We start from the raw sequence: 47,634 nt of genomic DNA, 5'->3' as shown, positions 1-47,634 counted from the left end.
GCGGCGGAGAGAGTTGCCGAGGGTGTAGCCGAAGCCCGGCTCCAGCGGCTCGATCACGAACCGGGAGCGGAACTCGTCGACGACCTCTTCGGTCAACGAGGGTCGCTGAGCGATCAGCATGTGTGGATCAGATCCTTCAGTCGTGGGCGCCCGCTATATGACGCCCGACAGGGCCGCACCAGAAAAATGGTGCGGGTACTGCAAGGGTACGGGCGGCACGGCCCAAAAGGGCCGTACCGCCCGGAAACCGGCGTGAAGCAGCCGTGCTCAGACGCGGCGGCGCTTCGGCGGGCGGCAGCCGTTGTGCGGGGTCGGGGTGACGTCCTGGATGGAGCCGACCTCGAGACCGGTGGCCTGCAGGGAGCGGATCGCGGTCTCACGGCCGGAGCCCGGACCCTTGACGAACACGTCGACCTTGCGCATGCCGTGCTCCTGGGCGCGGCGGGCAGCCGACTCGGCGGCCATCTGCGCGGCGAACGGCGTGGACTTCCGGGAGCCCTTGAAGCCGACGTGGCCGGCGGAGGCCCAGGAGATCACGTTGCCGGACGGGTCGGTGATCGAAACGATGGTGTTGTTGAACGTGCTCTTGATGTGCGCGTGGCCGTGAGCGACGTTCTTCTTTTCCTTGCGGCGCACCTTCTTGGCAGCGCCCTGACGTCCCTTGGGGGGCATGTCGAAAACTCCTACGGGAGGTGGTCGGTCCTACAGCGAAGACCGCTGGACGGCGAGTGTCGCTGCGGACTACTTCTTGCCCGGCTTCTTCTTGCCGGCGATGGCGCGACGCGGGCCCTTGCGGGTGCGGGCGTTGGTGCTGGTGCGCTGACCGCGGACGGGCAGACCGCGGCGGTGACGCAGACCCTGGTAGCAGCCGATCTCGACCTTGCGGCGGATGTCGGCCTGGATCTCGCGACGGAGGTCACCCTCGGTCTTGATGTTGTTGTCGACGTACTCGCGGATCGCGACGAGCTGCTCCTCGGAGAGGTCGCGAACGCGGGTGTTCGGGTCGACGTCGGTGGCGGCCAGCGTCTGCTGGGAGAGAGTCCGGCCGATGCCGAACACGTAGGTGAGGGCGACCTCCACGCGCTTTTCGCGCGGGATGTCAACACCGGAAACGCGTGCCATTCAATGGCTCCAGTTGATCTTCGGAGGTCTTCCGCAGGACCGATTCCCGGCCGCCGTACCAGGTACGAACCGGGTCCCCGGCCTCCGAACCGGGGGTGTCGAGCCGCGCTGCGACTCGGGTCCTGCGTATGAACATATTCAGCTCGCGTCGCGCGAATCTCTGCGATAGGAGTGCAGAGGGTGCGGTCGGTTGTGCGTCAGCCCTGGCGCTGCTTGTGGCGCGGGTTGTCGCAGATGACCATGACCCGGCCGTGACGGCGGATCACCCTGCACTTGTCGCAGATCTTCTTGACGCTCGGCTTGACCTTCATGGGATGTGAGGTTCTCCGGGTCAGTTGCCGGCGGCCCCCCGATGGAACGTGGGGCCTGGGCAAGATCTACTTGTACCGGTAGACGATCCGGCCACGCGTGAGGTCGTACGGAGAAAGCTCCACCACGACCCGGTCGTCAGGGAGGATGCGGATGTAGTGCATGCGCATCTTGCCGCTGATGTGTGCCAGGACCTGGTGGCCGTTCTGGAGCTCGACCCTGAACATGGCGTTCGGCAGAGACTCGACGACAGTGCCCTCGATCTCGATGGCACCTTGCTTCTTGGCCACGCTTCGCCCTTCGAATCGACTACCTTGATCGACTCCATGTCCCGCATGCGGACATGCGAATACATGAGAGCCGACGAGACAGTCTACGTCAGCCCTCTGCGAAAGACGAATCGAGAAAGTCTGCCCCAGCTTCGAGATCATCATGCGGCCGGGTCCGACCCGGACCGGCGGCCGTAAGGCGGGCGGGGCCTTTTCAGGCCAGCGGGTCCGGCGCGGCCGTGATGCCGTACTCGGCCAGCTTCGCCTTGCCGCCGTCCGGGGCCGTCAGGACCAGGGGACCCTGTTCGGTCAGGGCCACCGAGTGCTCCCAGTGGGAGGACCAGGTGCCGTCCGTGGTGATGACCGTCCAGTCGTCCTCGAGGACGTGGGTCTTCGGGGTGCCCAGGGAGACCATCGGCTCGATGGCCAGGCAGAAGCCGGGGACCAGCTTCGGGCCCTTGCCGCGCCGCCGGTCGACGTAGTTGAGCAGGTGCGGGTCCATGTGCATCTCGGTGCCGATGCCGTGGCCGCCGTAGTCCTCGATGATCCCGTAGCGACCGCCGCCCGGCTTCGGCTGGCGGCGGATGTACGTCTCGACGGCCCGGGAGATGTCGACCAGCCGGTTGCCCTGCTTCATGGCGGCGATGCCGGCCCACATCGACTCCTCGGTCACCCGGGAGAGCTCGACCAGCTCCGGGGAGTGACCGGAGCCGACGAACGCGGTGAAGGCCGCGTCGCCGTGCCAGCCGTCGATGATCGCGCCGCAGTCGATGGAGATGACGTCCCCGTCCTTGAGGACGACGTCGTCGGAGGGGATGCCGTGGACGACGACCTCGTTCACGGAGGTGCAGATCGTCGCGGGGAAGCCGCCGTAGCCGAGGAAGTTGGGCTTGGCGTTGTGCTCGGCGAGCACCTTGCGGGCCACCTGGTCCAGGTCCTTGGTGGTCGCCCCGGGCACGGCCGCCTCCCGGGTGGCCGCGTGGATGGCGGCGACGACCAGTCCCGCCGCACGCATCTTGGCGATCTGCTCGGGGGACTTGATCTGCACCATGGGGACTACGGCCTTTCTGGGACCGGAAGGAAGAGGAACGCCTTCGACAAGGACGGACGCGTTCAACAATACGGGGAAGCGGAACCGGGCCCGTCCAGCATGCGGGAACAAGGCCGTGCAGGCCGGTGCGGGCGTCCGAGGACGCGACCGCACCGGGGACGACCGCACCGGCGCCGTGCACACGTCGGCCGCGGCCCCCAGGGGGAACCGCGGCCGAGCAGCGCGGCTAGTCGCGCTTCAGCGCCTCCAGCGCGCGCTGCGTGATCTCGTCCACCGGACCGAGCGAGGAGATCGTCACGACCAGACCCTGCGCCCGGTAGTAGTCGATGATCGGCTCGGTCTGCGTGTGGTAGACCTCCAGCCGCTTGCGCACGGTCTCCTCGGAGTCGTCGTCCCGCTGGTACAGCTCACCGCCGCAGACGTCGCAGACGCCTTCCTTCTTCGGCGGGCTGTACGTCTCGTGGAAGACGTGCGCCGAGTCGTTGCGGCAGGTGCGGCGACCCGCGATGCGCTTGACGACCTCGCCCTCGGGGACCTCGAGGTCGAGGACCGCGTCCAGCTTCATGCCCTCGCCCTGGAGCAGCTTGTCCAGCGCCTCGGCCTGCGACACATTGCGCGGGAAACCGTCCAGCAGGAAGCCGCCCTCGGCGTCGGGCTGCTCCATGCGGTCCTTGGCCATCGCGATGGTGACCTCGTCGGGCACCAGGTTTCCGGCGTCCATGTAGGACTTCGCGAGCTTGCCGAGCTCCGTCTGCCGACTGATGTTGGCGCGGAACAGGTCACCGGTGGAGATGTGCGGAATGCTCAGCTTCCCGGCCAGGCGCGTGGCCTGTGTTCCTTTGCCGGCACCCGGCGGTCCGACGAGGACGATTCGCATCAGCGGAGGAACCCTTCATAATTGCGCTGCTGGAGCTGGCTCTCGATCTGCTTCACCGTCTCGAGTCCGACACCCACGATGATGAGGATGCTGGTCCCGCCGAAGGGGAAGTTCTGGTTCGCCCCGAAGCCGACCAACGCCATTGTCGGTACGAGAGCGATCAGGCCCAGATACAGCGAACCCGGCCAGGTGATCCGGTTGAGCACGTACGAAAGGTACTCAGCGGTCGGTCGGCCAGCCCGGATGCCCGGGATGAAGCCACCATACTTCTTCATGTTGTCGGCGACTTCTTCGGGGTTGAAGGAGATCGCCACATAGAAGAAGGCGAAGAACACGATGAGCAGGAAGTACATCGTGATGTAGATCGGGTGGTCGCCCTTGGTCAGGTTCTGCTGAACCCAGGTCTTCCATCCGGAGTTGCCCCCGGAGAACTGGGCGATGAGCGCCGGAATGTAGAGCAGCGACGACGCGAAGATGACGGGGATCACGCCCGCCTGGTTGACCTTCAACGGGATGTACGTCGACGTACCACCGTAGGAACGGCGGCCGATCATGCGCTTGGCGTACTGCACCGGAATTCGGCGCTGTGCCTGTTCGACGAAGACGACCAGGCCGACCATGACCAGGCCGACGAGGATGACGGTGCCGAATTCGATCCAGCCCTCGGCGAGCTTGCCCTGCTTCTTGATGGCCCACAGAGCGGACGGGAAAGTGGCGGCGATCGAGATGAACATCAGGATCGACATGCCGTTGCCGATACCGCGGTCGGTGATGAGCTCACCGAGCCACATGACCGTGGCCGTGCCGGCGGTCATGACGATCACCATGACGATCGTGTTGAAGATCGCCTGGTTCGGGACGATGTTCCCGGCCGCCGAGCACCCGGAGAACAGGGCGCCGCTGCGGGCGGTGGCCACCAGGCCGGTGCCCTGGAGGATGGCCAGCGCGACCGTCAGGTAACGGGTGTACTGGGTGATCTTCGCGGTGCCGGACTGGCCCTCCTTCTTGAGGGCCTCCAACCGCGGGATCACCACGGTCAGCAGCTGAAGGATGATGCTCGCCGTGATGTACGGCATGATGCCCAGCGCGAAGATCGTGATCTGCAGCAGCGCACCGCCGCTGAACATGTTCACGAGGCCGAAGAGACCCTGGTTGCCCGAGGCCTCGCTGACACACTGCTGAACGGCCTTGTAGTTGACACCCGGGATCGGAATGTGGGTACCGACGCGGTACACCACGATGATGCCGAGCGTGAAGAGCAGCTTCTTGCGCAGGTCGGGCGTCCTGAACGCCCGGGCGAAGCCGGTGAGCACGGTGCCTCCTGCGACCCCGCGCAAGTGCGTCAGGGTGACGGTGGTGAGGTTCGACGATAAATAACGGTGCAGGCCACCTTACCGGCGATACTGCCTCCCGTGGAACGACCAACCGGGGATACCTCATTGTGAGGTACCCCCGGTCGGGACCGCTTTACGTCATCGGGCTCAGACGAGCTCGGTGACAGAACCGCCGGCGGCGGTGATCTTCTCCTTGGCGGAGCCGGAGACGGCGTCCACCGTCACCTGCAGCGCCACGGAGACCTCGCCCTGGCCGAGGACCTTGACGAGGCTGTTCTTGCGAACGGCACCCTTGGCCACCAGGTCCTCGACCGTGACCTCGCCACCCTCGGGGTAGAGCGCGGCCAGCTTGTCGAGGTTCACGACCTGGAACTCGGTCTTGAACGGGTTCTTGAAGCCCTTCAGCTTCGGGAGGCGCATGTGGAGCGGCATCTGGCCGCCCTCGAAGCTCTCCGGAACCTGGTAGCGGGCCTTGGTGCCCTTGGTACCACGACCGGCCGTCTTACCCTTCGACGCCTCACCACGACCGACACGGGTCTTGGCGGTCTTGGCGCCCGGGGCGGGACGGAGGTTGTGGATCTTCAGCGGGTTCTGCTCCGCCATGATCAGTCGACCTCCTCGACCGTCACGAGGTGGCGGACGGTGTGCACCATGCCGCGGAACTCGGGGCGGTCCTCCTTGACGACCACGTCACCCAGGCGCTTCAGGCCCAGGGTACGCAGGGTGTCACGGTGGTTCTGCTTGCTGCCGATGTAGGACTTCGTCTGCGTGATCTTGAGCTGCGCCATCACGCACCCGCCCCTGCACGCGCACGCAGCAGAGCCGCGGGAGCGACGTCCTCGAGCGGCAGACCACGGCGGGCCGCGACCTCCTCGGGGCGCTGCAGGCCCTTCAGGGCCTGCACGGTCGCGTGCACGATGTTGATCTGGTTGTCGGAGCCGAGCGACTTCGACAGGATGTCGTGGATACCGGCGCACTCGAGCACGGCGCGCACCGGGCCACCGGCGATAACGCCGGTACCGGGGGACGCGGGCTTGAGCAGCACGACGCCGGCAGCCTTCTCACCCTGGATCGGGTGCGGGATGGTGCCCTGGATCCGGGGGACCTTGAAGAAGTGCTTCTTGGCCTCCTCAACGCCCTTGGCGATGGCGGCCGGCACCTCCTTGGCCTTGCCGTATCCGACACCCACGGTGCCGTCACCGTCGCCCACCACGACCAGCGCGGTGAAGCTGAAGCGACGACCACCCTTCACAACCTTGGCGACGCGGTTGATCGCGACAACGCGCTCAACGTACGCGGTCTTCTCGGCGGCAGCTGCGCCGCCGTCACGGCCCTTCCGGTCCCGCCGCTCGCCGCCACCGGCACCGCCACCGCGGCGCTGGGGTCCAGCCATTGGAATTACCTCTCTCTGTTTCCGCTAGCTCGGAACCGGCTCAGAACTTCAGGCCGGCTTCGCGGGCGGCGTCCGCCAGGGCGGCGATGCGCCCGGCGTACTGGTTGCCACCACGGTCGAACACGACAGCCTCGACACCGGCGGCCTTGGCACGCTCGGCGACCAGGGCGCCGACCTGCTTGGCCTGCGCCGACTTGTCGCCCTCGCCACCGCGGACCGACGTGTCCAGCGTGGACGCCGACGCCAGGGTGTGGCCCTTGAGGTCGTCGATCACCTGCGCCACGATGTGGCGGTTCGAGCGGGTCACGACCAGACGGGGACGCTCCGCCGTACCGGAGATCCGCTTGCGGATCCGGATGTGACGGCGCTTGATCGCGGCGCGCTTGTAGGCGTCGCCCTTGAGGATCTTCTGCCCGTATGCCATGGCTTACTTACCCGCCTTTCCGACCTTGCGGCGGATGACTTCGCCCTCGTACTTGACGCCCTTGGCCTTGTACGGGTCGGGCTTGCGCAGCTTGCGGATGTTGGCCGCAACCTCGCCGACCTTCTGCTTGTCGATGCCCTCGACCTGGAAGCGGGTCGGGGTCTCCACCTTGAAGGTGATGCCCTCGGGCGCCTCGATGGTGATCGGGTGGCTGTAGCCGAGCGCGAACTCCAGGTTCGAACCCTTGGCCGTCACGCGGTAACCGACACCGCTGATCTCGAGCTTCTTCACGTAACCCTGGGTCACGCCGGTGATCATGTTCGCCACCAGCGTGCGGGACAGGCCGTGCAGGGCCTTGTTCTGACGCTCGTCGTTGGGGCGGGTCACCTGCAGGGTGCCGTCCTCGCCCTTGGCGATCTCGATCGGCGCCACGACGGTGTGGGTCAGCGTGCCCTTGGGGCCCTTGACCGCGACCGTACGGCCGTCGATGGTGACGTCCACGCCGGCGGGAACCGCGATGGGGAGCTTGCCGATGCGCGACATAGCTGTTTCCTCCGTTCCCTTCCGCTACCAGACGTAGGCGAGGACTTCCCCACCCACGCCCTTCTTGCCGGCCTGCTTGTCGGTGAGGAGCCCGTGGGACGTGGAGATGATCGCCACGCCGAGGCCGCCGAGCACCTTCGGCAGGTTGGTGGACTTCGCGTACACCCGGAGACCGGGCTTGGAGATCCGCTTGATGCCCGCGATGGAGCGCTCACGGTTGGGGCCGAACTTCAGCTCCAGGACGAGGTTCTTGCCGACCTCGGCGTCCTCGACCTTCCAGCCCGTGATGAAGCCCTCCTGCTGGAGGATCTCCGCGATGTGCGACTTGATCTTCGAGTGCGGCATCGACACGCTGTCGTGGTATGCCGAGTTCGCGTTCCGCAGACGCGTAAGCATGTCTGCGATCGGATCAGTCATGGTCATGAATTGGCCTTCGGCCTCTCTCGCCGGGGTTTCCTGGTGCGCCATCCCTCTCCCCGATCCGAGACGGGACGGGTGCGGCGCGGTGGACCTACGGCGTAGTAAGTCGTAAGGGCACGGCAGGCGCCCAACCCCACAAGCCTACGGCATGTGAGGTGGGCCTCCTGCCGACCCCAGTTGCTTACCGAGAGTCCTGGTTCAACCCAAGTGGGTTGTTACCAGGAGCTCTTGGTCACGCCCGGCAGCTCGCCACGGTGAGCCATCTCACGAAGGCACACACGGCACAGGCCGAACTTGCGGTACACGGAGTGCGGACGGCCGCAGCGCTGGCAGCGGGTGTAGCCACGCACACCGAACTTGGGCTTGCGAGCAGCCTTGGCAATCAGAGCCTTCTTCGCCATCTCGCTCACGCCTCCTTGAACGGGAAGCCGAGGTGACGAAGGAGCGCACGGCCCTCAGCGTCGTTGGTCGCCGTGGTGACCACGGTGATGTCCATGCCCCGGGTACGGTCGATCTTGTCCTGGTCGATCTCGTGGAACATGACCTGCTCCGTGAGACCGAAGGTGTAGTTGCCACGGCCGTCGAACTGCTTGGGAGACAGGCCACGGAAGTCGCGGATGCGCGGCAGCGCGAGCGACAGGGTGCGGTCCAGGAACTCCCACATGCGGTCGCCACGGAGCGTGACGTGAGCACCGATCGGCTGGCCCTCACGCAGCTTGAACTGCGCGATGGACTTGCGGGCCTTGGTGACCTGCGGCTTCTGGCCGGTGATCGTGGTGAGGTCGCGGATGGCGCCCTCGATCAGCTTCGAGTCACGGGCGGCGTCGCCGACACCCATGTTGACCACGATCTTGACGAGACCGGGAATCTGCATGACGTTCTCGTACTTGAACTCGTCACGCATCTTGCCCGCGATCTCCTCGCGGTACTTCTGCTTCAGACGCGGAGTGGTGGTGGTAGCCATCAGATGTCCTCACCCGTCCGCTTGGCAACGCGGATCTTGTTGCCTTCGTCGTCGAAGCGGTAACCGACACGCGTGACGACCTTCTGGCCGTCCTTCTCCACGACGAGCTGAACGTTGCTCACGTGGATCGGGGCCTCGGTGGTCACGATGCCGCCGGCCTGCGAACCGCGAGCGGTCGGGCCGGCCTTGGTGTGCTTCTTGACCCGGTTGACACCCTCGACCAGGACCCGGTCCTCGCGGGGGTAGGCCGCGATGACCTTGCCCTGCTTGCCCTTGTCCTTACCGGTGATGACCTGGACCAGGTCGCCCTTCTTGATCTTCATGCTTACAGCACCTCCGGCGCGAGCGAGATGATCTTCATGAACTTCTTCTCGCGCAGCTCACGGCCGACCGGGCCGAAGATACGGGTGCCACGAGGGTCGCCGTCGTTCTTCAGAATGACGGCGGCGTTCTCGTCGAAGCGGATGTACGAGCCGTCCGGACGACGGCGCTCCTTGACGGTGCGAACGATGACCGCCTTGACGACGTCACCCTTCTTCACGTTGCCACCGGGGATCGCGTCCTTGACGGTGGCGACGATGACGTCACCGATGCCCGCGTAGCGGCGACCGGAGCCACCGAGCACACGGATGCAAAGGATCTCCTTCGCACCAGTGTTGTCGGCGACACGCAGTCGCGACTCCTGCTGGATCACGTCTATCTCCTGATTGTCTGCCGGTTCCCGGCGAGGTCCGTAAGTGACTTGCGGACCTCGCCGAGCCTGGCGGAACCGTCCTGCGGGTAGCTCCCGCAGGAAATTACTTGTACCTCTGGAGGCGGAAACCCGCGCCGGGGACTTCGCCGGTTCCGGGCCGGTGCCCGGGGGCGGAGCCCCCAGCGGGGGTCAGCGGGGGCGGTGCCCCCGCTTCTTACTTCGCCTTCTCGAGGATCTCGACGACGCGCCAGCGCTTCGTCGCGGACAGCGGCCGGGTCTCCATCAGGAGGACGCGGTCGCCGATACCCGCGGCGTTCTGCTCGTCGTGCGCCTTGAGCTTCTCGGTACGGCGGATGACCTTGCCGTACAGCGCGTGCTTGACACGGTCCTCGACGGCGACGACGACGGTCTTGTCCATCTTGTCGCTGACGACGAGACCCTCACGGGTCTTGCGGAAGCCGCGCGCCTCTGCGTTCTCAGTCACGTTCTTCTCGCTCATCAGGCGTTCTCCACCGTTTCGATGCCCAGCTCACGCTCGCGCATCAGGGTGTAGATCCGCGCGATGTCCTTGCGGACCGCCTTGAGACGGCCGTGGTTCTCGAGCTGCCCGGTCGCCGCCTGGAAACGGAGGTTGAACAGCTCTTCCTTGGCCTCGCGGAGCTTGCCCAGAAGCTCCTCGTTGCCCAGCTCGCGCAGCTCGGACGTCTTGGTACCGACCGACATCACGCTTCACCTGCCTCGCGCTTGACGATCCGGCACTTCATCGGCAGCTTGTGGGCCGCACGGGTCAGCGCCTCACGGGCGATCTTCTCGTTCGGGTAGGACAGCTCGAACATCACCCGGCCGGGCTTGACGTTCGCGATCCACCACTCCGGCGAACCCTTACCGGAACCCATGCGGGTCTCGGCGGGCTTCTTGGTCAGCGGACGGTCCGGGTAGATGTTGATCCAGACCTTGCCGCCACGCTTGATGTGGCGGGTCATCGCGATACGAGCCGCCTCGATCTGGCGGTTCGTCACGTAGGCCGGGGTCAGCGCCTGGATGCCGTACTCGCCGAACGCAACCTGCGTTCCACCCTTGGACATACCGTTGCGCTTCGGGTGGTGCTGCTTGCGGTGCTTGACCCTACGGGGGATCAGCATTTCGGTCAGGCCTCCGTTCCGGTGCTCTCAGCCGGAGCGGCAGCGGCCGGAGCGTCGGCCTTGGGGGCCTCGGCGGCCGGAGCCGACTGCTGCTGCGGCTTGCGACCGCGCCGCTCGCCACCGCGGCCACCACGGGCCGGGCGGTCGGCGCCACCACGGGCCGGGCGGTTGCCCGCACGGGCGGCGGCGTTCTCGGCGCGGACCTCGGCGATGTTCTTGACGTCGCCCTTGTAGATCCAGACCTTCACACCGATGCGGCCGAAGGTCGTCTTGGCCTCGAAGAAGCCGTAGTCCACGTTCGCGCGGAGCGTGTGCAGGGGCACACGGCCCTCGCGGTAGAACTCCGAGCGGGACATCTCGGCGCCGCCGAGGCGGCCACCGCACTGGATCTTGATGCCCTTGGCGCCGGCCTTCATCGCCGACTGCATGCTCTTGCGCATGGCACGGCGGAAGGAGACGCGGGAGGAGAGCTGCTCGGCAACGGCCTGGGCCACCAGCTGAGCGTCCGTCTCGGGGTTCTTGACCTCGAGGATGTTCAGCTGGACCTGCTTGCCCGTGAGCTTCTCGAGGTCGCCGCGGATGCGGTCGGCCTCGGCGCCACGGCGGCCGATGACGATGCCCGGACGCGCGGTGTGGATGTCCACGCGGACACGGTCACGGGTGCGCTCGATCTCCACCTTGGAGATGCCGGCGCGCTCCATGCCGGACGTCATCATCCGACGGATGGCGACGTCTTCCTTGACGTAGTCCTTGTACAGCTTGTCGGCGTACCAACGCGACTTGAAGTCGGTCGTGACACCGAGCCGGAACCCATGCGGGTTTACCTTCTGGCCCATTACCGGGTTCCTTCCTTGCTGCTGACGACCACGGTGATGTGGCTGGTCCGCTTGCGGATCCGGTAGGCACGGCCCTGGGCACGCGGACGGAACCGCTTCAGGGTCGGGCCCTCGTCGACGTACGCCTCGGAGATGAACAGCGAGTCGGCGTCGGAGTGGTCGTAGTTGTGCGCGGCGTTGGCGATGGCGCTGTCGAGCACCTTGCCAACCGGAACCGAGGCAGCCTGCGGAGCGAATCGCAGGACGGCCTGGGCCTCCGTGGCGTCCATGCCACGGATGAGGTCCACCACGCGGCGGGCCTTCATGGGCGTGACGCGGATGTACCGCGCCTGGGCCCTGGCTTCCATGGTTGTCCCTTCAGTTACTTACGTGTCTGAATGCGATCCGCTTTAGCGGCGCTTCGACTTCCGGTCATCCTTGACGTGACCCCGGAAGGTGCGCGTCGGCGAGAACTCGCCGAGCTTGTGGCCGACCATCGACTCGGTGACGAACACCGGGATGTGGGTCTTGCCGTTGTGCACCGCCAGCGTGTGCCCCAGCATGGCCGGGATGATCATCGAGCGGCGGGACCAGGTCTTGATGACGTTCTTGGTGCCGGCTTCGTTCTGGGCGTCCACCTTCTTGATCAGGTGGTCGTCGACGAAGGGCCCCTTCTTCAGGCTACGAGGCATCTCAACCCGTCCTTAGCGCTTCTTGTTCGTCTTGCGGCGGCGGACGATGTACTTGTTCGACGCCTTCTTGGGCGAACGAGTACGGCCTTCCTTCTTGCCCCACGGGGACACCGGGTGGCGGCCACCGGAGGTCCGGCCCTCACCACCACCGTGCGGGTGGTCCACCGGGTTCATGACCACACCACGGACGGACGGGCGGACGCCCAGCCACCGCTTGCGGCCGGCCTTGCCCCAGTTGATGTTGCTCTGCTCGGCGTTGCCGACCTCGCCGACCGTGGCGCGGCAGCGCTGGTCGACCAGGCGGATCTCACCGGAGGGCATGCGGAGGTGGGCCATCGAGCCCTCCTTCGCGAGCAGCTGCACGGAGGCACCGGCGGAGCGGGCGAACTTGGCACCGCCACCGGGACGGAGCTCGATCGCGTGGATCGTGGTACCGACCGGGATGTTGCGGAGCGCCAGGTTGTTGCCCGGCTTGATGTCGGCCGCGGGGCCGTTCTCGACGCGGTCGCCCTGCGACAGGCCGCGCGGCGCGAGGATGTAGCGCTTCTCGCCGTCGGCGTAGTGCAGCAGCGCGATGCGCGCGGTGCGGTTGGGGTCGTACTCGATGTGCGCGACCTTCGCCGGCACGCCGTCCTTGTCGTGACGACGGAAGTCGATCACGCGGTAGGCGCGCTTGTGTCCGCCACCCTGGTGGCGAACGGTCACACGACCGGAATTGTTACGGCCGCCCTTGCTGTGCAGAGGACGGACCAGCGACTTCTCCGGCGTGGACCGCGTGACCTCGACGAAGTCGGCGACGCTGGCGCCACGACGGCCCGGCGTAGTCGGCTTGTACTTGCGGATTCCCATTTCTCAGTCCTCGTCCGATATCGGACGATCCGGACCGCCCTCAGGCGGTCGGACCGCCGAAGATGTCGATACGGTCGCCCTCGGCGAGGGTCACGATCGCTCGCTTGGTGGCGGCACGCTGACCGAAGCCGGTCTTGGTCCGCTTGCGCTTGCCCTGGCGGTTGATCGTGTTGACCCCGGTGACCTTGACGTCGAAGACCGCCTGGACGGCCTGCTTGATCTGGGTCTTGTTGGCGTTCGGGTCGACGATGAACGTGTACTTGTTCTCGTCGAGGAGCGCGTAGCTCTTCTCCGAGACGACCGGCTTCAGCAGGACGTCACGGAGGTCCGTGTACGACTTGCTCAGCGGGGTCTCGACGGTGTTCTTGCCCTCGGTGGCGTGGCGACGCGCCTTGGCGACGCGCGCGGCCTTGGCGGCCTTGGCGGCCTTCGAGGCGATAGCGGGGTGACGGATGGCCATCAGACCTCGCTCCCTTCGGTGTCGTTGGCCTGCGGGCCGGCGACGAAGGACTCGAAAGCGGCCTTGGTGAAGACCACGTCGTCCGAGACGAGAACGTCGTACGTGTTCAGCTGGCCCGGCTCCAGGATGTGGACCTGGGGCAGGTTGCGGGCAGACAGCCACGCGGCCTCGTCGGCGCGGTCGACGACCAGGAGCAGGTTCTTGCGCTCCGAGATCTTGCCGAACAGCGTCCGGGCGGCCTTGGTGGAGGCGGTCTCACCCTCGACCACGCCGGAGACGACGTGGATGCGGTTGTGGCGGGCCCGGTCGGTGAGGGCGTGGCGCAGGGCCGCGGCCTTCATCTTCTTCGGGGTCCGCTGGGAGTAGTCACGCGGCTGCGGGCCGTGGACGACGCCACCACCGGCGAACTGCGGCGCGCGGGTCGAACCCTGACGGGCGCGACCGGTGCCCTTCTGGCGGTACGGCTTCTTGCCACCGCCGCGGACCTCGCCACGGGTCTTGGTCTTGTGCGTGCCCTGACGGGCCGCGGCCAGCTGCGCGACGACGACCTGGTGGATCAGCGGGACGCTGACCTTCTCAACGCCGAAGATCTCCGCGGGGAGCTCGACGGTACCGGCCTTCTCGCCCGCCGGCGAAAGGATGTCAACAGTGCTCATCGGTTACCTCAGGCCCCCTTGGCCGCGGTGCGGACCAGGACGAGGCCGCCGTTCGGACCGGGAACCGCGCCCTTGATGAGCAGCAGACCCTTCTCCGCGTCAACGGCGTGGACGGTCAGGTTCTGGGTGGTGACCCGCTCGTTGCCCATGCGACCCGCCATGCGGAGGCCCTTGAACACACGACCCGGCGTGGCGCAGCCGCCGATGGAACCGGGCGAGCGGTGCTTGCGCTGGGTGCCGTGCCCGGCGCCGAGGCCACGGAAGTTGTGGCGCTTCATGACGCCGGCGAAGCCCTTGCCCTTGCTCTTGCCGGTGACGTCGACCTTCACGCCGGCCTCGAACACCTCAGCGGTGATCTGCTGGCCGAGGGTGTACTCGGCGGCGTCCGCGGTGCGGATCTCGACGAGGTGGCGACGGGGGGTGACGTCGGCCTTCGCGAAGTGGCCCTTGAGGGGCTTGTTCACCTTGCGCGGGTCGATCTCGCCGAAGGCGATCTGGACCGACTCGTAGCCGTCGACGTCGTTCGTACGAACCTGGGTGACGACGTTGGGGCCGGCCTTGACGACGGTCACCGGGACGACACGGTTGTTCTCGTCCCAGACCTGCGTCATGCCGAGCTTCTCGCCCAGGATTCCCTTGATCTGCTTGGTCATCTCTCAGATCACCGGCCTCAGAGCTTGATCTCGATGTCGACACCGGCCGGGAGGTCGAGTCGCATCAGAGAGTCAACGGTCTTGGGGGTCGGGTCGAGGATGTCGATCAGGCGCTTGTGCGTGCGCATCTCGAAGTGCTCGCGCGAGTCCTTGTACTTGTGCGGCGACTTGATGACGCAGTACACGTTCTTCTCAGTGGGCAGCGGCACCGGGCCCGCGACCGACGCACCAGTACGGGTCACCGTCTCGACGATCTTCTTCGCCGACGAATCGATGACCTCGTGGTCGTAGGCCTTGAGCCGGATGCGGATCTTCTGTCCCGCCATGGCTACTCCGTAGTCCTGTCTCTTTATACGCTCCGGAACCCGATGTCCCCTCGACCTTCTCCGACCCACGCGGTCGGGTGTGTCGCGCTCCCGCTGACATGGATGCCCCTTGTTCGAACATCCTTCGGGATTGCACACGGCCCTACCGGTACCGCGAGCCGGGGGCGAAGGCCCACCGGGTGCCTGGCCGATGTCGCACCCACGCTTCCCGGAAGATTCCCGTACGTCCGCCCCAGCGCTGCCATGAGGCAGTTAGGGCGACGAGTACCGTGGGACTCGCTTCCAGTCCTCCCGGCGGGAGGCGCGCGGCATCAACGCTCGACCGAGCAACTCGGACAGTCTGCCACAGTGGGCGGGGGCCTGGCCAATCGAGCCGGGGATATTACCCCGCAGGTGACGCAGGTCAAACCAGCGGCCGCCCGGCGGCGTGGTCGGTGATCACCGGGCTGGGGCCGGGCGGCGACGGAACACACGCACACCGACACGAGGGGGACAGGGTGACGGCAGCCGACGTGAAGGGCACCGGGGAGCCGGCAGGTACCGGCGGGACGCCGAAGGGCGGCGGGGCCGAGGGGGTGCTCCGGGACGCCGAGCGCATGGAGAAGTGGTCGATCGCCTGGGTGATGGTCGCGCTGGCGATGTGGGGCGTCCTCGTGGTCCTGATGGTCTCCTCGTACGGCCCCGACGCCTCCCCCTGGGACTCCACCAGCGACCCGCGCTGCGAGGGGCCGCTGCTCGCCCCCTTCCAGCCGAACAGCTCCGTCTGCCGCAGCGAACTGCGCCAGTGGCCGGCCCTCCTCGGCTTCCTGGCCCTGGCCGTCGTCCCGACGATCGTCGCGGCGGCGGTCACCGTCTACGCCAAGCTGCTGTCCCGCCTGGCCACGGCGCTCGGCGGGACGCACCGTTGAGGCGTCGGCTCTCCACGGTGTACGTCAATCCGGAGCACGAGGACCCGGCCGTGGCCGGGGAAGCCCTGCGGGAGCCGAGCACCGTCCTGGACGAGGCCATGCAGGCGGTGCGTTCCTGAGCCGGGCCTGGGGGTACGCCTTCGGGGCGGAGGAAGCCGCCTGCCTCCGACCGCCTCGGGCCGGGCCGGCAGGGGGCCCGGTCTGCCGTCGTCGTCAGTTGGCGGAGCCGGTCGTGGTGGCGAGGATCTCGCGGACCGCGTCGAGGGTGATGCCGGGGTGGAGGAAGGCGAAGCGGGCCACCGTCTCGCCTTCCCAGACGGTGGGCGTCACGAAGGCGATCTGACGTTCCAGCAGCTCCTTCGACCAGGCGTAGTAGTCGTCCTGGGTCCAGCCGGTGCGGCGGAACAGGACGACGGAGAGCTCGGGGTCGCGGATCAGTTCGAGGCCGTCGGCGGCGCGTATCAGGCCGGCCGACTCCAGGGCGATGCGGCGGGTCGCGTCGACGGCGTCACGGTAGGCGTCGGTGCCGTTGACGGCCAGGGAGAACCACAGCGGCAGGCCGCGGGGGCGCCGGGTGAGGTGGTAGGCGTAGTCGCTGGGGTTCCACTCCTGCGGGGCGTCGGTGTGGATGCAGTCCAGGTAGGAGGCGTCCTGGGTGTGCACGGCGCGGGCCAGGGCGGGGTCTCTGTAGAGGAGGGCGCCGCAGTCGAAGGGCGCGTACATCCACTTGTGCGGGTCGACGACCAGGGAGTCGGCGTGCTCGATGCCGGCGAACTTCTCGCGGAGCTCCTGGGAGAACAGCGCGCCGCCGCCGTAGGCCGCGTCGATGTGGAACCAGAGGCCGTACTCACGGGCGACCTCGGCGATACCGGTGAGGTCGTCGATGATGCCGGCGTTGGTGGTGCCGGCCGTGGCGACGACGGCGATGACGTCCTCGGGGGACGGGTCGGCGGCGAGAGCGGCACGCACGGCCTCTCCGGTGAGGCGGTGGTCGTCGACCGGGACGACCAGGGCCTCCACGCCGATGATGCGCAGGGTGTTGCCGATCGAGGAGTGCGCCTGGGAGCTGACCGCGATCCGGGGGCGGGCCACCGGGTCGCCGGCGGCGGTGCGGGCGGTGTCGCGGGCGGCGACGAGGCCGGAGAGGTTGCCCGCCGAGCCGCCGCTCACGAAGCAGCCGCCCGCCTGGGCGGGCAGGCCGGCGAGGTCGGCGAGCAGCCTGAGCACCTGGTTCTCGGCGGCGATGGCGCCCGAGGCCTCCAGCCAGGACACGCCGTGCAGGGAGGAGGCCGACAGCACCATGTCGAACAGGGCGGCGGCCTTGGTGGGGGCGCCGGGGATGAAGGAGAGGAAGCGCGGGCTGTCGCAGGAGACCACGGTGGGCTCGATGTGCTCGGCGTACAGGCGCAGCACATCGTCGGCGGCCACGGGGCCGCTGCCGATGGCCTCCTTGAGGGCGGTCTCGAGTTCCGCGGCGTCGCCGAGTCTGCCCAGCGGCACCGGGTCGAGGGCCAGGCGGTGCTGGACGTGGCCGATGACCACCTTGGTGAGCGCTTCGTCATGGCTGTGCACGGTGCCTCCGAGGGAACGCCAACAGTAATGGATCCCATCGGATCCATTACTGAAGCTAAGCCCGCACCGTACTCCGGGTCAACACGCGCTCGGTTGTCCGCCCAGTCGGCCGTGCGGTCAGCCGTCGCCCTCCTCGTAGTGCGTCAGGAGGGCCAGGAACTGGTCGCGGGAGTCCGCCAGATGCTCGCGCATACGGGCCTCGGCCGCCTCGGCGTCCCCGGCCAGGACCGCCAGCGCGATGGCACGGTGCTCGTCCCGGAAGACCTGGGCCAGGTCCTGGCCGCCCCGGTAGACCACGGACCAGTCCGAGTCCAGCCACAGCGAATTGGCCCGGACGAACATCTCCGTGCGGGCCCGCTCGACCGCCTCGCACAGCACCTCGTTGCCCCCGGCGGCGGCGATGGCCAGATGGAAGCGCGAGTCGACCCGGTGGTAGGCCCCGAGGTCGGCGACCTCCTCGTCGAGCATCCGCACCAGCGCGCGGCGGTCGGCGGTGGAGCCGCGCAGCGCGGCGAACGAGGCCGCGGCCGGCTCGATCGTCTGCCGGTACTCCATGTAGTCACGGATGGTCGCGCGGAAGTCCGCGGCGACGGCCGCCCGCTCCTGGACCGCGGCGGACGACGCGGCGGGTCGTACTCTGGTGCCACCGGAGCGTCCGTGGGTGGTGACCACCAGACCCTCTTCGGCAAGCTGCCGCACGGCCTGGCGCACGGTGTTGCGCCCCACGCCGAGGGCGGTGGCGAGGTCGCGTTCGGTGGGCATCCTGCTGCCGGGCTCGAAGCCGCCGAGCGCGATGCGCTTGCGCAGGATGTCGGTGACCACCTCCCAGGACGGAGGCCGCTGGGTCTGCTCGGCGAGCACCGGCTGCCCCGCCCTGGTCTCCTTGGCCATCGCGCCAACTCCGTCCTCGGGTAAATGCCCGTTCAAAGAAATGGAATCGACTCAGACCCTATTGACACCCCTTGGCGGCGACAATAGCGTCCCGGGCTATGGGTTCGGACGGACCCATTGGCGGGTGCACCCTCCCACCCAGCCGGGCGTCGCTCGTACCCCCTCCCCACGTCGGACGGGCCGCCCCCCTCTCGCAAAGGAGCCGGTCCATGAGCACAGCCCTCCGCAGACCACCCGGGACCGACGGTCCCAGCAAGCGTCGCAGCCCGTTGCGGATCGCCACCGCCACCCTCATCGGCACCAGCGTGGAGTGGTACGACTTCGGCATCTACAGCACGGCGGCGGCCCTGGTCTTCCCCAAGCTGTTCTTCCCCGAGATGAACCACGCACTGGCCGTGCTCAGCTCGTTCGCCACCCTGGCCGTCGGCTCCCTCGGACGGCCGCTCGGCGCGGTCCTCTTCGGCCACATCGGCGACCGCTACGGGCGCAAGAAGGCACTGATCGGCTCCCTGCTGCTGATGGGCGTCTCCACCTTCCTCATCGGCCTGCTCCCCGGCTACGCCTCCGCCGGCGCCCTCGCCCCCGCGCTGCTGCTGGTCGTCCGCATCCTGCAGTCGCTGGCGGTCGGCGGCGAGTGGGGCGGCGCCGTCCTGTACGCGGTCGAGAGCGCACCACCCAGGCGCCGGGCCCTGTACGGCTCCTTCCCGCAGATCGGCGACGGTGTCGGCTTCTTCCTCGCCACCGGCGTCTTCGCGCTGGCCTCCCTGCCGGGCCATGACGCGCTCATCAGCTGGACCTGGCGAATCCCGTTCCTCCTCTCCAGCCTGCTGGTGATCACCGGGCTGCTGATCCGCAGCCAGCTGGAGGAGTCCCCGGAGTTCGGCGAGGCGCAGCAGCGCGCCGATCAGGAGAAGGAGTCCGCCCGGCAGATCCCGCTGGTCGGCGTGATCCGCACCGCGTGGCGCCCCTGGCTGCTGGCCTCCGGAGCCTTCCTGGTCACCGTCGGCGGCTACTACGTCATCGTCACCTTCATGTCCGTCTACGCCCTCGACCACCTGCACTTCAGCGAGGCGCAGGTCTCCACCGCCGGGATCTTCTGCTCGCTCGTGGTGATCGTCTTCACGCCGGTCTCGGCGATGCTGGCGGACCGGTTCGGGGTCCGCCGGGTCACCCTGATCGGACTCCTCTCGCACCTGCTGGTGGCGTTCCCGATGTTCTGGCTCGCCGACATCGGCACCATCCCGGGCCTCTGGGCGGGCATGGGTCTGGCCATGCTGGCCAGCACCGTGGCCTACGCCACCATCGGCACCATGATCACCACATGGTTCGCGCCCCGGATCCGCTACACCGGGCTCTCCCTCAGCTACCAGCTCGCCGGGCTGGTCGGCGGCGGCACCACCCCGGCCCTCGCCCAGTGGCTGGCCGGCCCCTCCGGCACCGACTGGACGCCGGTGGCCCTGCTCTTCCTCGGCATGGCGGTGGTCAGCGTGGTCTGCGTCCTGCTGCACCGGACGCCCGAGGAGTCCGAGGGCGCCGAACTCACCGCCACACCCACCCTGATGGAGGCCTGATGTCAGCGACAGCCGTCGCCCCCGCGGCGAGCACCGCGGGCCGCGCGCACCTGGAGGAACTGGCCCGCAAGGCCGCCCGCGCGGCCGAGCAGGCCAAAGCGTGGGAGTCCCCGTACACCGGGGCCGGCCAGGAGCTGCACGCCCGGATCGACGCCGCCGTCGCCGAGGACCGGGAGGCCCTGCTCGCCCTGAGCCACGCCCTGCACCAGGACCCGGAGCCCGGCTTCGAGGAGCACCGCGCGGTGGCGCGCGTCGCCGGACTGCTGCGGTCGCACGGCATCGAGGCCGAGACCGGGGTGTACGCCCTGCCCACCGCGCTGCGCGCCACCGCGGGCACCGGGCAGGGCCCCACCGTGGCGGTGCTGGCGGAGTACGACGCCCTGCCGGGCATCGGGCACGCCTGCGGCCACAACGTCATCTGCGCGTCCGGCGTCGGCGCCTTCCTGGCGCTGGCCCGGGTGATGCCCGCGCTCGGCGGCACGGCGGTGCTGCTGGGCACCCCCGCGGAGGAGAACGGCACCGGCAAGGAGACCATGGCCCGCGCCGGGGCGTTCGACGGCGTGGACGCCGCGGTCATGATCCACCCGTTCGCCGGCGGCGACCTGACGGACGCGCCCTACCTGGGCCTGCGGGAGGTCGTCGTGGAGTACCGGGGGCTCGCCGCGCACGCCTCCGCCACACCGTTCATGGGCGTCAACGCGCTGGACGCGGTGGTCGCCGCGTACCAGGGGATCGCCGCGCTGCGGCAGCACATCCTGCCCACCGACCGGATCCACGGCGTGATCACAGACGGCGGGACCCGACCCAACGTGGTGCCCGACCGGGCCGCCGCGCACTTCTATCTGCGGGCCGGCACCGTGGCGGCGCTCGCGGAGCTCTCCGAACGGGCCCAGCGGGTCTTCGAGGGCGCCGCCACAACGACCGGGACCGAGCTCACCGTCCGCTGGGACGACTGCCCGCCCTGCATGCCGGTGCGCAGCAACGGGGCCCTGGCCGCCCACTTCGCCCTGCACCTCACCGGGCGGGGCCGCACCGTCCTGCCCGGCAGCGCCGCGCCGGACGCCGGGTCCGGCTCCACCGACCTCGGCAACGTCAGCGTGCGGATCCCGGCCATCCACCCGATGCTGTCGGTGGCACCGGCCGGAACCGCCCTGCACACGGCGGACTTCGCCGCGTGCACGGCGGGTGCCGAGGCCGACCGCACGGTGCTGGACGGCGCCGCCGCCCTCGCCCGCACCGCCGCGGACTTCCTGGCCGACCCCGAACTGCGCGCCGAGGTGGCCCGCGAGTTCACCGCGGCCGGCGGCGCACTCGACGTCGAGCGACTGCTGGGCACACCGGGGACCACCCGCTGACCGCCGGGTCCGGATGAAACCGGCCCCGGCACACTCGCGGCGGCTCCGCGTTCACACCGCCGCCCGCGGTCGTCCGTCGGCGCACCGGACGATCGCGGGCCGGGGGAAGGCCGTCAGATGACGCCCTGGGCGAGCATCGCGTCGGCCACCCGCTCGAAGCCGGCGATGTTCGCGCCGGTCACGTAGTCGCCGGGGGCGCCGTAACGCTCGGCGGTCTCGTGACAGGTGGTGTGGATGTCGCTCATGATGAGCGCCAGCTCCCGCTCCACCTGGGCGGCCGTCCACGCCGTACGGGAGTGGTTCTGCGCCATCTCCAGGGCGCTGACCGCGACCCCGCCCGCGTTCGCCGCCTTGCCGGGGCCGAACGCCACCCCGGCCTGCTGGAACAGGTGCACGGCCTCGGGCGTCGCCGGCATGTTCGCGCCCTCGGACACGGCCTTCACCCCGTTGCGGATGAGCGTCTCCGCGTCCTTCTCGTCCAGCTCGTTCTGCGTCGCCGACGGCAGCGCGACGTCGCCCGGGACCTCCCAGACCCGCCCGCCGGGCACGAACCGCGCGGAGGTGCCCCGCCGCTCGGCGTACTCGCTGATCCTGCCGCGCTCGACCTCCTTGATCTGCTTCAGCAGCTCCACGTCGACGCCCTTGTCGTCGACCACGTATCCGCTGGAATCCGAGCAGGTCAGCGGGTTCGCACCGAGGGCGGTCAGCTTCTCGATGGTGTAGATCGCGACGTTCCCGGAGCCGGAGACGACCGCCGTCTGGCCCTCCAGCTCCTCGCCGCGCTCGCGCAGCATCGCCTCCGCGAAGAGCACGTTGCCGTACCCGGTGGCCTCCGGGCGGATCAGCGAGCCGCCCCAGTTCGCGCCCTTGCCGGTGAGCACACCGGCCTCCCAGCGGTTGGTGATCCGCCGGTACTGGCCGAACAGATAGCCGATCTCACGGGTGCCGACGCCGATGTCACCCGCCGGCACGTCGGTGTGCTCCCCGATGTGCCGGTACAGCTCCGTCATGAACGACTGGCAGAACCGCATGACCTCCGCGTCGCTCCGCCCGTGCGGGTCGAAGTCGCTGCCGCCCTTGCCGCCGCCGATGCCGAGCCCGGTCAGCGCGTTCTTGAAGATCTGCTCGAAGCCGAGGAACTTGATGACGCCCAGATCGACGGACGGGTGGAAGCGCAGACCGCCCTTGTACGGGCCCAGCGCGCTGTTGAACTCCACCCGAAAACCACGGTTGACGTGCACCCGGCAGTGGTCGTCCTGCCACGGCACCCGGAAGATGATCTGCCGCTCCGGCTCGCACAACCGCTCCACGAGCCCTGCCTCCGCGTACTCCGGCCTAGCCGCGATCACCGGCGCCAGTGTCTCCAGTACCTCGTGAGCGGCCTGGTGGAACTCGGGCTGGGCCGGATTGCGGCGCTCGATCTCGGCGAGCAGGGAGGCGAGCTGGGTCTTGGTGTCGGGTCGGGTCGTCACAGGGTCCCCTTCTGGCACGGCTACTACCGGCTCGAAGCCGGTGATGAACGCTCGGCGCCGTTGCCGCGCGCAGGAACTCGGCCGACCCGGGAATGGGCATCCGGGAAACGGCCGACCCTTCAGTGTTACCCCTGGATCGTTGCACTGGCCAGTAACCCGGCACCTTGAGTCCACGATGTGAGATCAAGATTCCGAAAAATCGGCTGGTACGACCGTTCCCGCGGGACGCCTACACCAGGCGCCAGTGGGGCAAGAACTCGACTGCGAGGTACAGGACGACGCCCAGCAGGATGATCCACGGGGCGAATCCGGTGCCGGCCGGCCCTCGCTCGACCCGGGCCGTGGGACGCAGATCGCCGTGGAGGACCATGGCACTCAGCGTGTCCGCGGCCCGGCTGCCCCGGTCGGAGCGGACGACACGGCTCAGCCAGGACGGCGCGAAGAGCCCGGCGATGAGCTCCGGCGTCCGGCCGAAGAACTCCAACTGTCCGTCGCGCCGCATCTCCACACGGGTGATCGTCGACCACGGCAGGAGCCGTGTGGACCACAGACGGCGGACGTGCACGCCGTCCCGGTCCGCGGTGACACGCCACAGCGCGAACCAGCAGCACGGAAAGCTGACGACCAGCGAGGTCCACAGCGCCTGAATCAGGGCGCCCGGCCGCGGATGCGCCAGGCCCGCCCCGGCCGGATGTTCGAACAACGTGACGAACAGGACACAGATGACCGCGGCCGTCGTCTTCCCGCGCCACCCGGCACCCCACACCAGCGGCACCTCCGGCGCCGTCATCCCCCCGGCGAGCTCCTCGACCCGGTCCCGGCGCTCCTTGCGCGCCTGCCGCCGCTGCTCCGCCCCGCCCGCTCTCATCCCCACCCCAGCCCCCGCCGTCGTGTACCACGGCGAGCTTACCGACCGGCCGGTGCTCCCCTCGGCCCCGGCCGGTGCGGGGACGGATGCCCCCGCACCGGCCGGTTGGGCCGTCGCACCGCGGACCGGGGCGACGAGCCGCCCCACACCCGCCGGCTCTCCAGCGGCCCCAGAAAGGTCTCCGGCAGGCCCCCCGTGTCGATCAGCAGCCGTTGCAGGACCGTCGTCGGGTCGATCGTCCAGAACTTCAGGCGATGCGTTCCGGCGCGGGTGATCGTGTGCCTGGTCGCGGTGCGGTTGACGTTGTCGGACGTGTTGCGGGCCCACGCCATGTTCATCGTGCCGTCGTCCGCGCCCGTGGCCGCGTTGATGTCCACCGTCTGCGGCACGGCGTCGTCGAAGGAGATGCCGTAGCGCAGGCCGCCGGTCGGGAGGGCCGGGTTCCTCGGGGACACCTCCGCCCACACCGTCACCTCTCCCGCGGAGAGGAGGGTCACCTCGTACTCCAGGCGCGGGGAGTTCGGGGCGCCGGGGGTGCGGCGCGGTGCCGTCACCGGCCAGGGGGTCATGCCCGAGGTGGTGCGGCCGGCGCCGTCCAGGCGGCGCCACTCCCCCACCACGCGGTCGTGGTGCTCCGCGTCGATCGCCACATAGCCGCCCGCCTCCACGAAGCCCTGCACCAGACGGGGCGACGGGTTCTCCGCCGTGCAGGCGACCGTCACCGTCGTGCCCGCGCCCGAGATCGTCAGCTTCGCCTCCGCCCGGCCACTGGGCACCCGGCGCCAGTCCACCCGGACCTCGACCCGCACCTGCTGCTCCACCCGGCCCCGGGCGCGGTCCACCAGCAGCCACGGGGCCGAGGACTGGATCCGGTACTCGAAGGGCGTGCGGCCGCGGTTGAAGAGCTCCACGTACTGCTGCGGGCGGGTCTGGTACGGGCTGAAGGAGGGCAGCCGGGCCGCGGTCGTCGCCCCTCCCGGCCACCAGCTCCCCGCGTCCTCCGCTCCGTCCACCGAGACGCCCAGTCCGGCGGCGCGCGGCACCTCGATCCGCCGGACCGCGGGGAAGAGGACGTCCGGGATCGCCACGTTGTCGATCTCGGGCTGCTGCCAGCCCGCGTTGGGGCCGTAGCGTTCCACGTCCCCGTAGTCGATGTGCGGCTGGGTCTGGAAGCCCTTCCACTTGCCGTCGGCCACCTCGTGGTTGAAGCGGTCGGCGAGGGCGACGTCCCGCTCCAGACCCGCTTCCGCCCGCGCCGCCAGGTCGTTGGTCGCCGCCCGCCCCTGCCTGGCGTAGAGGAGGTTCGTGAACTCGGCCTGCCGCAGGCCGTAGAGGTTCGCGGTCGCCTCCACCTCGTAGCCGACCAGTTCGAACCAGGCGTCCCGGCTCCGCGCGGGCAGCTTGCGGGCGACGCGGTCGGCCTTGCGGGCCAGGGCCTTCCACTCGTCGGTGACCCGCTCCAGCTCGCGGTGGGCGAAGTAGTACGGGGTCTGCTGGTCGTCGTAGACGACCTCGCCGTCCCGGAGGGTGATCCGGCGGTTGAGCAGCTCTGGCTTGCGGCGCGCCTGGAGCCGGCCGTACTGCGCAAGGACCTCCGCGATCGGCCCGGAGTCCGCCTCGCCGAAGTTCTGGGCGGCGTAGCGGCGTTCCCACTCCCCCAGCCGCTCCTGCGGCCAACTGTCCGGGTTCCAGGCGTAGTCGAGGAAGAACTCCGTGGGCAGTTCGTTGCCCTTCAGGTCGCCCACGTTGGCGACCCACAGGCCGTGGTTGCCGTAGGCGTGTGCCTGGTGGAGCTGGTCCCAGAGGTTGGTGAGGTTCGCCGTGTCGACCCACTTGTAGTTGCGGCCGGCACCGACGTAGTCGAAGTGGTAGTAGAGGCCGTATCCGCCGGCGCGGGCGCCCGCCGCGGGGTCGGGGTGCTTGCGGATGTTGCCCCAGTTGTCGTCGGTGAGGACGACCGTGACGTCGTCCGGGGCGCGCAGGCCGCGGTCCCAGTAGCGCTGCACCTCCTTGTAGAGGGTCCACACCTGCGGGGTCTCGGCGGCCGGCCGGCCGGTGGTCTCCTCGATGATGCGGCGCTGCTCGGCGATGATCTCCTGCATCAGCTCGATGCCGTCGCCGTCGGGCAGGCTGGTGTCGCCGTTGCCGCGCATGCCCAGGGTGACGACGCCCTCGAAGCCCTCGTCCACCATGCGCTGGATGCCGTCCCGCCAGTACGCCTTGATCGCCTCGGCGTTGCGGACGTACGACCACTCGCCGTTGCCGCCGTAGGGGTCCTTGCCCGCGCCCGCGTGGCGGTTCCACTCCTCGATGCCGCGCATCATGGGCGCCTCGTGCGAGGTGCCCATGACGATGCCGTACTCCGACGCCCGCTTGTGGTTCTCCGGGTCGTCCTCCGCGAAGGCGCGCCCCCACACCGCCGGCCAGAGGTAGTTACCCTTCAGACGGAGCAGCAGCTCGAAGACCTTGGCGTAGAAGTCGGCGTTGAAGCCGCCGGGCTGCCCCGGGGCCTTGCCCGGACCGAAGTACGCGGGCGCCCAGGTGCCCAGGGCCGGGTTCTCGTCGTTGATGAAGACGCCGCGGTACTTCACCACCGGGGTGCCCTGCGTGTGGCGGCCCGGCAGGATCCAGACGCGGTTGCGGCGCACCGGGGGCACGTCGTCCCACCAGTACCAGGGCGAGACCCCGATGCCGTAGGAGACGTCGTACGCCCCGAAGATCGTGCCGCGCGGGTCGCTGCCCGCGATGACGAGCGCGCGGTCGACGCCGGGCATCGGGTGGTCGACGACCGCCTGGAGCGAGGTCTCCCAGCGGCCGCGCACCCCGGTGACGTCCAGCTTCCCCGACTTCACCAGGCCGTCGATCAGCGGGCTGCGGCCGATCGTCCCCACCAGCACGGCGTTGCGGGCGATGGTGTGGCCGGGTCGTACGCCCGTGACCCGCTGGATGTCGTCGCGCAGGTCACCCGCCGCCCGGACGACTCCGGGATGGTCGTCGGCGCTGACCACGATCGGGGCGCCCACCAGGGAGAACGAGCCCGGCCTCGGCTCACGGGGCGCGAAGGAGACGTACGCCCCCGGATCCGTCACCCGCGGACCGCCGCCCTCGCCCCCGGCCGCCCACGCGGAACCCGACGCGCCCAGAACACCCGACGACAGCACCGGCACCGCGGCGAGGCTCGCGCCCAGGACGGCTCTTCGGCTGACGTGCGCAGACATGGCACACCCCTCACACACCTGAATTTGGTCAGTGGCATGACAAATGTTGGAGGAGTGATCTGCGGGGAACCAGGGGTCGCGCACGCCGAATAGTTTCGTAACAGCCGGGAACGCGAAAAGGCCCGTACGACGGGCGTCGTACGGGCCCTCGGCGGGCCGCCCCGGGGCGCGCGGCGGCAGTTTCGGCCGGGCTCAGACCTCGGAACCGCAGTCGACCGACACGAACAGCTCGGCCGTCGACGTCGCCGTGATCGCCCGCGCGAACCAGACGCTCAGCGTGTCCAGGTCCGCGCACCCGACGATCCGCTCCCGACAAGGGGCGGGACACGCGAAAGGGCCCGTACGACGGGAGTCGTACGGGCCCTTGTGGTGCTCGCGATGGAGCTACCAGGTCGGGAGACCCTTCAGCAAGCCGGTGAGCTTACTTGACGATCTTGGTGACCTGGCCGGCGCCCACGGTACGGCCACCCTCACGGATGGCGAACTTCAGGCCCTCTTCCATGGCGACGGGCTGGATGAGCTCCACCTTCATCTCGGTGTTGTCACCCGGCATGACCATCTCGGTGCCCTCGGGGAGGGTCACCACGCCGGTCACGTCCGTCGTGCGGAAGTAGAACTGCGGACGGTAGTTGTTGAAGAACGGCGTGTGGCGGCCACCCTCGTCCTTGGAGAGGATGTAGGCCTGGGCCTGGAACTCGGTGTGCGGGGTGACCGAGCCCGGCTTGATGATGACCTGGCCGCGCTCGACGTCCTCGCGCTTGATGCCGCGGAGCAGCAGACCGACGTTCTCACCGGCCTGGCCCTCGTCGAGCAGCTTGCGGAACATCTCGATGCCGGTGACCGTGGTGGTGGTCTTCTCCGTCTTGATGCCGATGATGTCGACGGTCTCGTTGACCTTGAGGACACCACGCTCGATGCGGCCGGTGACGACCGTACCGCGACCGGTGATGGTGAAGACGTCCTCGATCGGCATCAGGAACGGCTTGTCGACGTCGCGCTCCGGCTCCGGAATGGCGGTGTCGACGGCGTTCATGAGGTCCAGAACGGACTGGACCCACTTCTCGTCGCCCTCGAGCGCCTTCAGAGCGGAGACACGGACGACCGGGAGGTCGTCGCCCGGGAACTCGTACTCGGAGAGGAGTTCGCGGACCTCGAGCTCGACGAGCTCCATGATCTCCTCGTCGTCCACCATGTCGGACTTGTTCAGCGCGACGACGATGTACGGCACGCCGACCTGGCGGGCCAGGAGCACGTGCTCCTTGGTCTGCGGCATCGGGCCGTCGGTCGCGGCGACCACCAGGATCGCGCCGTCCATCTGGGCGGCACCGGTGATCATGTTCTTGATGTAGTCCGCGTGACCGGGGCAGTCGACGTGGGCGTAGTGACGCGCCTCGGTCTGGTACTCGACGTGCGAGATGGAGATCGTGATACCACGCTGGCGCTCTTCGGGCGCCTTGTCGATGTTGTCGAACGGGGTGGCCTCGTTCAGCTCCGGGTACGCGTCGTGCAGCACCTTGGTAATGGCGGCCGTGAGGGTCGTCTTACCGTGGTCGATGTGACCGATGGTGCCGATGTTGACGTGCGGCTTAGTCCGCTCGAACTTCGCCTTCGCCACTGGGTTCCTCCTGTGGAGTGGTTCTGTACGCCTTACTCATCGGCGCCAGGTGATCTTTGCTGGATGGCCCGGATCTCCGGGGCATTCCTCCGGGTGTGCGGCTGATCGCCGCGAATCCGTGGAATGCCCCGAGAGGCTCCGGAGTCAAGACTAAAGGCTGGAACTCGGGTGAGTTACTCGCCCTTGGCCTTCGCGATGATCTCCTCGGCGACGTTCCGCGGAACCTCGGCGTAGGAGTCGAACTGCATCGAGTAGCTTGCGCGACCCGACGTCTTGCTGCGGAGGTCGCCGACGTAGCCGAACATCTCCGAGAGGGGCACGAGGCCCTTCACGACACGGGCACCCGCCCGCTCCTCCATGGCCTGGATCTGGCCACGGCGGGAGTTGATGTCGCCGATGACCTCGCCCATGTAGTCCTCGGGCGTGGTGACCTCGACGGCCATCATCGGCTCGAGCAGCACGGGGCTGGCCTTGCGCGCGGCCTCCTTGAAGGCCTGCGAACCGGCGATCTTGAACGCGAGCTCGGAGGAGTCGACCTCGTGGTAGCCACCGTCGAGAAGCGTGACGCGGACGCCCGTCATCTCGTAGCCGGCCAGGATGCCGAACTGCATCGCTTCCTGGGCGCCGGCGTCGACCGAGGGGATGTACTCCTTCGGAACGCGACCACCGGTGACCTTGTTCACGAACTCGTACGAGGCGTCGCCGCCCTCGATCGGCTCGATCGCGATCTGCACCTTGGCGAACTGGCCGGTACCACCAGTCTGCTTCTTGTGCGTGTAGTCGAGCCGCTCGACCGCCTTGCGGATGGTCTCGCGGTACGCGACCTGCGGCTTGCCGACGTTGGCCTCGACCTTGAACTCACGGCGCATACGGTCGACCAGCACCTCGAGGTGCAGCTCGCCCATACCACCGATGATGGTCTGGCCGGTCTCCTCGTCCGAGTGGACCTGGAAGGACGGGTCCTCCTCGGCCAGGCGCTGGATCGCGACGCCCAGCTTCTCCTGGTCGCCCTTCGACTTGGGCTCGATGGCGACCTGGATGACCGGCGCCGGGAAGTCCATGGACTCCAGGATGACCGGGGCCTTGTCGTCGCTCAGCGTCTCACCGGTGGTGGTCTGCTTCAGACCCATGACGGCGACGATGTCGCCGGCGCCCACCGACGGGATCTCCTCACGCTTGTTGGCGTGCATGCGGTAGATCTTGCCGATGCGCTCCTTCTTGCCCTTGACGGAGTTCAGCACCTGCGTGCCGGACTCCAGGCGGCCCGAGTAGACCCGGACGAAGGTGAGCTTGCCGAGGTGCGGGTCGCTCATGATCTTGAACGCGAGCGCGGCCAGCGGCTCGTCCTCGGACGGCTTGCGCTTGATGACCTCTTCCGCGTTGCCCACGGCGTGGCCCTCGATGGCCTCGACGTCGAGCGGCGTGGGGAGGTAGCGCACGACCGCGTCGAGCAGGGGCTGAACGCCCTTGTTCTTGAACGCGGTGCCACAGAACACCGGGGTGATCGTGGTCTCGGTGGCCTTGCCGGACGCGATGGTGATACGACGGATCGCGGTGTGCAGCTGCTCCTCGGTGGGCTCGTTGCCCTCCAGGTACAGCTCCATGATCTCTTCGTCGTTCTCCGCGACGGCCTCGACCAGCTTGCCGTGCCACTCCTCGGCGGCCTCGGTGTGCGTGGCCGGGATGTCGACGACGTCGTACATCTCGCCCTTCGCGGCCTCGGCGGACCACACGAGCGCCTTCATGCGGACCAGGTCCACAACGCCCTTGAAGTCGGCCTCGGCACCGATCGGCAGCTGCATGACCAGCGGCTGCGCGCCCAGGCGGTCCTTGATCATGTCGACGCAGCGGTGGAACTCGGCACCGGTGCGGTCGAGCTTGTTCACGAAGCAGATGCGCGGAACGCCGTAGCGGTCCGCCTGACGCCACACCGTCTCGGACTGGGGCTCGACACCGGCGACGCCGTCGAACACCGTCACGGCACCGTCGAGCACGCGCAGGGAGCGCTCCACCTCGACGGTGAAGTCGACGTGACCCGGCGTGTCGATGATGTTGATCGTGTGGTCGACGTTGTCCAGCGGCCAGTGACAGGTGGTGGCAGCAGAGGTGATCGTGATGCCACGCTCCTGCTCCTGCTCCATCCAGTCCATCGTGGCGGAACCCTCGTGGGTCTCACCGATCTTGTAGGACACACCGGTGTAGAACAGGATCCGCTCGGTGGTGGTCGTCTTGCCCGCGTCGATGTGGGCCATGATCCCGATGTTGCGGACATGGGCCAGGTCAAGTGAAGTGGTAGCCATAAGGCTTCAGTCTTCTCTCGGTTCTCGATGGGGTAGCGACTACCAGCGGTAGTGCGCGAAGGCCTTGTTGGACTCGGCCATCTTGTGCGTGTCCTCGCGCTTCTTCACAGCGGCACCAAGGCCGTTGGAGGCGTCGAGGAGCTCGTTGAGCAGACGCTCGGTCATGGTCTTCTCGCGACGGGCGCGGGAGTAACCGACCAGCCAGCGCAGCGCCAGGGTGTTGGCGCGGCCGGGCTTGACCTCGATCGGCACCTGGTAGGTGGCACCACCGACACGGCGGGACTTGACCTCGAGGGTCGGCTTGATGTTCTCGAGAGCGCGCTTCAGCGTGATGATCGGGTCGTTGCCGGTCTTCTCGCGCAGGCCCTCCATGGCGCCGTAGACAATGCGCTCGGCGGTGGAGCGCTTGCCGTTCAGCAGCACCTTGTTGATCAGGGAGGTCACCAGAGGAGAGCCGTAGACCGGGTCGATGATGACCGGGCGCTTCGGGGCGGGGCCCTTACGAGGCATTCTTACTTCTCCTTCTTGGCGCCGTAACGGCTGCGAGCCTGCTTGCGGTTCTTGACACCCTGGGTGTCGAGCGAACCGCGGATGATCTTGTAGCGAACACCCGGCAGGTCCTTCACACGGCCGCCGCGCACGAGCACGATGGAGTGCTCCTGCAGGTTGTGTCCCTCACCCGGAATGTAAGCCGTGACCTCGATGCCGCTGGTCAGACGCACACGCGCGACCTTACGGAGGGCCGAGTTCGGCTTCTTCGGAGTGGTCGTGAACACACGCGTGCAGACGCCGCGGCGCTGGGGCGAACCCTCGAGTGCGGGCGTCTTGTTCTTTTCGACCTTGTCCTGCCGGCCCTTGCGGACCAGCTGCTGGATCGTAGGCACTACTTCTCCGGTTTCTGTGTGCCGATGGGTACAGCTAACCTGGAACTTCGCCGACCCACGCGGTCGGGTGTGTCGAATCCCGCTGACTCCCACCGCAAGGCAGAAAGAGGCGCAGATCACGGTGGCCGTTCAGCAGCTCCCGGTGCGGTTTGAAGGCACGCACGAAAGCCAGGGCACACCCCAGGCACAAGGTCTGAGCGTACCTACCTCATTCGCTGTGGTCAAAACAAATGGGCCCCGCCCGCCGCGTCCCGCGGGGCTTGTCAAGCCCCGGCTCAGCGGGCGATCTTCGAATCCACGGAATGTGATCTTCGGACACCGGAATCCGCCCAGGTCATCCCGACCCCGCGATCCCGGCCACGACGAGCACGGTCAGGAACACCGCCCAGCCCGCGACGGACAGCCAGCCCAGGACCAGCCCGGCCAGCGCGAGGCCGTCGCCGCCCTCCCCGTTGCGGCGCATCTCCGCGCGGGCGGCGTGTCCCAGGACCACCGCGGGCAGGCCCGTCAGACCGGCCGTCATCAGCGTGAGCACACCGCAGACCAGGGAGCCGACCGCCTTGCCGTTGGTGGGCGGCGGGACCGCCGCCGGCAGGAACGTGGACGGCACGACCGGTGCCGCCGCCGAGGTGAGCGGCACCGGACCCTGTGGCAGGTCCGCCACCAGCAGCGCCAGCTCCCCGACCGTACGGGCCTGGTATGCCCGTGCGACGCGCTGGTCGAGTTCCCGCTCGTCCAGGCGGCCCTCGCTGAAGCCCGCCCTGAGCACGTCCACGGCCCGTTCGCGGTCGGCGTGGGACGCCAGCATCGAGGGACTCCCCTGGCCCTGCCACGGCTGCGGAACCCCCTGTCCCCGCTGCCAGGGCTGCATGGGCTGCCACGACGGATGTGACGGTTGATACGACACTGGGACCTCCCCCGGACCACGTGTGTCTCTCCATGATGCGCCAAGGGCGGCCATCCCGTTACGGGATGACCGCCCTTCAGCGCGTCATGCAGCCGCTCGCCTACTGGTTGTACGGACCGTAGTCGTAGTCCTCCAGCGGAACGGCCTGGCCGGAGCCGGAGCCGAACGGCGAGTAGTCGATGTCGTCGTAGCCCACGGCCGAGTACATCGCGGCCTTGGCCTCCTCGGTCGGCTCGACCCGGATGTTGCGGTAACGGGACAGGCCCGTACCGGCCGGGATGAGCTTACCGATGATGACGTTCTCCTTGAGGCCGATCAGGGAGTCGGACTTGGCGTTGATCGCCGCGTCCGTCAGGACCCTGGTCGTCTCCTGGAAGGAGGCCGCCGACAGCCAGGACTCGGTCGCCAGCGAGGCCTTGGTGATACCCATGAGCTGCGGACGACCGGAGGCCGGGTGACCGCCCTCCTGGACCACACGACGGTTCTCGTGCTCGAACTTCGAGCGCTCGACCAGCTCGCCGGGCAGCAGCTCGGCGTCGCCGGACTCGATGATCGTCACCCGGCGCAGCATCTGCCGGATGATGATCTCGATGTGCTTGTCGTGGATCGACACACCCTGCGAGTTGTAGACCTTCTGGACCTCGCCGACCAGGTGGACCTGGACGGCCCGCTGACCCAGGATGCGCAGCACGTCGTGCGGGTTGGTGGCACCCACGGTGAGCTTCTGGCCCACCTCGACGTGGTCGCCCTCGCCGACCAGCAGACGGGCACGCTTCGAGATCGGGAACGCCGTCTCGTCGCTGCCGTCGTCCGGGGTGACGACGATCTTCTTGGTCTTCTCGGTCTCCTCGATCCGGATGCGGCCGGAGGCCTCGGAGATCGGGGCGACACCCTTCGGGGTACGGGCCTCGAAGAGCTCGACGACACGGGGCAGACCCTGGGTGATGTCGTCACCGGCCACACCACCGGTGTGGAAGGTACGCATCGTCAGCTGGGTGCCGGGCTCACCGATGGACTGGGCGGCGATGATGCCGACCGCCTCACCGATGTCGACCAGCTTGCCGGTGGCGAGCGAACGGCCGTAGCACATGGCACAGGTGCCCACCGCGGACTCGCAGGTCAGGACCGAGCGGGTCTTGACCTCGGACACTCCGCGGGAGACGAGCTCCTCGATGAGCACGTCGCCCAGGTCGGTGCCGGCCGGGGCCAGTACCTGACCGTCGACCACGATGTCCTCGGCGAGGCAGCGCGCGTACACGGACGTCTCGACGTTGTCCGCCTTGCGCAGCACGCCGTCCGCACCGCGCTCCGCGATGTGCAGCTTGAGGCCGCGCTCGGTGCCGCAGTCCTCCTCGCGGATGATGACGTCCTGGGAGACGTCGACCAGACGACGGGTGAGGTAACCCGAGTCGGCGGTACGCAGGGCGGTGTCGGCCAGACCCTTACGGGCACCGTGCGTGGAGATGAAGTACTCCAGCACGGACAGACCCTCACGGAACGACGCCTTGATGGGCCGCGGGATGGTCTCGTTCTTGGCGTTCGACACCAGACCGCGCATACCGGCGATCTGACGCATCTGCATCATGTTTCCTCGGGCGCCCGAGGAAACCATCATGAAGATCGGGTTGGTCTTCGGGAAGTTGTCGTTCATCGCCTCGGCGACCTCGTTGGTCGCCTTGGTCCAGATCGCGATGAGCTCCTGGGTCCGCTCGTCCTTGGTGATCAGACCGCGCTCGTACTGCTTCTGGACCTTCTCGTCCTGCGCCTCGTAGCCGCGGACGATCTCCTTCTTCGCCTCGGGGACGACGACGTCGGAGATGGCGACGGTGACACCGGAGCGGGTGGCCCAGTAGAAGCCGGACGACTTCAGGTTGTCGAGCGTGGCCGCCACGATGACCTTCGGGTAGCGCTCGGCGAGGTCGTTGACGATCTCGGAGAGCTGCTTCTTGCCCACCTCGAAGTCGACGAACGGGTAGTCCTCGGGCAGCAGCTCGTTGAAGAGCGCGCGGCCCAGGGTCGTCTTCAGGCGGAACGAGTCACCCTGCTGCCACTCCGGCTCACCCTCCTCGCGGGCCGGCGGGGTCCAGCCGCGCGGCGGGATGGTGCCCACCGGGAAGCGGACGTCCACCCGCGACTGGAGCGAGAGCTCGCCGGCGTCGAACGCCATGATCGCCTCGGCGACCGACGCGAAGGAGCGGTCCTCGCCCTTGGCCTCGCGGCCCTCGGCGTCGGTGGTGAGGAAGTACAGACCGAGGACCATGTCCTGGGTCGGCATCGTCACCGGACGGCCGTCGGCCGGCTTGAGGATGTTGTTCGAGGACAGCATCAGGATGCGGGCCTCGGCCTGCGCCTCCGCGGACAGCGGCAGGTGCACGGCCATCTGGTCACCGTCGAAGTCCGCGTTGAACGCGGTGCAGACGAGCGGGTGGATCTGAATGGCCTTGCCCTCGACCAGCTGCGGCTCGAAGGCCTGGATGCCGAGGCGGTGCAGCGTGGGCGCACGGTTCAGCAGAACCGGGTGCTCCGCGATGACCTCTTCCAGCACGTCGTACACGACCGTGCGGCCGCGCTCGACCATGCGCTTGGCGCTCTTGATGTTCTGCGCGTGGTTCAGGTCGACCAGGCGCTTCATCACGAACGGCTTGAACAGCTCCAGCGCCATCGCCTTCGGCAGACCGCACTGGTGCAGCTTCAGCTGAGGACCGACGACGATCACGGAACGGGCCGAGTAGTCGACGCGCTTGCCGAGCAGGTTCTGACGGAAGCGGCCCTGCTTGCCCTTGAGCATGTCGGACAGCGACTTCAGCGGACGGTTGCCGGGGCCCGTGACCGGGCGGCCGCGGCGGCCGTTGTCGAAGAGCGCGTCGACGGCCTCCTGGAGCATGCGCTTCTCGTTGTTCACGATGATCTCGGGCGCGCCGAGGTCGAGAAGCCGCTTCAGGCGGTTGTTGCGGTTGATGACACGGCGGTACAGGTCGTTCAGGTCGGAGGTCGCGAAGCGGCCACCGTCCAGCTGCACCATCGGACGCAGGTCCGGCGGGATGACCGGCACGCAGTCCAGGACCATGCCCTTGGGGCTGTTGGACGTCTGCAGGAACGCGGAGACGACCTTCAGCCGCTTGAGGGCGCGGGTCTTCTTCTGGCCCTTGCCGGTGCGGATGATCTCGCGGAGCCTCTCGGCCTCCTCCTCGAGGTCGAAGGACTCCAGGCGCTTCTGCAGCGCCGCGGCACCCATCGAGCCGTCGAAGTACGTGCCGAACCGGTCGCGCAGCTCGCGGTAGAGCAGCTCGTCGCCCTCGAGGTCCTGGACCTTGAGGTTCTTGAACCGGGTCCACACCTCGTCGAGGCGGTCGATCTCGCGCTGCGCGCGGTCGCGCAGCTGCTTCATCTCACGCTCGGCACCCTCGCGCACCTTGCGGCGCACGTCGGCCTTGGCACCCTCGGCCTCCAGCTCGGCGAGGTCCGCCTCGAGCTTCTTGGCGCGGGCCTCCAGGTCGGCGTCGCGGCGCTGCTCGATCTGCTGGCGCTCGACGGAGACGTGGGCCTCCAGCGACGGCAGGTCGCGGGTGCGGCGCTCGTCGTCGACGTACGTGATCATGTACGCCGCGAAGTAGATGACCTTCTCCAGGTCCTTCGGGGCCAGGTCGAGCAGGTAGCCCAGACGCGACGGGACGCCCTTGAAGTACCAGATGTGGGTGACGGGCGCGGCCAGTTCGATGTGGCCCATCCGCTCACGGCGCACCTTGGCACGGGTGACCTCGACGCCGCAGCGCTCGCAGATGATGCCCTTGAAGCGGACACGCTTGTACTTGCCGCAGTAGCACTCCCAGTCCCGGGTGGGACCGAAGATCTTCTCGCAGAAGAGCCCGTCCTTTTCCGGCTTGAGGGTGCGGTAGTTGATGGTCTCGGGCTTCTTGACCTCGCCGTGGCTCCACTGACGGATGTCGTCAGCGGTGGCCAGGCCGATCCGGAGCTCGTCGAAGAAGTTGACGTCGAGCACTATGCGTCAATCCCTCTCAGGGTCGTAAGTCTGTGGTCTGAAACGGGGGCCTGGGGGTCGGCGGGCTTCCTGGTCAGGACGCCCGCCGGACTCCCGTCAGACCTCTTCGACGCTGCTCGGCTCGCGCCGGGACAGGTCGATGCCGAGCTCCTCCGCAGCGCGGAAGACATCCTCGTCGGTGTCGCGCATCTCGATGGACATACCGTCGCTGGACAGCACCTCCACGTTCAGGCACAGGGACTGCATCTCCTTGATGAGCACCTTGAAGGACTCGGGGATGCCGGGCTCGGGGATGTTCTCGCCCTTGACGATGGCCTCGTAGACCTTCACGCGGCCGGTGACGTCGTCGGACTTGATGGTCAGCAGCTCCTGGAGGGCGTAGGCGGCGCCGTAGGCCTCGAGGGCCCACACCTCCATCTCGCCGAAGCGCTGGCCACCGAACTGGGCCTTACCACCCAGCGGCTGCTGGGTGATCATCGAGTACGGACCGGTCGAGCGGGCGTGCAGCTTGTCGTCGACCAGGTGGTGGAGCTTCAGGATGTACATGTAGCCGACCGAGATCGGGTCCGGGAACGGCTCACCGCTACGGCCGTCGAACAGCTGCGCCTTGCCGGACGGGAGGACCATGCGGTCGCCGTCGCGGTTCGGGATGGTGTGCTGGAGCAGACCCGCCAGCTCGTCCTCACGGGCACCGTCGAAGACCGGGGTGGCCACGTTGGTGCCGGGGGCGACCTGGTCGGCGCCGATGGCCTGGAGCCGCTCCGCCCACTCGTCCGCGAGGCCGGAGACGTCCCAGCCGCGGCTGGCGAGCCAGCCGAGGTGGATCTCCAGGACCTGTCCCGGGTTCATTCGGGACGGCACACCCAGCGGGTTGAGGATGATGTCGACCGGGGTGCCGTCCTCCAGGAACGGCATGTCCTCGATCGGCAGGATCTTCGAGATGACGCCCTTGTTGCCGTGACGGCCGGCGAGCTTGTCACCGTCGGTGATCTTGCGCTTCTGCGCGACGTAGACGCGGACCAGCTGGTTCACGCCCGGCGGCAGCTCGTCGCCCTCCTCGCGGTCGAAGACGCGCACGCCGATGACCTTGCCGGTCTCGCCGTGCGGCACCTTCAGCGAGGTGTCACGGACCTCACGGGCCTTCTCACCGAAGATCGCGCGCAGCAGGCGCTCCTCGGGGGTCAGCTCGGTCTCGCCCTTCGGGGTCACCTTGCCGACGAGGATGTCGCCGGCGATGACCTCGGCGCCGATGCGGATGATGCCGCGCTCGTCGAGGTCGGCGAGGACCTCCTCGGAGACGTTCGGGATGTCCCGGGTGATCTCCTCGGGGCCGAGCTTGGTGTCACGGGCGTCGACCTCGTGCTCCTCGATGTGGATCGAGGAGAGGACGTCGTCCTGGACGAGGCGCTGCGACAGGATGATCGCGTCCTCGTAGTTGTGACCCTCCCACGGCATGAACGCGACCAGCAGGTTCTTGCCGAGCGCCATCTCGCCGTTCTGGGTGGCCGGGCCGTCGGCGAGGACCTGGCCCTCGACGACGCGGTCGCCCTCGTTGACGATGACCTTCTGGTTGACCGAGGTGCCCTGGTTGGAGCGGGCGAACTTGGCCAGGCGGTACGTGATGTACGTGCCGTCGTCGTTGGTCGTGGTGATGTAGTCGGCGGAGATCTCCTGGACCACACCGGCCTTCTCGGCCTTGACGACGTCGCCGGCGTCGACGGCGGAGCGGTACTCCATGCCGGTGCCGACGAGCGGGGACTCCGACTTGATGAGCGGAACGGCCTGGCGCATCATGTTCGCGCCCATGAGGGCACGGTTGGCGTCGTCGTGCTCGAGGAACGGGATCATGGCGGTCGCGACCGACACCATCTGGCGCGGCGAGACGTCCATGTAGTCGACGTCCTCGGGGCTGACGTAGTCGACCTCGCCGCCACGGCGGCGGACCAGCACGCGGGCCTCGGCGAAGCGCAGGTCGTCCGCCAGGATGGCGTTGGCCTGAGCGATGACGAAGCGGTCCTCCTCGTCGGCGGTCAGGTAGTCGACCTCGTCGGTGACCTGGCCGTCGTTGACCTTGCGGTACGGGGTCTCGACGAACCCGAACGCGTTGACCCGGCCGTAGGAGGCGAGCGAGCCGATCAGACCGATGTTCGGGCCTTCCGGCGTCTCGATCGGGCACATGCGGCCGTAGTGCGAGGGGTGCACGTCACGGACCTCGAAGCCGGCCCGCTCACGGGAGAGACCACCCGGGCCAAGGGCCGACAGGCGGCGCTTGTGGGTGAGACCCGACAGCGGGTTGTTCTGGTCCATGAACTGCGACAGCTGGCTGGTGCCGAAGAACTCCTTGATGGAGGCGACGACCGGCCGGATGTTGATCAGGGTCTGCGGCGTGATCGCCTCGACGTCCTGCGTGGTCATGCGCTCGCGGACGACGCGCTCCATACGGGCCAGACCGGTGCGGACCTGGTTCTGGATGAGCTCGCCCACGCTGCGCAGACGGCGGTTGCCGAAGTGGTCGATGTCGTCGGTCTCGACGACGATCGTCTGACCGCTGTCGCCGACCGTCTCGATCTCGCCCGCGTGCAGCTTCACCAGGTACTTGATCGTCGAGATGACGTCCTCGACGGTCAGGACGCCGGCGTCCAGCGGAGCGTCCGCACCCAGCTTCTTGTTGACCTTGTAGCGGCCGACCTTGGCGAGGTCGTAGCGCTTGGGGTTGAAGTACAGGTTCTCGAGCAGCGTCTGCGCGGCCTCACGCGTGGGGGGCTCGCCCGGGCGCAGCTTGCGGTAGATGTCCAGCAGCGCGTCGTCCTGGCCCTGGGTGTGGTCCTTCTCCAGGGTGGCGCGCATCGACTCGTAGTCGCCGAACTCCTCGAGGATCTGCTCGTTGGTCCAGCCGAGCGCCTTCAGCAGGACGGTGACCGACTGCTTGCGCTTGCGGTCGATACGGACACCGACCATGTCGCGCTTGTCGATCTCCATCTCCAGCCAGGCACCCCGGGAGGGGATGATCTTGGCGGAGAAGATGTCCTTGTCGGACGTCTTGTCGATGGAGGAGTCGAAGTAGACGCCGGGGGAACGGACCAGCTGGGACACCACGACACGCTCGGTGCCGTTGATGACGAAAGTGCCCTTGTTCGTCATGAGCGGGAAGTCGCCCATGAAGACGGTCTGGGACTTGATCTCGCCGGTCTCGTTGTTGGTGAACTCGGCCGTGACGAAGAGCGGGGCCGCGTACGTGAAGTCGCGCTCCTTGCACTCGTCGATCGAGTTCTTGGGCGGCTCGAAGCGGTGGTCGCGGAACGTCAGCGACATCGACCCGGAGAAGTCCTCGATCGGGGAGATCTCCTCGAAGATCTCCTCGAGGCCGGACTTGGTGGGGACGTCCTGACCGGACTCCAGAGCGTCCTCGACGCGAGCCTTCCAGGCGTCGTTGCCGAGCAGCCAGTCGAAGCTCTCGGTTTGCAGCGCGAGAAGGTTCGGAACCTCGAGGGGCTCCTTGATCTTTGCAAAGGAGATGCGCAGCGGGGCGGTGCTGGCGCCGTTGTTCGTATTCGCGGTCGAGGCGTTGCGCGAGGCGGCCAAGAGGGGGTCCTTCCGAGGGCTCGGACTCACTACGCGCGTACCGGCCCCCCGCCGCTGCTTGAGGACAGGTCGTCCTGATCGGGCCGAAAGGCCAGGTCAAGGATGATCTGGTCGTCGTTGCTGAGGCGAGGGCATGCCCCTGGTGACGGGCAGGGGACAGCTAACAGGCAGCGCAAAGGGTCAGTGTAGCCACATGGCACACTGATGTCCAGTGCGGGTTTTTTGAGACCCTCGTAGTTGTCAACGTCTGCGGCCTACCTGCCCTCAACGCACCCTGATACTGCCCTCTTCGTCGCCGATCCATGCCTCGGATTCGGATCCTTGTTGGCGACGCGTCCTGAGAATTGCGCGCTGCGTGCGGTTCGTCAAGGCCTCCCATGGCCAAACCGGATGCTGCCATCGTCACTTGCAGCCCGCCGCCGGAGCTCTGGAGGCACGACGAAGATCACCATACCCCTCCCTGCCACGGGCGCAAGGCAGCCGACACCGGCCCCCTCGAACGCCGAAGAGCGACCACCCGGATGGATGATCGCTCCTCGGTGCGTTCGCGTTACAGCCCCAGGGGGGCCGTGTTCAGCGCGCGGGAGTCCTTGGCGGACCCGTGAAGGTCTTACTTGACCTCGACGGAGGCGCCGGCGCCCTTGAGGGCCTCGGCGGCCTTGTCCGCGGCCTCCTTGTTGACCTTCTCGAGGACGGGCTTCGGGGCACCGTCGACCAGGTCCTTGGCCTCCTTCAGGCCCAGGGAGGTCAGCTCGCGCACGACCTTGATGACCTGGATCTTCTTGTCGCCGGCGCCGGCGAGGATGACGTCGAACTCGTCCTTCTCCTCAGCGGCCTCGGCAACCGGGGCGCCCGGGCCGGCCATCATGACCGGGGCGGCCGCGGCGGCGGTGACGTCGAACTTCTCCTCGAACGCCTTCACGAACTCGGAGAGCTCGATGAGGGTCATCTCCTCGAACTGCGCGAGCAGGTCTTCCTGGCTGAGCTTCGCCATGGTGGCGGTCCTTCCACTCAAATCGGCAGGTGCCGGATGTACTGGGTAAGGCGGGCGTACGTCGGCCCGCTGCGACCCTCGCCGCGTCAAACGGCTCGGATCAGAAAGCGAGCCGAGTTACTCGGCACCGCCCTGCTCGTCCTGCTTGGCGCGCAGCGCGTCCACGGTGCGGACGAGCTTCGACGGCAGCGCCTGGAAGACGGAGGCAGCCTGGGACTGCTTCCCCTTGAAGGCACCGGCCAGCTTGGAGAGCAGAACCTCGCGGGACTCGAGGTCCGCGAGCTTCTTGATCTCGTCGGCGGACAGCGCCTTGCCGTCAAGGACACCGCCCTTGATGACGAGATTCGGGTTGTCCTTGGCGAAGTCACGGAGACCCTTCGCCGACTCCACCGGGTCACCGGTGACGAAGGCGACGGCCGTCGGACCAGCGAAGAGCTGGTCGTCCAGCGTGATCCCGGCCTCGTTGGCCGCAATCTTGGTCAGCGTGTTCTTCACCACGGCGTACTGGGCGTTCTCACCGAGCGACCGGCGCAGCGTCTTGAGCTGCGCCACGGTGAGACCGCGGTACTCGGTCAGCACGGCGGCGTTGGAGCTGCGGAACTTGTCCGTCAGCTCCGCAACCGCGGCAGCCTTGTCGGGCCTCGCCATAGAGCCTCGGCCTCCTTCCGGGTGATTCGGACCGCGCGGACCCGAAGGAGGACTGGGGAAAACGAAACGCCCCGGCGCAGGCGCACGGGGCGGACTCGACCGGGTGCACACACGGGGATCGACGTGTGCTCCGGGAGTTCTTCCACAGTCACCTGCGCGGGTCGTCCGCAGTTCAGCGGATCCTTCGGCCACCGCACCCTCGTACGAGTGCACGGCAACGACCAGCGGTCTTTGGCTTCTGTGGGAGCGTACGGGAAGGGGTCACCGCAAAGCAAATCGCCTCAGGAGCGCGGCTCAGGAGCCGATGCCGGTGCCGCCCGCGGTGGCGCCCTGGGACTTCATCAGGTCCTTGAAGTCCATGGTGTCGCCGGCCGGGGGCGCCTGGACGGAGGTCTTCACGCCGTAGTCGCTGTAGTAGGCGGTGTTGGTCATGGTGCCGGTCGCCATGTCCGCCTTCTCGACCTTCTTGACCAGCAGGTCCCGGTCGTTGACCCAGATATCGATCGACTCCGTGGTGACGCCCGCCTCGCTGAGCTGCTTCTTCAGCTCGTCCATCTGGCGCTTGGGCAGGTTCGAGCTCCTGTCGGCGAAGTCGGCGACGTTCACCGTGCCCGCGTAGTGCGTGGTGTGCTCGCCGCGCACCGTCGCCTCGCCGACCTTGCGGACGTCGCCGGAGGCCAGCAGCAGCTTCACCGACTGGTTCGGCGTGGCGTTCTTCAGCTGCTCCCGCATGTACTCGCCGGAACCGCCGACGAGGTCCCCGAGGTCCTCGTAGCGGTACGCGATCCAGTGCTTGCCGCCCGTCTGCCGCGCGTAGGCCTCGCTCATGTGGGCGTAGTAGGCGTCGGGCAGGTACCGCGCCTCCATCGTCGTGGCCCCGATCCGGCGCATCGTCTCGGCGACCGTGCCGCCGGTGTAGGTGAGCTTGAGCGTGCCGGTCAGGCCGTCACCCCAGTCGAGGGTGCCGTCGCCCTTCATCGACATCAGCGTGCCGATGCTGGTCGTCATCGACACCCTGGCGGAGTCGGCCCCGGCCGTGGAGGTGTCGGCGGAGCGCAGGGCCGCGACGGGGCTCACGTGCGCGAGCCCCCGGCCGGCCGCGCCGTCACCCTTGCCCGAGCCGCCGGAGGAACCGGAGGAGCCGCCGGAGGAGCCGCAGGCGGCCACCGCCGTCAGTGAGGTCAGCGCCACGACGGAGAGCGTGATACGGCGCGCGGTCGTGCTCTTCATTCGTCCCACCCCTATGCGGTTGCTGTGATCTTCACGCTAACGCAGGCCTGTGACAGGCGTACGGGAGTCGCGCAGACGTCGCGCACGGACGTACGGAAGACGTCGTACAGGAGTCCCACAGAAAAGGGACGAGCCCCGCACCCGAAAAGGTTGCGGGACTCGTCCCTCAGCTGTGCGAGCCGTGAGGCTCAGACCGGCTCAGACCGGTCCGGACCGGCTCAGACCGCGGCCGGGTCCTCCTCGACGAGGAGGTTGCGGGTGCGGTTCGGGTCGACCGGGATGCCGGGGCCCATCGTGGTGGTGATGGCGGCCTTCTTGATGTAGCGACCCTTGGCGGCGGACGGCTTCAGACGAAGGATCTCGTCCAGCGCCGCCGCGTAGTTCTCCACCAGCTTGCTGTCGTCGAACGACGTCTTGCCGATGATGAAGTGCAGGTTCGAGTGCTTGTCGACGCGGAACTCGATCTTGCCGCCCTTGATCTCGGTGACGGCCTTGGTCACGTCGGGGGTGACGGTGCCGGTCTTCGGGTTCGGCATCAGACCACGCGGGCCGAGGACGCGGCCGAGGCGGCCGACCTTGCCCATGAGGTCCGGGGTGGCGACGACGGCGTCGAAGTCCAGACGGCCCTTCGACACCTCGTCGATCAGCTCGTCCGCGCCGACGATGTCGGCGCCGGCGGCACGTGCGGCCTCGGCACGGTCACCGGTCGCGAAGACCAGGACCCGGGCGGTCTTACCGGTGCCGTGCGGAAGGTTCACGGTGCCACGGACCATCTGGTCGGCCTTGCGCGGGTCGACACCCAGGCGGAAGGCGACCTCGACGGTGCCGTCGAACTTGGTCGTGGAGGTCTCCTTGGCGAGACGGACGGCCTCGAGCGGGGCGTACTGCTTCTCCCGGTCGATCTTGGCGTCCGCAGCGCGGAGAGCCTTGCTGCGCTTGCTCACAACTGCTCCTGTGTGTTCTGAAAGGAGTCGTGGTACGGGCCGAGCGGGCCCTGCCACGTGCGGCCATCGGCCGCATGGTGCTACGAAGTTGGGGTTCAGCCCTCGACCGTGACGCCCATGGAACGCGCGGTGCCGGCGATGATCTTCGCGGCGGCGTCCAGGTCGTTGGCGTTGAGGTCGGGCAGCTTGGTCTGGGCGATCTCGCGGACCTGCGCCTGGGTGATCTTGGCGACCTTGGTCTTGTGCGGCTCGCCGGAGCCCTTCTCCACGCCCGCGGCCTTGAGGATCATCTTCGCGGCCGGCGGAGTCTTGGTGATGAAGGTGAAGGAACGGTCCTCGTAGACCGTGATCTCCACCGGGATGACCCAACCGCGCTGCGACTCGGTCGCGGCGTTGTAGGCCTTGCAGAACTCCATGATGTTGACGCCGTGCTGACCCAGCGCCGGGCCGACCGGCGGAGCCGGGTTGGCGGCGCCGGCCTGGATCTGGAGCTTGATGAGCCCCGTGACCTTCTTCTTCTTGGGAGGCATTGCTCTCCGGGTCCTTTCGATTCGGGTCCTGCCGGCGCTCGGGTACCACCCGGACGCAGGCATACCGCACAACGATAACGGGTATAGCTGCGCGGCTGAAAACCGGGCAGGTCAGGCGATCGCTCGAGCGATCGCCTGACCTGCGCGGAAGCGGTACGTCCAGAAAGAACCGCGGTGAGCTAGTTCTTCTGGATCTGGTCGAAGCTCAGCTCGACCGGGGTCTCGCGGCCGAAGATCTCGACGAGGCCCTTGACCTTCTTGGAGTCCGGGTTGATCTCGTTGATCGTGGCCTGGAGCGTGGCGAACGGGCCGTCGGTGACGGTGACCGAGTCGCCGACCTCGAAGTCCAGCACCTGGACCTCGACCTTGCGCTGCGGAGCCGGCTTGCCCTCGGCCTCGGCGGCCTCGCGGGCGGCCTTCTCCTCCGCCTCGGGGGCGAGCATCTTCACGATCTCGTCCAGGGACAGCGGGTACGGGTCGTAGGCGTTGCCCACGAACCCGGTGACGCCCGGGGTGTTGCGGACGACGCCCCAGGACTCGTTCGTCAGGTCCATGCGGACGAGGACGTAGCCGGGCAGCTTGTTCTGCCGGACGGTCTTGCGCTCGCCGTTCTTGATCTGGACGATCTCTTCCTCGGGCACCTCGGCCTGGTAGATGAAGTCCTCGACGTTCAGCGAGACGGCACGCTGCTCCAGGTTCGCCTTCACGCGCTTCTCGTAGCCGGCGTAGGTGTGGATGACATACCACTCGCCGGGCAGCGTGCGCAGTTCCTCGCGGAGCTTGGTGACCGGGTCGACCTCGGCCTCCGGCTCCTGCTCCTCGGCCTCACCCCCGGGCGCCTCGTCCACGACGTGGACGGCGGCCTCCTCGGCCGGCTCGCCCGCGGCGGCCTCGGCAGCCTCGGCCTCGTCGACCTCGTCCGCACCTTCGACGATGTCGAGCTCGTCATCCACGGACTCGGTCGGCTCGATGGCGTCGTTCAGGTTCGGGTCAGACACGGTGGCTGCTTCTTCCTGGATACATAGGGGTGGAACATGCGAAAAGGGGCGCCGGTAACCGCGGCGCCCTTCGCTCGTGGCTCAGCCGAAGACGTACTTGGCCGCGTGGTTGAGCCCATAGTCAATCACGGTCACCAGGCCGATCATGATGACGACGAAGACAATCACCACGGTCGTGTACGTCGTCAGCTGATTGCGGGTCGGCCAGACGACCTTGCGGAGTTCCGCGATGATCTGACGGTAGAAGAGAGCAAGGCGCTTGAGCGGGCCCTTCTTGCCACGCTTGCCACCCTTGCGGGCCTTCTTGGATTCCGTCACCTCGTCCTGGGCATCAGGCGTGTCGAGGGAGCCCACGGCGTCCGTCATTCGTCCTCACCTGATTCCGGGTCGTGGCCGTGCCGCGCCCGGTCGAGCCGCACGGCGGTGCATTGCTGTACGTACATGCGCACACATCCTGGCGAAGGTGTGTAGCAGGGCCGGAGGGACTCGAACCCCCAACCGCTGGTTTTGGAGACCAGTGCTCTACCAATTGAGCTACGACCCTTTGTGTGTCCCCCAACGTACCGCATACGACTGGATGCTCGGTGTGCACCAGGTGCGACAGCGGCTGCTGAAGGCCAACGAGGTGAGAGTGTACGTGTTCCGGCGCCGGTCGTCGAACAGAAAGTGCCCAACCGGCTCCGGTCGATGAAAGATCGCCTGGCAGGAGACGGGATCCGGACGGATGTCCAGAAGTTCCACCGGCCTTGTTCACCCTGTGAAACCCGCGTGCCCCGGGCGTTTCCGGTCTGAAACGATGGACGGCATGAGCGCTGCAACCCCTCCCACCGAGCGCCGGGTCTCCGCCCGCATCGGCGCGATCTCCGAGTCCGCCACCCTCGCCGTGGACGCCAAGGCCAAGGCCCTCAAGGCCGCCGGGCGTCCCGTGATCGGCTTCGGCGCCGGCGAGCCGGACTTCCCGACCCCCGACTACATCGTCGAGGCCGCCGTCGAGGCCTGCCGGAACCCCAAGTACCACCGCTACACGCCGGCCGGCGGCCTGCCCGAGCTGAAGGCCGCGATCGCCGCGAAGACGCTGCGCGACTCCGGCTGGGAGCCGGACGTCTCGCAGATCCTGGTCACCAACGGCGGCAAGCAGGCCATCTACGAGGCGTTCGCCGCGATCCTCGACCCGGGCGACGAGGTCATCGTGCCGGCGCCGTACTGGACGACGTACCCGGAGTCGATCCGTCTGGCCGGCGGTGTCCCGGTCGAGGTCGTCGCGGACGAGACCACCGGCTACCGCGTGTCGGTCGAGCAGTTGGAGGCCGCCCGCACGGAGAAGACCAAGGTCGTCCTCTTCGTCTCCCCGTCCAACCCGACCGGCGCGGTCTACTCCGAGGCCGAGACCGAGGCGATCGGCCGCTGGGCCCTCGAACACGGCCTGTGGGTGCTGACCGACGAGATCTACGAGCACCTGGTCTACGGCGACGCCGTCTCGGTGTCCCTGCCGGCGCTCCTGCCCGAGCTGCGCGACAAGTGCGTCGTCGTCAACGGCGTGGCGAAGACGTACGCCATGACCGGCTGGCGCGTGGGCTGGGTCATCGGCCCGAAGGACGTGGTCAAGGCCGCGACCAACCTCCAGTCGCACGCCACGTCGAACGTGTCGAACGTCTCCCAGGCCGCGGCCCTCGCCGCCGTCTCCGGCGACCTGGAGGCGGTCGCGAAGATGCGCGAGGCCTTCGACCGGCGGCGGAAGACCATCGTGCGGATGCTCAACGAGATCGACGGTGTGCTCTGCCCGGAGCCGGAGGGCGCGTTCTACGCCTATCCGTCGGTGAAGGCGCTGATCGGCAAGGAGATCCGCGGCAGGCGCCCGCAGACCTCGGTGGAGCTCGCCGCGCTGATCCTGGAGGAGGCCGAGGTCGCGGTCGTCCCGGGCGAGGCCTTCGGCACGCCGGGCTACCTGCGCCTGTCCTACGCCCTCGGTGACGAGGACCTGGTGGAGGGCGTGAGCCGGATCCAGAAGCTGCTGGCGGAGGCGCGGGACTGAGGTCCGCTTCCGCTTGCGGGCGCGGGGCCGCCCCCCCACCGGGTGGGGCGCGCGCCCCCCCCCCGGTTTTGGGGGCACAAAACCCAAAGGGGAAACACCAAACCGGGGCCGGGGTCCCGGGG

The 47,634-nt window shown here is 68.1% G+C and carries 52 protein-coding genes, 1 tRNA gene and 1 pseudogene; 5 read left to right on the top strand and 49 right to left on the bottom strand.

Annotated features, from left to right (window positions below; genetic code table 11):
* The 29 genes and pseudogenes from ACIQMV_RS27725 to rpsJ form a co-directional block, all read right to left on the bottom strand.
* A pseudogene (locus tag ACIQMV_RS27725) lies at positions 1-120 on the bottom strand (DNA-directed RNA polymerase subunit alpha); the annotation flags it as partial.
* 147 nt (positions 121-267) lie between these two features.
* Positions 268-672, bottom strand: a complete 405-nt coding sequence (gene rpsK, locus ACIQMV_RS27720; protein WP_003956432.1) for a 30S ribosomal protein S11 — start codon at positions 670-672, stop codon at positions 268-270.
* Between the two features lie 69 nt (positions 673-741).
* The gene (gene rpsM, locus ACIQMV_RS27715; RefSeq protein ID WP_141359361.1) at positions 742-1,122 is read right to left on the bottom strand and encodes a 30S ribosomal protein S13; all 381 of its coding nucleotides are present in this window, start codon (positions 1,120-1,122) and stop codon (positions 742-744) included.
* A 197-nt stretch (positions 1,123-1,319) separates the two neighbouring features.
* Positions 1,320-1,433 carry a 50S ribosomal protein L36 gene (gene rpmJ / locus ACIQMV_RS27710; protein ID WP_003974245.1) on the bottom strand — a complete coding sequence of 38 codons (114 nt, stop codon included), beginning with the start codon at positions 1,431-1,433 and terminating at the stop codon, positions 1,320-1,322.
* A 66-nt stretch (positions 1,434-1,499) separates the two neighbouring features.
* A complete protein-coding gene (gene infA / locus ACIQMV_RS27705; protein WP_004927214.1) occupies positions 1,500-1,721 on the bottom strand; it encodes a translation initiation factor IF-1 in 222 nt (73 codons plus the stop codon).
* Between the two features lie 193 nt (positions 1,722-1,914).
* Positions 1,915-2,751, bottom strand: a complete 837-nt coding sequence (map, locus tag ACIQMV_RS27700; protein WP_141359364.1) for a type I methionyl aminopeptidase — start codon at positions 2,749-2,751, stop codon at positions 1,915-1,917.
* Between the two features lie 226 nt (positions 2,752-2,977).
* Positions 2,978-3,628, bottom strand: a complete 651-nt coding sequence (locus ACIQMV_RS27695) for an adenylate kinase (protein ID WP_401775608.1) — start codon at positions 3,626-3,628, stop codon at positions 2,978-2,980.
* Positions 3,628-4,941, bottom strand: a complete 1,314-nt coding sequence (secY, locus tag ACIQMV_RS27690) for a preprotein translocase subunit SecY (RefSeq protein ID WP_141366356.1) — start codon at positions 4,939-4,941, stop codon at positions 3,628-3,630. Before secY ends, ACIQMV_RS27695 begins: the two co-directional genes overlap by 1 nt.
* A 168-nt stretch (positions 4,942-5,109) precedes the next feature.
* The gene (gene rplO, locus ACIQMV_RS27685) at positions 5,110-5,565 is read right to left on the bottom strand and encodes a 50S ribosomal protein L15 (RefSeq protein ID WP_141359368.1); all 456 of its coding nucleotides are present in this window, start codon (positions 5,563-5,565) and stop codon (positions 5,110-5,112) included.
* Between the two features lie 2 nt (positions 5,566-5,567).
* The gene (rpmD, locus tag ACIQMV_RS27680) at positions 5,568-5,750 is read right to left on the bottom strand and encodes a 50S ribosomal protein L30 (protein ID WP_141359369.1); all 183 of its coding nucleotides are present in this window, start codon (positions 5,748-5,750) and stop codon (positions 5,568-5,570) included.
* Positions 5,750-6,355, bottom strand: coding sequence for a 30S ribosomal protein S5 (gene rpsE / locus ACIQMV_RS27675; protein WP_141359370.1), 606 nt, complete (start codon positions 6,353-6,355; stop codon positions 5,750-5,752). Before rpsE ends, rpmD begins: the two co-directional genes overlap by 1 nt.
* A 40-nt stretch (positions 6,356-6,395) precedes the next feature.
* Positions 6,396-6,779, bottom strand: a complete 384-nt coding sequence (gene rplR / locus ACIQMV_RS27670) for a 50S ribosomal protein L18 (protein ID WP_059127182.1) — start codon at positions 6,777-6,779, stop codon at positions 6,396-6,398.
* Positions 6,780-6,782: 3 nt separating this feature from the next.
* Positions 6,783-7,322: a 50S ribosomal protein L6 gene (gene rplF, locus ACIQMV_RS27665; protein ID WP_141359371.1), complete on the bottom strand. Its 540-nt coding sequence runs from the start codon at positions 7,320-7,322 to the stop codon at positions 6,783-6,785.
* A gap of 24 nt (positions 7,323-7,346) precedes the next feature.
* Positions 7,347-7,745 (bottom strand): 30S ribosomal protein S8, encoded by a 399-nt coding sequence (gene rpsH, locus ACIQMV_RS27660; RefSeq protein ID WP_014674378.1) that lies wholly within the window; start codon positions 7,743-7,745, stop codon positions 7,347-7,349.
* A gap of 212 nt (positions 7,746-7,957) precedes the next feature.
* The gene (locus tag ACIQMV_RS27655) at positions 7,958-8,143 is read right to left on the bottom strand and encodes a type Z 30S ribosomal protein S14 (protein ID WP_003948630.1); all 186 of its coding nucleotides are present in this window, start codon (positions 8,141-8,143) and stop codon (positions 7,958-7,960) included.
* 5 nt (positions 8,144-8,148) lie between these two features.
* Positions 8,149-8,706 carry a 50S ribosomal protein L5 gene (gene rplE, locus ACIQMV_RS27650; RefSeq protein WP_116148543.1) on the bottom strand — a complete coding sequence of 186 codons (558 nt, stop codon included), beginning with the start codon at positions 8,704-8,706 and terminating at the stop codon, positions 8,149-8,151.
* Positions 8,706-9,029 (bottom strand): 50S ribosomal protein L24, encoded by a 324-nt coding sequence (gene rplX, locus ACIQMV_RS27645; RefSeq protein WP_069779212.1) that lies wholly within the window; start codon positions 9,027-9,029, stop codon positions 8,706-8,708. Before rplX ends, rplE begins: the two co-directional genes overlap by 1 nt.
* Before the next feature lie 2 nt (positions 9,030-9,031).
* Positions 9,032-9,400 carry a 50S ribosomal protein L14 gene (rplN, locus tag ACIQMV_RS27640; protein ID WP_003998823.1) on the bottom strand — a complete coding sequence of 123 codons (369 nt, stop codon included), beginning with the start codon at positions 9,398-9,400 and terminating at the stop codon, positions 9,032-9,034.
* 214 nt (positions 9,401-9,614) lie between these two features.
* The gene (rpsQ, locus tag ACIQMV_RS27635; protein ID WP_141359372.1) at positions 9,615-9,899 is read right to left on the bottom strand and encodes a 30S ribosomal protein S17; all 285 of its coding nucleotides are present in this window, start codon (positions 9,897-9,899) and stop codon (positions 9,615-9,617) included.
* Complete coding sequence (gene rpmC, locus ACIQMV_RS27630) at positions 9,899-10,123, bottom strand: 50S ribosomal protein L29 (protein ID WP_402596111.1); 225 nt, start codon at positions 10,121-10,123, stop codon at positions 9,899-9,901. Before rpmC ends, rpsQ begins: the two co-directional genes overlap by 1 nt.
* Positions 10,123-10,542, bottom strand: coding sequence for a 50S ribosomal protein L16 (gene rplP / locus ACIQMV_RS27625; protein ID WP_009190136.1), 420 nt, complete (start codon positions 10,540-10,542; stop codon positions 10,123-10,125). Before rplP ends, rpmC begins: the two co-directional genes overlap by 1 nt.
* Positions 10,543-10,547: 5 nt before the next feature.
* Positions 10,548-11,378: a 30S ribosomal protein S3 gene (rpsC, locus tag ACIQMV_RS27620; protein WP_100569745.1), complete on the bottom strand. Its 831-nt coding sequence runs from the start codon at positions 11,376-11,378 to the stop codon at positions 10,548-10,550.
* Entirely contained in the window at positions 11,378-11,725 is a 348-nt protein-coding gene (rplV, locus tag ACIQMV_RS27615) for a 50S ribosomal protein L22 (protein WP_217787114.1), read from the bottom strand. Before rplV ends, rpsC begins: the two co-directional genes overlap by 1 nt.
* Before the next feature lie 42 nt (positions 11,726-11,767).
* A complete protein-coding gene (rpsS, locus tag ACIQMV_RS27610; protein ID WP_018543910.1) occupies positions 11,768-12,049 on the bottom strand; it encodes a 30S ribosomal protein S19 in 282 nt (93 codons plus the stop codon).
* A 12-nt stretch (positions 12,050-12,061) separates the two neighbouring features.
* On the bottom strand, positions 12,062-12,898 hold the full coding sequence (gene rplB, locus ACIQMV_RS27605) for a 50S ribosomal protein L2 (RefSeq protein WP_141359375.1): 837 nt from the start codon (positions 12,896-12,898) through the stop codon (positions 12,062-12,064).
* Positions 12,899-12,938: 40 nt separating this feature from the next.
* Positions 12,939-13,358 (bottom strand): 50S ribosomal protein L23, encoded by a 420-nt coding sequence (gene rplW / locus ACIQMV_RS27600; RefSeq protein WP_141359376.1) that lies wholly within the window; start codon positions 13,356-13,358, stop codon positions 12,939-12,941.
* Positions 13,358-14,014, bottom strand: coding sequence for a 50S ribosomal protein L4 (rplD, locus tag ACIQMV_RS27595; protein ID WP_225077992.1), 657 nt, complete (start codon positions 14,012-14,014; stop codon positions 13,358-13,360). The genes rplW and rplD overlap by 1 nt, the downstream gene beginning before the upstream one ends.
* Positions 14,015-14,022: 8 nt before the next feature.
* Positions 14,023-14,667: a 50S ribosomal protein L3 gene (rplC, locus tag ACIQMV_RS27590; RefSeq protein WP_100569740.1), complete on the bottom strand. Its 645-nt coding sequence runs from the start codon at positions 14,665-14,667 to the stop codon at positions 14,023-14,025.
* A gap of 17 nt (positions 14,668-14,684) precedes the next feature.
* Positions 14,685-14,993 carry a 30S ribosomal protein S10 gene (gene rpsJ, locus ACIQMV_RS27585; RefSeq protein ID WP_003948644.1) on the bottom strand — a complete coding sequence of 103 codons (309 nt, stop codon included), beginning with the start codon at positions 14,991-14,993 and terminating at the stop codon, positions 14,685-14,687.
* Positions 14,994-15,490: 497 nt separating this feature from the next.
* Between rpsJ and ACIQMV_RS27580 the strand changes: the two genes are divergently transcribed.
* Together ACIQMV_RS27580 and ACIQMV_RS27575 are read left to right on the top strand one after the other, a co-directional pair.
* Positions 15,491-15,901: a hypothetical protein gene (locus ACIQMV_RS27580; RefSeq protein WP_402596110.1), complete on the top strand. Its 411-nt coding sequence runs from the start codon at positions 15,491-15,493 to the stop codon at positions 15,899-15,901.
* The gene (locus ACIQMV_RS27575) at positions 15,898-16,020 is read left to right on the top strand and encodes a hypothetical protein (protein WP_402596109.1); all 123 of its coding nucleotides are present in this window, start codon (positions 15,898-15,900) and stop codon (positions 16,018-16,020) included. Before ACIQMV_RS27580 ends, ACIQMV_RS27575 begins: the two co-directional genes overlap by 4 nt.
* Positions 16,021-16,114: 94 nt before the next feature.
* Here ACIQMV_RS27575 and ACIQMV_RS27570 read toward each other — a convergent pair whose 3' ends face one another.
* Together ACIQMV_RS27570 and ACIQMV_RS27565 are read right to left on the bottom strand one after the other, a co-directional pair.
* A complete protein-coding gene (locus tag ACIQMV_RS27570) occupies positions 16,115-17,473 on the bottom strand; it encodes a pyridoxal phosphate-dependent decarboxylase family protein (RefSeq protein ID WP_402596108.1) in 1,359 nt (452 codons plus the stop codon).
* A 117-nt stretch (positions 17,474-17,590) separates the two neighbouring features.
* Positions 17,591-18,364: a FadR/GntR family transcriptional regulator gene (locus ACIQMV_RS27565; protein WP_141359380.1), complete on the bottom strand. Its 774-nt coding sequence runs from the start codon at positions 18,362-18,364 to the stop codon at positions 17,591-17,593.
* Between the two features lie 209 nt (positions 18,365-18,573).
* Between ACIQMV_RS27565 and ACIQMV_RS27560 the strand changes: the two genes are divergently transcribed.
* Positions 18,574-19,935, top strand: a complete 1,362-nt coding sequence (locus tag ACIQMV_RS27560; RefSeq protein WP_402596107.1) for an MFS transporter — start codon at positions 18,574-18,576, stop codon at positions 19,933-19,935.
* Positions 19,935-21,290: a M20 family metallopeptidase gene (locus tag ACIQMV_RS27555; RefSeq protein WP_402596106.1), complete on the top strand. Its 1,356-nt coding sequence runs from the start codon at positions 19,935-19,937 to the stop codon at positions 21,288-21,290. Before ACIQMV_RS27560 ends, ACIQMV_RS27555 begins: the two co-directional genes overlap by 1 nt.
* A 113-nt stretch (positions 21,291-21,403) precedes the next feature.
* On the opposite strand, the gene gdhA is transcribed toward ACIQMV_RS27555, so the two are convergent.
* From gdhA to ACIQMV_RS27465, 18 genes are all read right to left on the bottom strand, one after another.
* A complete protein-coding gene (gene gdhA, locus ACIQMV_RS27550) occupies positions 21,404-22,762 on the bottom strand; it encodes an NADP-specific glutamate dehydrogenase (RefSeq protein ID WP_401775637.1) in 1,359 nt (452 codons plus the stop codon).
* Between the two features lie 229 nt (positions 22,763-22,991).
* Positions 22,992-23,630, bottom strand: a complete 639-nt coding sequence (locus tag ACIQMV_RS27545; RefSeq protein WP_402596105.1) for a PH domain-containing protein — start codon at positions 23,628-23,630, stop codon at positions 22,992-22,994.
* A 38-nt stretch (positions 23,631-23,668) separates the two neighbouring features.
* Positions 23,669-26,848: a glycosyl hydrolase 115 family protein gene (locus ACIQMV_RS27540; RefSeq protein ID WP_402596104.1), complete on the bottom strand. Its 3,180-nt coding sequence runs from the start codon at positions 26,846-26,848 to the stop codon at positions 23,669-23,671.
* A 421-nt stretch (positions 26,849-27,269) separates the two neighbouring features.
* A complete protein-coding gene (gene tuf, locus ACIQMV_RS27535) occupies positions 27,270-28,463 on the bottom strand; it encodes an elongation factor Tu (protein ID WP_141359386.1) in 1,194 nt (397 codons plus the stop codon).
* A 173-nt stretch (positions 28,464-28,636) separates the two neighbouring features.
* A complete protein-coding gene (gene fusA, locus ACIQMV_RS27530; RefSeq protein ID WP_141359387.1) occupies positions 28,637-30,763 on the bottom strand; it encodes an elongation factor G in 2,127 nt (708 codons plus the stop codon).
* A 39-nt stretch (positions 30,764-30,802) separates the two neighbouring features.
* Positions 30,803-31,273: a 30S ribosomal protein S7 gene (gene rpsG / locus ACIQMV_RS27525; RefSeq protein ID WP_003992340.1), complete on the bottom strand. Its 471-nt coding sequence runs from the start codon at positions 31,271-31,273 to the stop codon at positions 30,803-30,805.
* A 2-nt stretch (positions 31,274-31,275) separates the two neighbouring features.
* Positions 31,276-31,647: a 30S ribosomal protein S12 gene (gene rpsL, locus ACIQMV_RS27520; RefSeq protein WP_003948652.1), complete on the bottom strand. Its 372-nt coding sequence runs from the start codon at positions 31,645-31,647 to the stop codon at positions 31,276-31,278.
* 334 nt (positions 31,648-31,981) lie between these two features.
* On the bottom strand, positions 31,982-32,455 hold the full coding sequence (locus ACIQMV_RS27515; RefSeq protein WP_402596103.1) for a DUF1707 and DUF4190 domain-containing protein: 474 nt from the start codon (positions 32,453-32,455) through the stop codon (positions 31,982-31,984).
* A gap of 199 nt (positions 32,456-32,654) precedes the next feature.
* A complete protein-coding gene (locus ACIQMV_RS27510) occupies positions 32,655-36,554 on the bottom strand; it encodes a DNA-directed RNA polymerase subunit beta' (RefSeq protein ID WP_402596102.1) in 3,900 nt (1,299 codons plus the stop codon).
* A gap of 96 nt (positions 36,555-36,650) precedes the next feature.
* The gene (gene rpoB / locus ACIQMV_RS27505) at positions 36,651-40,136 is read right to left on the bottom strand and encodes a DNA-directed RNA polymerase subunit beta (RefSeq protein ID WP_402596101.1); all 3,486 of its coding nucleotides are present in this window, start codon (positions 40,134-40,136) and stop codon (positions 36,651-36,653) included.
* Between the two features lie 610 nt (positions 40,137-40,746).
* The gene (gene rplL / locus ACIQMV_RS27500) at positions 40,747-41,130 is read right to left on the bottom strand and encodes a 50S ribosomal protein L7/L12 (RefSeq protein ID WP_141359391.1); all 384 of its coding nucleotides are present in this window, start codon (positions 41,128-41,130) and stop codon (positions 40,747-40,749) included.
* Between the two features lie 117 nt (positions 41,131-41,247).
* Positions 41,248-41,778 (bottom strand): 50S ribosomal protein L10, encoded by a 531-nt coding sequence (rplJ, locus tag ACIQMV_RS27495; RefSeq protein ID WP_100569727.1) that lies wholly within the window; start codon positions 41,776-41,778, stop codon positions 41,248-41,250.
* A 294-nt stretch (positions 41,779-42,072) separates the two neighbouring features.
* Positions 42,073-43,008 carry a hypothetical protein gene (locus tag ACIQMV_RS27490; RefSeq protein WP_402596100.1) on the bottom strand — a complete coding sequence of 312 codons (936 nt, stop codon included), beginning with the start codon at positions 43,006-43,008 and terminating at the stop codon, positions 42,073-42,075.
* A 218-nt stretch (positions 43,009-43,226) separates the two neighbouring features.
* Positions 43,227-43,952: a 50S ribosomal protein L1 gene (gene rplA, locus ACIQMV_RS27485; RefSeq protein ID WP_402596099.1), complete on the bottom strand. Its 726-nt coding sequence runs from the start codon at positions 43,950-43,952 to the stop codon at positions 43,227-43,229.
* A gap of 95 nt (positions 43,953-44,047) precedes the next feature.
* Entirely contained in the window at positions 44,048-44,482 is a 435-nt protein-coding gene (gene rplK / locus ACIQMV_RS27480; RefSeq protein WP_043442978.1) for a 50S ribosomal protein L11, read from the bottom strand.
* Positions 44,483-44,661: 179 nt separating this feature from the next.
* Entirely contained in the window at positions 44,662-45,480 is an 819-nt protein-coding gene (gene nusG / locus ACIQMV_RS27475) for a transcription termination/antitermination protein NusG (protein WP_141359394.1), read from the bottom strand.
* 81 nt (positions 45,481-45,561) lie between these two features.
* Entirely contained in the window at positions 45,562-45,846 is a 285-nt protein-coding gene (gene secE, locus ACIQMV_RS27470; protein ID WP_141359395.1) for a preprotein translocase subunit SecE, read from the bottom strand.
* Positions 45,847-45,951: 105 nt separating this feature from the next.
* Positions 45,952-46,024 (bottom strand) — tRNA-Trp (locus tag ACIQMV_RS27465).
* Positions 46,025-46,285: 261 nt separating this feature from the next.
* Between ACIQMV_RS27465 and ACIQMV_RS27460 the strand changes: the two genes are divergently transcribed.
* Positions 46,286-47,512 carry a pyridoxal phosphate-dependent aminotransferase gene (locus ACIQMV_RS27460; RefSeq protein ID WP_172632884.1) on the top strand — a complete coding sequence of 409 codons (1,227 nt, stop codon included), beginning with the start codon at positions 46,286-46,288 and terminating at the stop codon, positions 47,510-47,512.
* The last annotated feature ends 122 nt before the right edge of the window (positions 47,513-47,634 follow it).

Source organism: Streptomyces sp. NPDC091412, from assembly GCF_044756885.1.
GTDB lineage: Bacteria > Actinomycetota > Actinomycetes > Streptomycetales > Streptomycetaceae > Streptomyces.
This window is presented reverse-complemented; position numbering and strand designations above follow the sequence as displayed.

Excerpts from the sequence above, each read along its gene's own strand:
- ACIQMV_RS27515 (WP_402596103.1), bottom strand. The coding sequence starts at position 32,455 with ATGCTGGCGTCCCACGCCGACCGCGAACGGGCCGTGGACGTGCTCAGG.
- rplJ (WP_100569727.1), bottom strand. The coding sequence starts at position 41,778 with ATGGCGAGGCCCGACAAGGCTGCCGCGGTTGCGGAGCTGACGGACAAG.
- rplD (WP_225077992.1), bottom strand. The coding sequence starts at position 14,014 with ATGAGCACTGTTGACATCCTTTCGCCGGCGGGCGAGAAGGCCGGTACC.
- ACIQMV_RS27545 (WP_402596105.1), bottom strand. The coding sequence starts at position 23,630 with ATGAGAGCGGGCGGGGCGGAGCAGCGGCGGCAGGCGCGCAAGGAGCGC.
- rpsK (WP_003956432.1), bottom strand. The coding sequence starts at position 672 with ATGCCCCCCAAGGGACGTCAGGGCGCTGCCAAGAAGGTGCGCCGCAAG.
- rpsE (WP_141359370.1), bottom strand. The coding sequence starts at position 6,355 with ATGGCTGGACCCCAGCGCCGCGGTGGCGGTGCCGGTGGCGGCGAGCGG.
- rpmC (WP_402596111.1), bottom strand. The coding sequence starts at position 10,123 with ATGTCGGTCGGTACCAAGACGTCCGAGCTGCGCGAGCTGGGCAACGAG.
- ACIQMV_RS27655 (WP_003948630.1), bottom strand. The coding sequence starts at position 8,143 with ATGGCGAAGAAGGCTCTGATTGCCAAGGCTGCTCGCAAGCCCAAGTTC.
- rpsJ (WP_003948644.1), bottom strand. The coding sequence starts at position 14,993 with ATGGCGGGACAGAAGATCCGCATCCGGCTCAAGGCCTACGACCACGAG.
- rplV (WP_217787114.1), bottom strand. The coding sequence starts at position 11,725 with ATGGAAGCCAGGGCCCAGGCGCGGTACATCCGCGTCACGCCCATGAAG.
- rplE (WP_116148543.1), bottom strand. The coding sequence starts at position 8,706 with ATGGCTACCACCACCACTCCGCGTCTGAAGCAGAAGTACCGCGAGGAG.
- ACIQMV_RS27695 (WP_401775608.1), bottom strand. The coding sequence starts at position 3,628 with ATGCGAATCGTCCTCGTCGGACCGCCGGGTGCCGGCAAAGGAACACAG.
- ACIQMV_RS27490 (WP_402596100.1), bottom strand. The coding sequence starts at position 43,008 with ATGAAGAGCACGACCGCGCGCCGTATCACGCTCTCCGTCGTGGCGCTG.
- map (WP_141359364.1), bottom strand. The coding sequence starts at position 2,751 with ATGGTGCAGATCAAGTCCCCCGAGCAGATCGCCAAGATGCGTGCGGCG.
- ACIQMV_RS27555 (WP_402596106.1), top strand. The coding sequence starts at position 19,935 with ATGTCAGCGACAGCCGTCGCCCCCGCGGCGAGCACCGCGGGCCGCGCG.
- fusA (WP_141359387.1), bottom strand. The coding sequence starts at position 30,763 with ATGGCTACCACTTCACTTGACCTGGCCCATGTCCGCAACATCGGGATC.
- ACIQMV_RS27540 (WP_402596104.1), bottom strand. The coding sequence starts at position 26,848 with ATGTCTGCGCACGTCAGCCGAAGAGCCGTCCTGGGCGCGAGCCTCGCC.
- rplB (WP_141359375.1), bottom strand. The coding sequence starts at position 12,898 with ATGGGAATCCGCAAGTACAAGCCGACTACGCCGGGCCGTCGTGGCGCC.
- rplO (WP_141359368.1), bottom strand. The coding sequence starts at position 5,565 with ATGGCGGAGCAGAACCCGCTGAAGATCCACAACCTCCGTCCCGCCCCG.
- rpmD (WP_141359369.1), bottom strand. The coding sequence starts at position 5,750 with ATGGCGCAGCTCAAGATCACGCAGACGAAGTCCTACATCGGCAGCAAG.
- rpsH (WP_014674378.1), bottom strand. The coding sequence starts at position 7,745 with ATGACCATGACTGATCCGATCGCAGACATGCTTACGCGTCTGCGGAAC.
- rplF (WP_141359371.1), bottom strand. The coding sequence starts at position 7,322 with ATGTCGCGCATCGGCAAGCTCCCCATCGCGGTTCCCGCCGGCGTGGAC.
- secE (WP_141359395.1), bottom strand. The coding sequence starts at position 45,846 with ATGACGGACGCCGTGGGCTCCCTCGACACGCCTGATGCCCAGGACGAG.
- rpsG (WP_003992340.1), bottom strand. The coding sequence starts at position 31,273 with ATGCCTCGTAAGGGCCCCGCCCCGAAGCGCCCGGTCATCATCGACCCG.
- ACIQMV_RS27565 (WP_141359380.1), bottom strand. The coding sequence starts at position 18,364 with ATGGCCAAGGAGACCAGGGCGGGGCAGCCGGTGCTCGCCGAGCAGACC.
- ACIQMV_RS27460 (WP_172632884.1), top strand. The coding sequence starts at position 46,286 with ATGAGCGCTGCAACCCCTCCCACCGAGCGCCGGGTCTCCGCCCGCATC.
- rpsQ (WP_141359372.1), bottom strand. The coding sequence starts at position 9,899 with ATGAGCGAGAAGAACGTGACTGAGAACGCAGAGGCGCGCGGCTTCCGC.
- rpsM (WP_141359361.1), bottom strand. The coding sequence starts at position 1,122 with ATGGCACGCGTTTCCGGTGTTGACATCCCGCGCGAAAAGCGCGTGGAG.
- rplW (WP_141359376.1), bottom strand. The coding sequence starts at position 13,358 with ATGGCCATCCGTCACCCCGCTATCGCCTCGAAGGCCGCCAAGGCCGCC.
- rpsS (WP_018543910.1), bottom strand. The coding sequence starts at position 12,049 with ATGCCTCGTAGCCTGAAGAAGGGGCCCTTCGTCGACGACCACCTGATC.
- rpsC (WP_100569745.1), bottom strand. The coding sequence starts at position 11,378 with ATGGGCCAGAAGGTAAACCCGCATGGGTTCCGGCTCGGTGTCACGACC.
- rpmJ (WP_003974245.1), bottom strand. The coding sequence starts at position 1,433 with ATGAAGGTCAAGCCGAGCGTCAAGAAGATCTGCGACAAGTGCAGGGTG.
- rplL (WP_141359391.1), bottom strand. The coding sequence starts at position 41,130 with ATGGCGAAGCTCAGCCAGGAAGACCTGCTCGCGCAGTTCGAGGAGATG.
- rplC (WP_100569740.1), bottom strand. The coding sequence starts at position 14,667 with ATGACCAAGCAGATCAAGGGAATCCTGGGCGAGAAGCTCGGCATGACG.
- rplR (WP_059127182.1), bottom strand. The coding sequence starts at position 6,779 with ATGGCATACGGGCAGAAGATCCTCAAGGGCGACGCCTACAAGCGCGCC.
- rplP (WP_009190136.1), bottom strand. The coding sequence starts at position 10,542 with ATGCTGATCCCCCGTAGGGTCAAGCACCGCAAGCAGCACCACCCGAAG.
- rplK (WP_043442978.1), bottom strand. The coding sequence starts at position 44,482 with ATGCCTCCCAAGAAGAAGAAGGTCACGGGGCTCATCAAGCTCCAGATC.
- ACIQMV_RS27560 (WP_402596107.1), top strand. The coding sequence starts at position 18,574 with ATGAGCACAGCCCTCCGCAGACCACCCGGGACCGACGGTCCCAGCAAG.
- rplX (WP_069779212.1), bottom strand. The coding sequence starts at position 9,029 with ATGAAGATCAAGAAGGGCGACCTGGTCCAGGTCATCACCGGTAAGGAC.